At 72.5% G+C, this 44,782-nt stretch carries 37 protein-coding genes (1 of these 37 only partly in view); 25 read left to right on the top strand and 12 right to left on the bottom strand.

Going from position 1 to position 44,782, the window contains the following annotated elements:
- The 4 genes from ACWCPF_RS27935 to ACWCPF_RS27920 form a co-directional block, all read left to right on the top strand.
- The coding region (locus ACWCPF_RS27935; protein WP_451047862.1) for a beta-ketoacyl synthase N-terminal-like domain-containing protein at positions 1-3,755 on the top strand (3,755 nt) is incomplete at its 5' end.
- An 8-nt stretch (positions 3,756-3,763) separates the two neighbouring features.
- Positions 3,764-7,102, top strand: a complete 3,339-nt coding sequence (gene fabD / locus ACWCPF_RS27930; protein WP_451047861.1) for an ACP S-malonyltransferase — start codon at positions 3,764-3,766, stop codon at positions 7,100-7,102.
- A 28-nt stretch (positions 7,103-7,130) separates the two neighbouring features.
- On the top strand, positions 7,131-8,354 hold the full coding sequence (locus ACWCPF_RS27925) for a cytochrome P450 (RefSeq protein WP_451047860.1): 1,224 nt from the start codon (positions 7,131-7,133) through the stop codon (positions 8,352-8,354).
- A gap of 205 nt (positions 8,355-8,559) precedes the next feature.
- A complete protein-coding gene (locus ACWCPF_RS27920) occupies positions 8,560-9,789 on the top strand; it encodes a glycoside hydrolase family 88 protein (RefSeq protein ID WP_451047859.1) in 1,230 nt (409 codons plus the stop codon).
- Between the two features lie 35 nt (positions 9,790-9,824).
- Here ACWCPF_RS27920 and ACWCPF_RS27915 read toward each other — a convergent pair whose 3' ends face one another.
- Entirely contained in the window at positions 9,825-11,102 is a 1,278-nt protein-coding gene (locus tag ACWCPF_RS27915) for an alginate lyase family protein (protein WP_451047858.1), read from the bottom strand.
- Positions 11,099-12,820 (bottom strand): glycosyl hydrolase family 28-related protein, encoded by a 1,722-nt coding sequence (locus ACWCPF_RS27910; RefSeq protein ID WP_451047857.1) that lies wholly within the window; start codon positions 12,818-12,820, stop codon positions 11,099-11,101. Before ACWCPF_RS27910 ends, ACWCPF_RS27915 begins: the two co-directional genes overlap by 4 nt.
- 96 nt (positions 12,821-12,916) lie before the next feature.
- Between ACWCPF_RS27910 and ACWCPF_RS27905 the strand changes: the two genes are divergently transcribed.
- The 3 genes from ACWCPF_RS27905 to ACWCPF_RS27895 all read left to right on the top strand — a co-directional run bounded on the left by ACWCPF_RS27905 (position 12,917) and on the right by ACWCPF_RS27895 (position 15,136).
- Entirely contained in the window at positions 12,917-13,066 is a 150-nt protein-coding gene (locus ACWCPF_RS27905; RefSeq protein ID WP_451047856.1) for a hypothetical protein, read from the top strand.
- A 24-nt stretch (positions 13,067-13,090) separates the two neighbouring features.
- Positions 13,091-14,080, top strand: coding sequence for a phosphotransferase family protein (locus ACWCPF_RS27900; protein WP_451047855.1), 990 nt, complete (start codon positions 13,091-13,093; stop codon positions 14,078-14,080).
- Positions 14,081-14,218: 138 nt separating this feature from the next.
- A complete protein-coding gene (locus ACWCPF_RS27895; protein ID WP_451047854.1) occupies positions 14,219-15,136 on the top strand; it encodes an endonuclease/exonuclease/phosphatase family protein in 918 nt (305 codons plus the stop codon).
- A 94-nt stretch (positions 15,137-15,230) separates the two neighbouring features.
- On the opposite strand, the gene ACWCPF_RS27890 is transcribed toward ACWCPF_RS27895, so the two are convergent.
- The 3 genes from ACWCPF_RS27890 to ACWCPF_RS27880 are packed head-to-tail and all read right to left on the bottom strand — an operon-like array spanning position 15,231 to position 20,899.
- On the bottom strand, positions 15,231-18,149 hold the full coding sequence (locus tag ACWCPF_RS27890) for a hypothetical protein (protein ID WP_451047853.1): 2,919 nt from the start codon (positions 18,147-18,149) through the stop codon (positions 15,231-15,233).
- Positions 18,150-18,152: 3 nt separating this feature from the next.
- Positions 18,153-19,463, bottom strand: a complete 1,311-nt coding sequence (locus ACWCPF_RS27885; RefSeq protein ID WP_451047852.1) for a hypothetical protein — start codon at positions 19,461-19,463, stop codon at positions 18,153-18,155.
- Positions 19,463-20,899, bottom strand: coding sequence for a hypothetical protein (locus ACWCPF_RS27880; RefSeq protein ID WP_451047851.1), 1,437 nt, complete (start codon positions 20,897-20,899; stop codon positions 19,463-19,465). Before ACWCPF_RS27880 ends, ACWCPF_RS27885 begins: the two co-directional genes overlap by 1 nt.
- Positions 20,900-21,016: 117 nt before the next feature.
- On the opposite strand from ACWCPF_RS27880, the gene ACWCPF_RS27875 reads away from it, so the two are divergent.
- Entirely contained in the window at positions 21,017-21,442 is a 426-nt protein-coding gene (locus ACWCPF_RS27875) for a hypothetical protein (RefSeq protein ID WP_451047850.1), read from the top strand.
- Between the two features lie 40 nt (positions 21,443-21,482).
- Complete coding sequence (locus ACWCPF_RS27870) at positions 21,483-22,340, top strand: DUF3592 domain-containing protein (protein WP_451047849.1); 858 nt, start codon at positions 21,483-21,485, stop codon at positions 22,338-22,340.
- 3 nt (positions 22,341-22,343) lie between these two features.
- Here the strand turns inward: ACWCPF_RS27870 and ACWCPF_RS27865 are convergent, their stop codons facing one another.
- Positions 22,344-22,796: an Lrp/AsnC family transcriptional regulator gene (locus ACWCPF_RS27865; RefSeq protein ID WP_451047848.1), complete on the bottom strand. Its 453-nt coding sequence runs from the start codon at positions 22,794-22,796 to the stop codon at positions 22,344-22,346.
- Between the two features lie 116 nt (positions 22,797-22,912).
- On the opposite strand from ACWCPF_RS27865, the gene ACWCPF_RS27860 reads away from it, so the two are divergent.
- The 3 genes from ACWCPF_RS27860 (at position 22,913) to ACWCPF_RS27850 (ending at position 25,508) form a co-directional block, all read left to right on the top strand.
- Complete coding sequence (locus ACWCPF_RS27860; RefSeq protein WP_451047847.1) at positions 22,913-23,530, top strand: LysE family translocator; 618 nt, start codon at positions 22,913-22,915, stop codon at positions 23,528-23,530.
- A gap of 49 nt (positions 23,531-23,579) precedes the next feature.
- Complete coding sequence (locus ACWCPF_RS27855; RefSeq protein ID WP_451047846.1) at positions 23,580-24,059, top strand: PaaI family thioesterase; 480 nt, start codon at positions 23,580-23,582, stop codon at positions 24,057-24,059.
- Positions 24,060-24,191: 132 nt separating this feature from the next.
- Positions 24,192-25,508: a cytochrome P450 gene (locus tag ACWCPF_RS27850; RefSeq protein WP_451047845.1), complete on the top strand. Its 1,317-nt coding sequence runs from the start codon at positions 24,192-24,194 to the stop codon at positions 25,506-25,508.
- On the opposite strand, the gene ACWCPF_RS27845 is transcribed toward ACWCPF_RS27850, so the two are convergent.
- Positions 25,505-26,434 carry a LysR family transcriptional regulator gene (locus ACWCPF_RS27845; RefSeq protein WP_451047844.1) on the bottom strand — a complete coding sequence of 310 codons (930 nt, stop codon included), beginning with the start codon at positions 26,432-26,434 and terminating at the stop codon, positions 25,505-25,507. The genes ACWCPF_RS27850 and ACWCPF_RS27845 overlap by 4 nt on opposite strands.
- A gap of 70 nt (positions 26,435-26,504) precedes the next feature.
- On the opposite strand from ACWCPF_RS27845, the gene ACWCPF_RS27840 reads away from it, so the two are divergent.
- From ACWCPF_RS27840 to ACWCPF_RS27830, 3 genes are all read left to right on the top strand, one after another.
- The gene (locus ACWCPF_RS27840; RefSeq protein ID WP_451047843.1) at positions 26,505-27,323 is read left to right on the top strand and encodes a cyclase family protein; all 819 of its coding nucleotides are present in this window, start codon (positions 26,505-26,507) and stop codon (positions 27,321-27,323) included.
- 124 nt (positions 27,324-27,447) lie between these two features.
- A complete protein-coding gene (locus ACWCPF_RS27835) occupies positions 27,448-28,260 on the top strand; it encodes a hypothetical protein (RefSeq protein ID WP_451047842.1) in 813 nt (270 codons plus the stop codon).
- 58 nt (positions 28,261-28,318) lie between these two features.
- Positions 28,319-28,756 (top strand): hypothetical protein, encoded by a 438-nt coding sequence (locus tag ACWCPF_RS27830; protein ID WP_451047841.1) that lies wholly within the window; start codon positions 28,319-28,321, stop codon positions 28,754-28,756.
- 4 nt (positions 28,757-28,760) lie between these two features.
- Here ACWCPF_RS27830 and ACWCPF_RS27825 read toward each other — a convergent pair whose 3' ends face one another.
- Complete coding sequence (locus ACWCPF_RS27825) at positions 28,761-29,192, bottom strand: VOC family protein (protein WP_451047840.1); 432 nt, start codon at positions 29,190-29,192, stop codon at positions 28,761-28,763.
- Between the two features lie 145 nt (positions 29,193-29,337).
- On the opposite strand from ACWCPF_RS27825, the gene ACWCPF_RS27820 reads away from it, so the two are divergent.
- From ACWCPF_RS27820 to ACWCPF_RS27800, 5 genes are all read left to right on the top strand, one after another.
- Positions 29,338-29,937: a hypothetical protein gene (locus ACWCPF_RS27820; RefSeq protein ID WP_451047839.1), complete on the top strand. Its 600-nt coding sequence runs from the start codon at positions 29,338-29,340 to the stop codon at positions 29,935-29,937.
- A 14-nt stretch (positions 29,938-29,951) separates the two neighbouring features.
- On the top strand, positions 29,952-31,211 hold the full coding sequence (locus ACWCPF_RS27815; RefSeq protein ID WP_451047838.1) for a peptidoglycan-binding protein: 1,260 nt from the start codon (positions 29,952-29,954) through the stop codon (positions 31,209-31,211).
- Positions 31,208-31,912: an ABC transporter ATP-binding protein gene (locus ACWCPF_RS27810; RefSeq protein WP_451047837.1), complete on the top strand. Its 705-nt coding sequence runs from the start codon at positions 31,208-31,210 to the stop codon at positions 31,910-31,912. Before ACWCPF_RS27815 ends, ACWCPF_RS27810 begins: the two co-directional genes overlap by 4 nt.
- An 89-nt stretch (positions 31,913-32,001) precedes the next feature.
- On the top strand, positions 32,002-33,183 hold the full coding sequence (locus tag ACWCPF_RS27805) for an ABC transporter permease (RefSeq protein WP_451047865.1): 1,182 nt from the start codon (positions 32,002-32,004) through the stop codon (positions 33,181-33,183).
- Positions 33,184-33,334: 151 nt separating this feature from the next.
- Positions 33,335-34,999, top strand: coding sequence for a sensor histidine kinase (locus ACWCPF_RS27800; protein WP_451047836.1), 1,665 nt, complete (start codon positions 33,335-33,337; stop codon positions 34,997-34,999).
- Here the strand turns inward: ACWCPF_RS27800 and ACWCPF_RS27795 are convergent.
- Positions 34,960-35,667, bottom strand: coding sequence for a response regulator transcription factor (locus tag ACWCPF_RS27795; RefSeq protein WP_451047835.1), 708 nt, complete (start codon positions 35,665-35,667; stop codon positions 34,960-34,962). The genes ACWCPF_RS27800 and ACWCPF_RS27795 overlap by 40 nt on opposite strands.
- A gap of 214 nt (positions 35,668-35,881) precedes the next feature.
- On the opposite strand from ACWCPF_RS27795, the gene ACWCPF_RS27790 reads away from it, so the two are divergent.
- Positions 35,882-36,637: a flavodoxin family protein gene (locus tag ACWCPF_RS27790; RefSeq protein ID WP_451047834.1), complete on the top strand. Its 756-nt coding sequence runs from the start codon at positions 35,882-35,884 to the stop codon at positions 36,635-36,637.
- A gap of 210 nt (positions 36,638-36,847) precedes the next feature.
- Here the strand turns inward: ACWCPF_RS27790 and ACWCPF_RS27785 are convergent, their stop codons facing one another.
- Positions 36,848-38,221, bottom strand: a complete 1,374-nt coding sequence (locus tag ACWCPF_RS27785) for a DUF3533 domain-containing protein (protein ID WP_451047833.1) — start codon at positions 38,219-38,221, stop codon at positions 36,848-36,850.
- A 208-nt stretch (positions 38,222-38,429) separates the two neighbouring features.
- On the opposite strand from ACWCPF_RS27785, the gene ACWCPF_RS27780 reads away from it, so the two are divergent.
- On the top strand, positions 38,430-39,404 hold the full coding sequence (locus ACWCPF_RS27780; RefSeq protein ID WP_451047832.1) for a TAXI family TRAP transporter solute-binding subunit: 975 nt from the start codon (positions 38,430-38,432) through the stop codon (positions 39,402-39,404).
- 27 nt (positions 39,405-39,431) lie between these two features.
- Here ACWCPF_RS27780 and ACWCPF_RS27775 read toward each other — a convergent pair whose 3' ends face one another.
- A complete protein-coding gene (locus ACWCPF_RS27775; RefSeq protein WP_451047831.1) occupies positions 39,432-39,890 on the bottom strand; it encodes a MarR family winged helix-turn-helix transcriptional regulator in 459 nt (152 codons plus the stop codon).
- A gap of 243 nt (positions 39,891-40,133) precedes the next feature.
- Positions 40,134-41,510: a mucin-1 gene (locus tag ACWCPF_RS27770; protein WP_451047830.1), complete on the bottom strand. Its 1,377-nt coding sequence runs from the start codon at positions 41,508-41,510 to the stop codon at positions 40,134-40,136.
- Positions 41,511-41,692: 182 nt separating this feature from the next.
- Between ACWCPF_RS27770 and ACWCPF_RS27765 the strand changes: the two genes are divergently transcribed.
- The 3 genes from ACWCPF_RS27765 to ACWCPF_RS27755 form a co-directional block, all read left to right on the top strand.
- On the top strand, positions 41,693-42,712 hold the full coding sequence (locus tag ACWCPF_RS27765; protein WP_451047829.1) for a LacI family DNA-binding transcriptional regulator: 1,020 nt from the start codon (positions 41,693-41,695) through the stop codon (positions 42,710-42,712).
- 123 nt (positions 42,713-42,835) lie between these two features.
- A complete protein-coding gene (locus ACWCPF_RS27760) occupies positions 42,836-44,182 on the top strand; it encodes an ABC transporter substrate-binding protein (protein ID WP_451047828.1) in 1,347 nt (448 codons plus the stop codon).
- Between the two features lie 70 nt (positions 44,183-44,252).
- A protein-coding gene (locus tag ACWCPF_RS27755) for a carbohydrate ABC transporter permease (RefSeq protein ID WP_451047827.1) crosses the window boundary here: on the top strand, positions 44,253-44,782 show its 5' portion. 496 nt of this gene lie beyond the right edge of the window; 530 of the gene's 1,026 nt are visible here — the first part of the coding sequence; it begins with the start codon at positions 44,253-44,255; the stop codon falls past the right edge of the window.

Raw genomic sequence — 44,782 nt, 5'->3', positions numbered from 1 at the left:
TGCTGGCCCGCGAGGGCTACCGCGTCGCCGACGTCCTGGACCGCCTCAACCAGCTCCTCCTCGACGACGCGACCGAGGCCGCCGACGCGGCCGCCGCGCGGTTGCGCGCCGAGGCGGCCGAGGGGGCCGGGGCCGCGCCGCAGGACGTCGCCTGGACCCTGCAGTCGGGACGCGAGGCCATGGCGCACCGGCTCGCGGTCCGCTTCGACGACCTCGCTCAACTGATTGCGAGACTCCACGAGTTCGCCGCAGGAGGCACCCCGGCCGACAGCTGGACCGGCGTGGTCGATCTGCGCAGGCAGGCCGACGGCGACGTACCGCTGTCGCCCGAACCGGCGGCCTACGCGGCCGCCTGGACGGCGGGCCTGCGGGTCGACTGGGCCGCCCTGCACCAGGGGGCGCGACCCGGCCGGGTGGCGCTGCCCGGGTACCCGTTCGGCGGCGAGCGGGTCTGGCTGGCGGCCGCCGACGCCGAACTGGCCGCGCTCGCCGCCGCACCCGCACAGGCCGCCGCCCGCACCGGCGGACCCGCCGTCGACGGGGTGCTGTTGACCAGGGACTGGGTGCCCGCCGAGACCACGGCCCGCCTGGGCCTGCCGGGCCGCACCGCCGTCCTGGCCGCACCCGGCGCCGAGGCGCTGGCCGCCCGGCTGGCCGCCGCGCTTCCGGCCGCCGACGTGCTCACCGCCGCCGACCTGGCCGCCGATCTCGCCTCCGCCGACACCCGCTGGGACCGGTTCGACGCGGTGGTCGACCTGGCGGGCTGTGCCGACTCCGGGACGCCGTCCACGCCCGTGGACCGGTCGGCACTGTTCACCTGGCTGCGCTGGCTGCAGCAGGTGGTCGACCGGGGCAGCCGCGACCTGCGCGCGCTGCTGGTCTCCCGGACCGGGCCGGCCGTTTCGGCGGGCGCGGCCCGGGTGGGGCTGTACCGGATGCTCCAGAGCGAGTACCGCCATGTGCGCTCCCGTCACGCGGACCTGGGATCGGGCACGGACGAGCAGCTGTGCGGATGGGTGCGCGACGAACTCGCCGTCGACACGGAGTCGTCCGAGGTCGCCTACCGCGACGGCGTCCGGCACCGGGCGCGGCTGCGCGAACTGCCGTCCGGCGCCAGGCGGGTGCCGCCCTTCCCGGACGGCCATGTGCTGTGGGTGACCGGCGGCACGCGCGGGATCGGACTGCTGACCGCCCAGCACTTCGTCGCGCGGCACGGGGTGCGCAGACTGGTGCTCACCGGACGGGTGCCGCTGCCGCCGCGGGCCGAGTGGGACGCGCACATCGCGGCGGACACCGAACTCGGACGCAAGCTGCGCCCGCTGGCCGCACTCGTCGCCCAGGGCGTGGAGCTGGAGACGCCGGCCGTCCACCTGGAGGACCGGACAGCCCTCGCCGAGGCGCTGGCCGGCATCCGGTCGCGGCTCGGCCCGGTGGGCGGGCTGGTGCACAGCGCCGGTGTCGTCGACGTCGACGATCCCGCCTTCGTCCGCAAGTCGCCGGGCGGCATGGCCCGGGTGATCGGTCCGAAGGTCTTCGGCCTGGACGTGCTGACGCGGTGCTTCCGCGACGAGCCGCTGAGCTTCTTCGCGCTGTACTCGTCGGTCGCGGCGGCGGCTCCCGCACTCGCGGTCGGGCAGAGCGACTACGCGCTGGCCAACGCCTACCTGGACGCGGTCGCCGAGGCGCGTCCGTACGGGCTGCCCCTGGTCAGCGTGCAGTGGCCGAGCTGGCGGGACACCGGCATGGGGGAGGCCGTCGGCGCCGCCTACCGGGCGTCCGGGCTGGCCGCGCTCTCGGACGAGCAGGGCCTCGCCCTGCTGGATCGCGCACTGGCGAGCGGCGCGCGAGTGGTCCTGCCCGCCGTGCCGCGGCAGGACGCCGACTGGCGGCCCGAGCGGCTGACCGAGCGCCGCCTGGAGACCGCTGCCGAGCGGACCCCGCCTCAGCCCGCCGCACCCTCGCCGACGCCGACGCCGACGCCGCCGGTGAGCAGCGCCGACGCGTCGGCCGCCCCGGGCGGGTCCGTGGCTCTCCAGGGCGCGACGGAGGCCGTCGTCGCATGGCTGCTCGACCGGCTCGCGCTGGAACTGCGCTTCGACCGGGCCAAGCTGACCGGCGACGTACCGGTCCAGGACTACGGCATCGACTCGATCCTCGTCACCCAGCTCGTGCGCACCCTCGCCAAGCAGCTCGACGTGTCCCTCGACCCCTCGGCGCTCCTGGAGCACCCGACCGCCGACGAATTCGCGGCGTATCTCGCCGAGGAACACCCCGCGGAACTCGTCGCCGTGTTCGGCGGCCCGCCCACGACACCCCGCGAAACCGGGGCCACTGAAGCCGCCGAAGCCGCCCGAACGGCCCCGGTCGCCGCACCGCTGGCCGCGGCGGAACGCGAACGCGCCGACGACGCCATCGCGGTCGTCGGCCTGTCCTGCCGGTTCCCCGACTCCGGATCCGCCGACGCGTACTGGGAGCTGCTGCGCCAGGGCCGTACGGCGCTGCGTCCGCTGCCCGAGCCGCGCTTCGGCCCGGGAGCCGGCCACCACGCCGGACTGCTGCCGGACGTGCTGCGCTTCGACCCGGAGGCGTTCCTGCTGTCGGAGGCGGACGTCGCCGCCATGGACCCGCAGGGTCTGCTGCTGCTGGAGGAGGTCGACCGGGCCGTGCACCACGCCGGTTACCGGCCCGCCGAACTGAAGGGGCGCCCGATCGGGGTGTACGTCGGCGGCCGGACCACGAGCCCGCCGGACGACACGCTGGTGGAGCGCGCGAAGAACCCGGTGATGGTCACCGGCCAGAACTACCTGGCCGCCAACGTCTGCCAGTTCTTCGACTTCCGCGGCCCCGGCGTCGTGGTCGACACCGCCTGCTCCTCCGCCCTGGTGGCCATGGACATGGCCGCGCAGGCCCTGCGCACCGGCCGCGTCGAGGCCGCGGTGGTCGCCGGCGTGAGCCTGCTCGCCGACGACCGGGCCCACCGGATCTTCGCCCGGCGCGGACTGCTCAACCCCGGCCCCGAGTTCCATCTGTTCGACCGCCGGGCCGCCGGGCTCGTCCTCGGCGAGGGCGTCGGCGTCGTCGTCCTCAAGTCCCTGGCGAAGGCCCGGACGGACGGGGACCGGGTGCTCGCCGTCATCGAGGGGATCGCGATCAACAACGACGGCCGGACCGCCGGCCCGGCCACGCCGAACCTTCAGGCGCAGAAGGCGGTGATGACCGAGGCGCTGGCGCGCAGCGGCCACCGCCCCGAGGACGTCGGCTGGGTGGAGGCCAACGGCTCCGGATCCACCGTCACCGACCTCCTCGAACTCAAGGCCGTGCAGGCCGTGTACGGCGCGGGTTCGGCACGGCCCGTGGCCCTCGGCTCGGTCAAGCCGAACATCGGCCATCCGCTGGCCGCCGAGGGCATCGCCGCGTTCATCAAGGTCGTCCTCATGCTGCACCACAAGGAGCAGGTGCCGTTCGGCTCCGGCCAGCAGCCACTGCCCCACTTCGACCTCACCGCCTCGCCCCTGCACTTTCCGCGGGAACCCCGGCCCTGGCCGGACACGGCCCCGCTCGCCGCGCTCAACTGCTTCGCCGACGGCGGCACCAACGCACACGTCCTGCTCGCCGCGGCGCCCGAAGCCGCCCACGGCAGCAGGGAACCTCTGCCGCAGCCCGTCCTGAACCGGAGGATCGTCATCAGAGGGACCGCTGAACCCCTTGCACCCGAGCCCGCGACCAAGGGCATGTTCTGGGACGGCTACCGATGAACGCACCCGTGAACGCACCGACGCAGGCACCGACCGACACACCGAAGCAGGCGCCGACCGACGCACCGACCGACGCACCGACGCAGGCACCGGCCAACGACGGTCTGCCCATCGTGTTCCTGTTCTCCGGCCAGGGCTCCCAGTACTACGGGATGGGCAAGGAGCTCTACGACGCCGACGAACGGTTCCGCACCGCGCTGAACCGCTACGACGCCATGGCCGCCGAGGAGCTGGGGGAGTCGGTGCTCGCGCGGATCTTCGACCCCGCGAAGCCGAGGAACCACCCGCTCATCGACACCCGGATCACCCACCCGGGCATCGTCATGATCGAGCTCGCGCTGACGGAGACTCTGCGAGCGGACGGCATCGAGCCGGACCACGTCCTCGGCAGCAGTCTCGGCGAGTACGCCGCGGCCGTCGTCGCCGGCAGCCTCGACCCCTCCGACTGTCTGCGGCTGCTGGTGCGGCAGGCCGACGCGCTCCGCGCGAGCCCGCCCGGCGGCATGACCGCCGTGCTCGCCGAAACCGAGGTGCTGCACCGCGTGCCCGAACTACGGGCCTGCGAGATCGCCGCACGCAACTATCCGGGCTGCTTCGTGGTCGCCGGCCCCGAAGCGGACCTGGCCCGCGCGGAGGCAGGCATGCGCGCCGCCGACGTGCCGTATCTGCGGGTCCCCGTCGAGTACGGCTTCCACTCCCGCCTGATGGACCAGGTACTCGACGCCTGCCGGGAGGCCTTCGACTCGGTGACGTTCGCGCCGCCCCGCCTCCCCTGGATCTCCTGTGTGGACGGCGAGCCGGTGACCGCGCCGAGCGCGGACCACTTCTGGCGGGTCGCACGCCGGCCGATCGAGTTCGAGCGCGCCATGGCCGGGCTGCGGCAGCGGGGCGACTTCCGCTACCTCGACCTCGGCCCCTCGGGAAGCCTGCACGGCTTCGTACGCCAACTCCTTCCACCGGGGACGCGCGCGGAATCGCTGCCGCTGCTCAGCCAGTTCGCCAAGGACACAGACCTGCTCGACCGGGTCCGTACGCGCGCGGCCCGGCCGCCGAAGACGCCACGGAAGGCCGACGGCAGCATGTCTGCGCCCCGCGCCGCCAAGGTCTACGGCTTCCCGGGGCAGGGCTCGCAACGGCGAGGAATGGGCAAGGAGCTGTTCGAGCGGTTTCCCGCGGAGACGGCGATCGCGGACGACGTGCTCGGCTACTCGATCGAGGAGCTGTGCGTCAGGGACCCCGAACGCCGCCTCGGCCGCACCGAGTTCACCCAGCCCGCCCTCTACGTGGTGAGCGCGCTGTCCTACCTGGACCGCGCGGCCCGCGATCCCGAGCCCCCGGACTGCCTGATCGGACACAGCCTCGGCGAGTACGTGGCGCTGTTCGCGGCCGGGGTCTTCGACTTCGCCACCGGGCTGCGGCTCGTGCGGCGACGCGGCGAACTGATGGCCGGAGCCGACGCCGGCGCCATGGCGGCAGTGGTCGGGATCGACGAGGAGACCGTCGTCCGCATGCTCGCCGACCCCGCCCGGCACGCCCTGGACCTGGCCAACCACAACGCCCCGGACCAGTTCGTCGTCTCCGGCCCCGGCGAGGCGGTCGACGCGGCGTGCGTCGCCTTCGAAGCGGCCGGCGCCCGCACGGTCCGCCTGCACGTCAACGCGCCGCTGCACTCCCGCTACCTGCGCGGTGTCGCCGAGGAGTTCGGCCGCTTCCTCGACGGCTTCACGCTGCGCCCGCCGACGGTGCCCGTGCTGGCCAACGTCGACGCCCTGCCGTACACCCCCGACACCCTCAAGGAACGCCTCACGGCACAGATCGCGTCCCCCGTCCGCTGGACCGAGACCGTGCGCACCCTGATGCGGCACGGGGACTTCGAGTTCGTCGAACTCGGCCCCGGCCAGGTGCTGACCAAACTCGACAAACGCATCAGGACCTCCGCCGCCCCGCTCCCAGCCGCCCCGCTCCCGGACTCCGAGCCGACGGCGACCGTCGCCCCGCCGCTCCCCGAGACCGCGGTCCGCCCCGCCGCGCCGGCCGCGCACCCGCGCGCCGCCGCCGACCTCGCCGCCGCCGACCTGACCGCCGACGACCTCGGCGCCCGGACCTTCCGTGAGCGGTACGGTCTGCGCCGCGCCTATGCCGTCGGGGCGATGTACGGCGGTGTCTCCGGCCCGGAGCTGGTGCGGGCGTCGGCCAAGGCGGGGCTCCTCGGCGTGCTCGGGACCGGCGGCCTCACCCTGACCGAGGTGGAGCGACAGCTGCGCGAAGTCGACCCCTCGGACGCCGTCGCGGTCAACTTCCTCCACCGGCACGGCGCACCGGAGCAGGAAGCCGCTTTCGTCGACCTGCTGCTGCGACACGGGGTGACGCTCGTGGAGGCGTCCGGCTTTCCGCTCATCACCGAGGCGCTGGTGCGTTTCCGGCTCAAGGGCGGCCGCATCCTGGCGAAGGCGTCCAGGACCGACGTGGCCGCCGCGTTCCTCGCCCCGCCCCCCGAACGGCTCGTCGCCCGGCTGCTCGCCGCAGGTCTGGTGACCTCCGCGGAGGCCGAAGCGGCGCGGGACCGCCCGATGGCCGACGACCTGTGCGTGGAGGCGGACGGCGGCTGGGTGTACGGCGCCGCGGACCTGCTGACCCTGCTCCCGGCGGTGCTCCGGCTGCGGGACCGGGCCGACCTGCCGGGCCCCCGGGTGCACATCGGCTGCGCCGGCGGCATCGGCACCCCGGAGGCGGCCGCCGCGGCCTTCGTCCTCGGCGCCGACTTCGTGCTCACCGGATCGGTCAACCAGTGCTCGGTCGAGGCCGCCACCAGCGACCAGGTCAAGGACCTGCTCCAGCAGACCCGCACGCACGACGTCGACACCGCACCGCTGGGCGACCTCTTCGAACTCGGCGTGCCGTCCCGCTATCTGAAGCGCGGCCTGCTCTTCCCGGCCCGCGCGAACCGCCTCTACGACCTGTGGCGCCGACACGCCTCGTACGCCGAACTCGACGACGACACCAGGACGCAGATCCTGGACCGCTACCTGGGCGGCGCGTATCGCCCGCCCGCCGCCCCGACGCCCGGCGCGGACCCCGGCGCGGAGCTGGCCGCCGTGTTCCGGGGCTACTTCGAACGGGGTCACCGCCTCGCCGTGACCGGCGACCCGCAGGCCGAGGTCGACCGTCTCGTCCACTGCGGACCCGCCATGGGCGCCTTCAACCAGGCGGTCTCCGGCACGGCCCTGCACCCGTGGCGGGCGCGCACGGTCGAGGCGATCTCCGACTTCCTCATGGAGGGCGCGGCGGCGCACCTCACCGCCCGGCTGCACGGTCCCGCGCAGCCCGAACCGAGTCGGAACCAGTGACGACGCACACAGAAGGAGGCCGCGAACGGTGAGCACCGTGCCACAGGACAACCCCCTGATCTTCTATCCGTTCACGCCGGAGTTCATGGAGGACCCCTACCCGCACTACGCGGAGCTGCGCCGGTACGCGCCGGTGCACGAGCACCCGGGCGGCTTCTGGATGCTCTCGCGCTATGACGACGTGTCCGCGCTGCTGCGCTCGGGGCTCTCCGTCGAGCAGCGCCATGTCGCCCCGGGCCCGTTTCGCGACGCGTACGCGAAGGCGGGCGTCACGGACGAGCCGCGGCTGAAGGGGCTCGCCCTGCTGGACCGGGACCCGCCGGACCACACCCGGCTGCGCAAGCTGGTCACCCAGGCCTTCACGGCACGCGCGGTCAACGCCCTCGAACCGATGATCCGCACGCTCGTGGACGAGGCCCTCGACGGCGTCGCCGAGGACGGGGGCGGCGATCTCGTCGAGTCGCTCGCGTTCCCCCTGCCGTTCACCGTGATCTCGCGGATGCTCGGGATGCCGCCGATCGACACTCCGCACATGCGGCTGCTCACCAGCCTGCTGATGCGTTCCGTCGAACTGACCCCCGACCGCGAGGTGATGAGGGTGATCGAGGCCGCCGACGCGGAGATCTTCGCGCTGGTCGGCGACGCCGTCTCCCGCAAGCGGCGCGAACCCGCCGACGACCTGCTCACCGCGCTCATCGCCGCCGAGGACGACGGGGACAAGCTCACCCACGACGAGTTGGTGGCCCAGGTCACCATGCTCTACGTCGCCGGCTACGAGACGAGCGTCAATCTGATCTCGGGCGGCGCTCTCGCGCTGCTCCGCAACCCCGACCAGATGGAGCTGCTGCGCGCCGATCCGGAGCTTGCGGCGAACGCGGTCGAGGAGACGCTGCGCTACGACCCGCCGGTGCACACCAGCAGGCGGGTGACGCTGGAGCCGTACCACGTCGGCGGCCACGACATCCCCGCCGGGTCGTTCATCCTCGCCAACCTGGCCGGGGCCAACCGCGACGAGGCGTTCTGGGGGCCCGACGCGGAGGAGCTGAGGATCGACCGGGAGAACGCCCGCCGGCATCTCTCCTTCGGCGGCGGCATGCACCACTGTCTGGGCGCGACGCTCGGCCGTCTCGAAGGCAGGGTCGCGCTCGGCGAGCTGGTCCGACGCTTCCCCGGGCTCGCGCTGGACGGCAAGGTCGAGTGGAACGGTCTGCTCAGCCTGCGCGGTGCGGCACGGCTGCCGGTGCGGGTGTGAGCGGGGGGTGAGTGAGCGGGGTGCGAGCGGGGTCTGAGCGGTTCTGAGCAGGGGGCGATCTGAGGGCGAGCGGAGGGCGATCCAAGGGCGAGCGGGCCGTCGCGTTCACGGTGATGAACATGGCTCACATGGGTGTACATCCCTGACTCCCCTGTGTAACGCTCGGTCAACTCCTTTCTCCCACTGCTCAGTTGGAGGCGTAGGCATGAGTGTTTCCCGACGTGCTGTGCTGGCCACCGCGGCCGGCGCCGCAGCAGTCGTAGGCGGCTCCGCGACACCGGCGGTGGGTGCGGCCGACGACCGGATTCCCGCCCCCACCCTGCGCACGCTCCGCGCGGCGGCGGACTACGCCGTCGAGAAGGTCGCCGCCGTCGCGCCCGGCGTGAGCGCGTTCCCGGTCGGCACGAAGTTCGAGAAGTGGGTGTACTCGCAGAACGGCGACTGGGTCGGCGGGTTCTGGCCGGGCACGCTGTGGATGGCATGGCTGCACACCGAGGACGAGGCGTTTCGCACCTGGGCCCTGGCGTCGGCCGAGAAACTGGCCCCTCGTCAGCACGACACCGGCACCCACGACCTCGGGTTCCTCTTCTACCCGTCCTGGGTCACCGCCTGGCGGCTGACCGGCGGCGACGTATGGCGGGCGGGCGCGGTCCGGGCCGCCGACTCCCTGATCCAGCGGTACAACCCGCGCGGACGCTTCATCCGCGCGTGGGGCGCACTGACCGACCAGCGCAACGCGGGCCGGGTCATCATCGACACGATGATGAATCTCGACCTGCTCGCGTTCGCGAGCCGGCAGACCGGCGACGCGAAGTACCTGGACATCGCCGTGGAGCACACGAGGACCGCACAGCGCGTGTTCCCGCGCTCGGACGGATCGACCCCGCACGTCTTCGACTTCGACCCCGACACCGGCGCGCCCCTCGGCCCGAACACCGTGCAGGGCTACAGCCCGACGTCGTGCTGGTCGCGCGGACAGGCCTGGGGGGTGTACGGATTCACGACGATGTACCGGCGGACCGGGAACGCGGAGTTCCTGGCCACCGCCCGCAGCCTCGCGGACTACGCGGTGCGATCCCTGACTCCGGACCATGTTCCGGTGTGGGACTACCGCGCGCCGCAACAGCCCCACGACATCAAGGACGCGTCGGCCGGCGCGATCACGGCCTGCGGTCTGCTCGACCTGGCCGCGGCCACCGGCCGACGCTCGTATCGCGAGGTCGCGCTGCGACTGCTCACCGCGCTGGCGGAGACCTGCCTGACGACGAACTCCGCCCGCGCGGACGCGGTCGTGGCCCGCTGCACCCGCAACCGGCCGAACGAGGACGGGATCGAGATCTCCCTTCCCTATGCCGACTACTACCTGCTGGAGGGCATCCTGCGCGTGCTCCGGCCGCAGGCCGTCGACCGGGCGATCGACCTGTCCACGGTCTGACTGTCCACCGTCTGACGGCCGCCGCGGGGAGGCGGTCAGCCCGCGATGGAGTCCAGCTGTTCCGCCGCCGGACGCAGCGCCCACAGGTCGCCGCCCGGCGGCGCCTCCAGCAGTGGAACGGCCCTTCGCGCCCGCACGTCCCCGGCATCGGCGGCGGCGTGGACGACGTCGGTCGCCGCGTACCTGCGGAATTCGAGCTCCTGGTGCGGCCAGGCAACCGACGCCGTCGCGGCGGGCAACAGATAGTCGACCGCCTTGAACAGGCTCTGCCCGTCCGGGCCCCGGTACGCCCACAGATTCACGCCGACGTGCCGGCCGATGGCCGCGAGCCGGGTGTAGGCCACCAGGTCGAAGGTGGAGTAGTGCCAACTCCTGGTCCGGGTCAGCTCCTGCGGCTGGCTGCCGTCGGCCGCGATCTGCGGCGCGATGCGCAGGGCCCGGGCGTCCAGGACCGTGCGCCGGGCCAGCTCCCGGTCGCCGGTCGCATAGGCGAGGCCGGCGAGCTGCAGGTCGTAGAAGGTGCCGTGGTTGTTGGTCGCGGCGGCCTCCTGCTTGCCGAAGTCGCTGTTCCTCAGCCAGCCGAGGAAGTCGGAGTTCCACTTCTTCATGCCGGTGCGGTCGGCCCCGGTCCAGCCCGGGGCGCCGGTGTCGAGCAGGGCGAGCGCGTCGAGGACGCTGGTGAAGGACTGCGAGAAGTCGATGATGCCGATGGCGCGACCGTCGTACTTGCAGGGGATGAACTGCGCGTGGTCCAGGTTCGGGTTCATCCGCGTGGCCGGATCGAGGAACCAGGTGCGCAGGACCTGGCCGGCCTTCTCTGCGTACCGCTTCTTGCCGGTGTAGTACCAGGCCAGGGACAGGTCGTACGCGGAGTCGAAGGTCTTCTCGACGTCCTGCCGGTCGGTGCCGGAGTCCACCTCGGGATTGCGCTCGCCGTCGCGCTGCACATACGGACAACCCCAGGGATTGTCGGCGGTCGGGGGCTTGGATGGCCACCAGTAGGGCGCCTGGCTGAGGTAGTCGTGGACGTCGCCGCCGGGCGCGGGCCTCGGCTTGTCGACGACCGTCCAGGGGCCCTGCTCCAGCCATCGGTCGGCGCGGGCCGTCAACGCCCCGACGGCCCGGCGCAGTCGAGGGTCGCCGCGATCGAGGCGGAGCTTGGTCTGCTGCATCCGCGCGCCGTCCAGTACGGCGGTGTGCGGGACCCTCGGCGCAGTGTGCGCCGGCACCTGCGCCGCGGCGGTGGGGACGGCGCCGGCGGCGAACGCGGCCAGCGCCACCAGCAGGACGCCGAAGCGTGATCGTGCGCTCATCCCTCCACTCCGTTCAGATAGGTGAACCCGCCCGGTCCGTCGTCCCTCGCCGTCCGCTCCAGTTCGCGCTGCGCCGCGTACAGGTTCCGCGGCCGTACCGCCCGCGGGCTGCCGTACAGCTCCAGGCGCGTGTGCAGTTCACCGGTGAAGTCGGGGACGTCGATCTGGTCGAACTCCCTGACCTCGTCGATGCCGACGGTGGCGGAGTACGGCGCCAGGCCGTCGATCCTGACCAGGCCCGCCCGCGCGTTGGTGACCCGGATGTTCCAGTGCGTGAAGCGCGCGCCGAAGAGGGGACCGGCGGTCGCGTCACCGCCGTGGCGGCCGTTGTTGTTCACGGTGATGTCCGTGCGGACGTTGGCGAACGGCAGTCCGCGATGGCTGTCGAAGGTGCCCATCCGCATGTCGCCGCGGGACCAGACGTTGTACGAGGACAGGCCCTCGACATTGATGCCGTGCAGTTGGGTGTTCGCGGGCGCGGGGCCGGTGCGCTCCTCGATCGTGAAGTCCTCGATGAGGTTGTCGTGCGAGCCCTCGCGGCAGAAGTAGGGGTGGTGGGAGCCGCGGCCGGTGACACGTGTCCGCCGCAGGGTGCACGCGGAGGCGGACACCAGGCCGAAGCCGTTGTCGACGTGACGGACCGTCACGTCGTCCACCCAGCAGTCGTACGCGCACTGGAGGACGACCCCGTTGTGGCCCTTGTCCAGCAGATGCGGCGCCTGCGGGGCCTCCACCGCCTCCAGCGTCAGCCCCTCCACTCCCGAGCCCGTCAACTCCTGCACATGCGTGGTGAGTTGTGGATTCCACTCCGGGCGCAGGTCGAGCGGGAGCGGGCGTTCGAGAGTGACCTTCCGGCCGTGGATCCGGGCGATGCGGACGGGCCATTCGTAGGGCACGTACGACGTCAGCTTCGTCTTGTCGTCCCAGGCGTAGGCCTCCGGTCCCGGGCCGCCGCCGCACATGTGCTCCAGGAGCGTGTGGTCCGCGTCGTCGGACAGGCGCAGGAGGACCAGGGCGCCCGGGCGCAGCGACGACGTGTCCGTCACGGTGACGGTCCAGGCGCCGCGGCGCGCCGGGGCGACGGCGGTGAGCGGACGCCACTCGTCGCGCCGGTTGCCCGTCCAGCCCTCGAAGGGCCAGTCCTTCGCCCTGATCGCGGCGGTGAGGGAGGTCCAGCGGGCCTTGGGGGCCAGCCAGATCAGGCCGCCGGCCCACGACCAGCCCGACTTGTCGCCGCCGTAGCGGGAGCCGTACGCGCCGATCAGCTCGGTGAGGTTCTTCGTCGCGTACAGGGTGGTGCGGCCGCTGCCGGCGCCCTTGAGGACCACGTTCGAGCGGTCGACGCGGATCACGTCGTCGATCCGGAACGTGCCGGGCGGGATGGTGACCGTGCCACCGCCGGCCCTGGCGGCAGCGGCGATGGCACGGTTGATCGCGGGGGCGGAGTCCGTCGTGCCGTCCGCCACGGCGCCGAAGTCGCGTACGTCGGCGACGGCCGGGCGGCGCGGGAGGCGGACCGCCCCGCCGCGGCAGCCGGCCCGGCCGACGTACGGGATCTGCGGGTGGGTGAAGGGGGTGCGCCTGAACTCCCGCCAGAGCGCCGGGGTGCAGGCCGCCGCGTCGGCCGACGCGGCATTCGACTCGACCGCCGTGGCGGTACCGGCGCCGGCCGCCACGGCGATGGCGCTCCCCAGCAAGCCCCGCCTGGTCATGCCCATGACATTTTGACCGCCCATGGCAGCCCTCTGCGCGTCTCTCATGCCCGTCCGCCCTTCCCATACTCTTCATGGATGTGAACGACGTTCATATGTGCGTTGATCGGTGAGCATGCCACGACGCCGTTGCGTGCGAAAGGGGTCACGCAGCGTTTATTGGCCTGGACCGGGCGCTCCATCGTCGGCGGCGCGTGGAAAGAAACCGATCGTCTCCAGGCCGTCGGCCCCGGTAAGGTGCGCGGGCTGTGATGACGGAACGGTGGTGGGGCGGACATGACACCTGGCGCGGAGACGCGGGAGCAGTTGGCGGCTGCGGCGCGGGCCGCGCTGGGTGGCGGGCGGCGGCTGGAGGCGGTCGAGCGGATCACCGGCGGCAGCAAGAAGGGCGTGTACCGCCTGGTCATGGACGATGCGACAACGGCGATCGCCTACCTCTGGGACGACGCCGAGAACTACTGGCCGGCGGCCGAGGGCGACGACGACCTCACCGACCCCTTCTCGCCCGGTCTCGGCCTCGACCTGTTCGAGGCCGCGCACGCCCGGCTGCACGCGCTCGGCGTCCATGTCCCGGCGATCCGTCTCGTCGACCGCGACGGCGGCCACTGCCCGGCCGACCTCGCGATCGTCGAGGATCTCCCGGGCGAGACCCTGGAGCGACTCCTCGCGCGCGACCCTCGCACGGCCGCGCCCGTCATGGCCCGGCTCGGGGAGGCGCTCGACGCGATGCGGCGGCATCGCGCGCCCACGTACGGCAAGGTGGCCGTCGTCGACGGGGGAGGCGCATCGCGCGGGACGTCCTGCGAGGGAGTCGTCCTGGACCGTGCGCTGCGCGACCTTGCCGAAGCCGCGGCGCGTGACCCGCGGATCGCCGGAGCCCGCGACCGGCTGGAGGAACGCCTGTCGCGTCTCGCGGCGGCGGTGCGCCCTCGCGCGCGGTACGCGGTCGTGCACGGCGAACTGGGCCCCGACCATGTACGGGTGGACGCGAGCGGGAACCCCGTGGTGATCGACATCGAGGGCACGATGTACTTCGACGTCGAGTGGGAGCACGTCTTTCTGCGGATCCGGCTGCACGACGCCTACCGGCCGCTGGAGACGGACGGCCTGGACGAGGACCGCCTCGCGCTCTACATGCTGGCCCAGCGGCTCTCCCTGACGGCCGGTCCACTGCGGCTGCTCGACGGGGACTTCCCCGACCGGGCGTTCATGGCGGACATCGCCGAACACAATCTGCGGCAGGCGTTGGAACTGGTCCACGACTGAACGGGCGGCGGATCGCCGTCGCCCACCTCTTTCGGTCGTGTACACCCGCACATTTCGGCATGTTCATGACTGTCATGCGTGGTCGGTCCAGACTGCAGGTGCACGACTCGCCCGGCAACCGCCACAGAAGGAGTTCCTGTGCCGAACGACAGCCGAGTCACTCGTCGCCTGAGTCTGAAGACCGCTATCGTCGCGGCGATGGCCCTGCCCCTGCCCCTGCCCCTGTCCCGTACCGCCCCGGCCGCCGCGGCGGCGGAACTCGCGGAACTCGCCGGCCCCCGGCTCGACGTGATGTCCTTCAACCTGCGGTTCGCGAGCACCCTCCTGCCCAACAGCTGGGCCGTGCGCAGGCCGGTGATGCGCGAACTGCTGCGGCAGCAGGCGCCCCAGGTCATCGGCACCCAGGAAGGCCTCCACCAGCAACTCCTCGACATCGCCACCGACCTCGGAGCGAACTACCGCTGGATCGGCACCGGACGCGCGGGCGGCACCCGCGACGAGTTCATGGCCGTCTACTACGACATCCGCCGCCTCGCGCCGGTCGAGTACGCCCACTTCTGGCTCTCCGACACTCCGGACGTGCCCGGCTCGAACACCTGGGGCGGCGGCTCCATCCGCATGGTCACCTGGGTCCGGTTCCGCGATCTGCAGGACGGCGACCGGCAGTTCTACGTCCTCAACACCCACCTCGACAACCTCAGCCAGTACGCGCGCGAGCGGTCCGCGTCCCTGATCGCCCAGCGCATCGCCGGGTTCGACCAGTCCCTGCCCGTCGTCGTCACCGGCGACTTCAACGTGGCGGCCCACAAGAACAAGGTCTACGACACGATGCTCGGAGCCGGACTGGTCGACACCTGGGACGCGGCTGCCGAGCGCAGCGCCCTCTACGCGACCTTCCACGGCTACCTGCCGCTGACGCCCGGCGGCGACCGGATCGACTGGATCCTGGCCACGCCGGAAGTTACCGTGCACCGGGCCTCGATCAACACCTTCGCTCTGAACGGGCAGTTCCCCAGCGATCACCTGCCCGTACAGGCCGCGCTGACCCTGGGCTGACACCGGCCGCACCTGGGTGAAGAGGGCCGCCAGGAACCCCTTCCCGGCAGGAATCCCCTCCCGTCGGGAATCCCCTCCCTCCACGGAGGGGCATTCACACGACGACGCACGTCATGGCCGCCCACAGCAGGGGCGAGTGCTCGATCCGGCCGTCGGTGCGCCACCGGTCGAGTCGCTCGCGCTGCCAGCGGCCGAGCCGGTGCACGGGGTCAGGGTCCTCGTGGGCGGTGTCGACGGCGACGATCGCCTCCGACAGCGGGCGTACGGAGTCGTCCAGCCCGGCCAGGCGGTGGAACGCGAAGCTGGTCGGCAGCACCCAGCGGGTGGCGGTGACCAGTTCGGCACCGTTGTGGATCATCGCCGTGGCCAGGCCGAACGACTCGGCGAACCGCAGATCGCCACCGCTCTCACAGCCGATCAGGGCGACCCGCGGCGGCGCGGGCCAGATCCGCGCCCCCGGCTCCCCGTCGGCCCGCAGGGGCAGCGTGCCCAGCAGCAGATCCTTGGCCGACAGCGGCCGATGCGTACGGACCGCCTCCGCCAGGCCGACGGTGTCCGGACCGCAGGACAGATGCAGGGTGCCGTCCTCGCTCTGCCCGCCCTCGACCGGCGCGCCGCCCACGTGCCCGACGTACAGCAGTCGGCGTGCCCCCTTGCGGAGCACGCCGCTCAGCCAGTCCCGGTCCAGGTCGGTGCGGCGGAACGCCTCCACCGGGTCGTCGAGGGACGGCTCGACGGCACCGGCGTCCAGGCGGCTGCGGACCAGCGACAGCAGCTCCGGATCCGAGCCGGGCGGCCCCAGCACCGAGCCGAGCGGTGAGTCGGCGCGGAATCCGGGCACCCGGGGGTCGAGGACGAGCACGACCGGGCCGGTGTCCCGCGCCGGGCCTTCAGGAGCGCGCCGCACCGTGTTCTGTCGTCGCAACGACGTCGGCGCGGTGGTCACCACGTCCGCCAAGTCGATGAGCCGGGTGTCGGCGTCGTCGACGGCCAGCAGTTCCCAGGGGACTTGAGCGACCCGGGGCGACGGCTGGATGCGGACCAGCGGGCGGCCCGCGCGCTCCGCCACCTGGCGGAGCTGCGCCGTCAGCCCCTCCGGCCACAGCGCCTCCGCCAGCGTCCGCGCGAGCCGTCGCTCGGTGCGGTGCTCGGCCAGCGCGCCCGACTCGAACGCCCGCCGCATCCCGGCCGTCCCCTCGCCCGAACCGGGGAGCGCCTCGGCCAACTCACCCACCGCACGGTCGACTTCGGCCGCGGGACCGTGTCCGGTGCCGAATCCCTGGGCGCCGCCCGCCCAGGTCCAGGTCATGAACAGGTCGCCCGCGTCGGCCAGCCGGATCTGGACCACGGGACGGGCGGTGAGCTCGTCGGTGATCCAGAACGGCACTTCCTCCTCGTCCACGATCCGTCGGCGATAGCGGAACTCGGCCGCCGCGATGAACTCCTGGAGCGCGACGCGGCCGGACTCCGCCGACATCCGCACCTTCGGAGGCGGCGCGACCCGCAGCCCGGCGGACGCGGCGGCCTCGGCGGCCACACCCCCGAGGGCCGTCGGCCCTTCGTCGCCGTACGCCTTCATGCCCGCGTCCGGGAAGACCGACGGCCCGCCGTGCCCGTCGTGCCCGCCGTCGGAGCCCGGACCGGGGCCCAGGGCCAGGGCGGCGCCCGCGCACCGGTGTTCCACGAGCTCGAACAGGAGCCCCTGGTCCTGGCGGCGCACGGCGAGCCGGAAGGCCAAGTGCATGGCCCTGTCCGCCAGTTGAAGCCACTGGGCCCGCGCACGGGCGGTGACGAAGTCGTGGCGTGCCGCGGCCAGCGCCAGGGCGGCGGGCAGGGCGAGCGAGAGCGCGGTGTCGATGGACCGCGTCTCGTGCGGGCCGTGGTCCGTCCGGTTCAGGTTGTCCTCGAGGGTGCCCGCGAGCATCAGGTCGACCTGGGCGCACCGCTCGTGGATCTCCCGCGCCTGGTAGACGTCCCGGGCCTCCTGGGCCAGCCGCTTCATCTCCTCGATGTCGCCCCGCTCGTAGGCATGTTGGGCGCCCAGCAGCATGGTGTCGGCGGCGGCGACCGCGGCCCCGAGCCGCTGGAACCGGTCCAGGCTCGCCGCCATGAGCTCGCTCGCGCCGACGGCGTCCCCGCGCAGTCCCGCGAGATGGCTGCGGGCCTGCTCACAGACCGCGAGATCACCGAACCGCCGCTGTCGCTCGAAGAAGGCCGACGCCTCCGCGAACAACCGCTCCGCCAGGTCGAGTTCACCTCGCTGCATCGCCAGGGACGCCCGGTGCGCGAGCAGGGTCTGCCGCTCGCCGGTGTCGCCCAACGCCCGGAAGCCGTCGTCCGCGCGGGCGAGATAGTCCTCGGCCAGGTCGAACCGCCCGGTCGTGGCACAGATCGTGCCGAGCGCGGTCAGCAGACGCGGGACGGTCTCCGCGGCGGTCGGCGCAGTCGTGGACAGCAGGAGCGTGGCCTGTTCCTCCGCCCTTCCCCACTCGCCTCGGTTCATCAGCAGGAGGACCCGGTTCAGGCCGAGTTCGGCGGCGCGCAGCCCGTCGGGGTCCGCGAACTCGGGGAACAGGGCCGCCGCTTCGTCCAGGCAGGCCAACGACTCGTCCAGTCGTCCCGTCCTGCTCAGCACGTCAGACCTGGCGATGAGTGTCTTCAGCACGGTTTCCAGCCACAGTTGACGGCCCTGCGGGCCCATCCGCGCCGACGCGATGCCGTCGAGCAGGGCCCGGGACCGGTCGACCGCGTCCTCCGCTGCGGGCAGGTCGGAGGCGGTGAGGAGGACGACGGCGAGGTCGGACAGCACGTGCGCGCGCAGGAACCGCACGTCGGGCGAGTCCTCGATGGACTCGGCCAGGGCGAGCAGCTCGCCGTAGACGGCGCACGCGGCCCCGAAGTCGGCGGCCATGTGATGCTCATGGGCCTGGGCGAAACCGCTGTCGAACGGCTCCCCGTACAGCTGCGTCGCCTGCGCCTGCGCCTGCGCCTCTGACTCGTTCGCGTCCGGCATCCGTCAGTAGTCCTCACTGGTGGCGGTGGCGGCCAGGGTCTCGGCGAGGAAGGGCGCGGAGGCCGAGACGGAGTCGTACGTGCCGTACGTTCCGGACGCGTCGGCGGAGGTCCGGGGCTGTGCCGCGGCGGCCAGTCGGCGTCGGGCCAGGGCGCGGACCGCGTCACGCTCGGCGCGGCCCCCGGCACCGGCGCCCGGGTCGAAACCGGGCAGCAGGACGGCGACTTCGACCCGCGGCGGGGTCGTCGCGGCCGGCGGATCGAGACGCGGGTTCAGGTCGAGATCCGTCCGGCCCGTCCATACGTCGTCCCGTCTGGCGAGCGGAACCCGGCTCGGCGGGCCGCCGTTCACGCGGACCTCCGCGACGAGCGGCGCACCCGCGCCGGGAGCCGCGAGGTGCGCGACGACCTCGACCTCGATCCGGCGGCGCGCACCGAGCGCGCGGGCGGTCCAGGACACCGAGTCCTCGGCGGCGTCGACGAACCCCGGCGGATAGCGGCGCCAGTCGTTCGTCCCCGAGCCGCGGGCGATGACCCGGCCGCCGGAGACGTGCGCGTCGCCTGCCGCGAGGGCATAGCCGTCCCGCCGAGCGAACAGCGCGCCCGCATCGACCGGCGTACCGGCGGGGCCCCGCTCCAGCGCCGAGCGGAGGTCGCGCAGGGCCGGCCCGTCCAGCCCGGCGCAGTCCGCCGCGTCGTCGATCAGCCGCAGGACATTGCCCAAGTGGCTTGCCGTGTGGGCCGGTTGCGGTGCCGAGCGCCACCACTGGATCAGCGGGCCGAGTCCGGCTTGGTGCTCCTCGATGAGTTCGGGCACGCAGTCGTCGGGCTGGTCGCCGAAGTCGTCGAACAACTGCTGGCACCGGTGGGTGAGCGCGGCCGACTCCAGGCCGAGCACGTCCGGTTCGAGCACCGCGATGCCGTCGGTGTACGACGCCGGCCACCACCGGGCCGCCCAGTGCCCGAACCCGAGCCGGGCGGCACCGCCCGCGAGAGCCCCGAGATCCGCCGGTACGGGGCCCACCTCGCCGTCCCCCGTCGCGCACGCGTGCACCGCGGCAGCGGCGGGCTCGCCGTAGACCGCCCACAGCCACTGCTGCGCCCGCCCCACGTCATGGATCTCCGCCACCGGCGGCCCCGGCTCCCCGAGGACGGGCCGGACCAGCACCGCCCCCGCGACGTCGAGAACGCAGCGCGCGAAGTCGGGGGCCACGGCGTCCACATCGTCGAGGGCGACGACAGGACGGCCCGCGGCGACCCGGATCGTGCCGTCCGCGCCCCGCGTGACGTGGATGCGCGTCCCGTCCCCCGCCATCACGCGCTCCTCGGCTCGGCCGTGTCCACGGCGGTCGTCGTCGACAGGGTGCGCAGCGCCGAGCGGACCCGGGCGCGGTGGTCCATCATCACCGAGCGGGCGACCCCGTCGAGCACCGCCCAGACCGCGGCGAGATCCCCCAGGGGCGCGGCGCGGACGTCTCGCCCGTGCAGCCGCACCCACAACCGCCGCATATAGGCGGCCCAGGGCGTGCGAAGGTCCTGGGCGAGGGCGTCCAGAACGCCGGTACTGGTGCCGGTGTCGCCGCCGCTGCTGTCGCTGCCGTCCGGGTCGGGGCGGGGAGAAACGGTCATCCTGCGGGCGCGCAGGACCGATGCCTCCCGTCGCCAGCGGCTGTTGACGGCCCGGTGCGCCGCGGTGCGCCCCGCCGCGGGGTCCCCGGCGCCCAGCGGATCGAGGCCGACCGCGAGCCGCCCGCCGAGCACGACGGCGACGCGCAGACTCTCGTCGTGCAGGCCGAGCGGCGCGCAACTGCGGCCGACCTCCCGCCGTACGAGATCCGGCACCGTCGGCAGCTCCTCGCGCCGCGACGACGACTGGAGCACGACGAAGAGCCGTTCGAAGAGCGTGCGGTCGAACGGCGCGGGAAGCGTGGCGGTGGAGGCGGCGCGGCCGACCTCCGGTCGCGGCGGCGCAGGGCGCGCGGTCAGTCCCAGATGCGCCGGCAGCCCCCCTTCGCCCCAGACCTCGCCCGCACGCGCCCACAACGCCCGGCCGAACAGCGCTCCGTGCCCCGCCTCGACCATGGCCGCGTACACCGGCGACTTCCCCGCCGACCCCGCCCGCCTTACCGACCCCACCGGCCCCGTCGTACCGCACGCTTCGAGCACCTCGCCCGCCAGCGCGACCGCCACACCGAGGTCGGCGGCGACCGGCTGCCGACCGGCCCACGCGACGGCCAGCTCGCCGTCGAGCCGGGCCCGCCGCGCGGCGTCCGCCAGATGGTCCTTCAGCGCTTCGACGGTACGTCCGCCGCCCGCGTCCGCCACGTCCTGCACCACGCCCCGCGCCACGGCGTCCGCGTCGGTGGAAGGCGCCCCGTGCTCGGTCGCCAGCTCGAAACACCGCTGGAAGTACAGATCCTGGGGGTGACCCGCCACGATTCCCAGGGCCCGGCGGGTCTTCTTGAGCAGCGTGAACCACTGTGCCGTCGCCCGAAGACGCGCACCGGACTCCTGGACCAGCGCGTCGAGCCGCGCGGCCTGCGCCGGTGCGAGGAAATCCGCCGCGAGTTCGGGACTCAGCGACGGCCTGACGATCAACGGCAGCACGATCAGCTTGACCGTCCGCGTCAACGGCGCCCCGCCGGGCCCGCTCAGCGACTCCAGCCCCGGCCCGAGGCCCCGCCAGGCACGGTCGATGACCAGGGCGCGCGATCGGCATGCATCGGTCGGCTGGCTGGGCGTCGGCGGCATGCGGCGAGCGTACGTCGTGCGGGAACGGGCGGGCGAACCTGGGATCGGTAGGGAGTTCGGGCCGCCTAGCGTCCACACCGTGCACCGCACATGACATCACCACAAGGAGGAGCGGTCATGGGAATCTTCAGCAAGCGTGGCAAGAACCGCGAGGAGCGGGCCGCCGAGATCGCCGACAAGGTGGCGAGCGGCAAGGGGTTCTACGGCCGAACCACCCGCGCCTTCCTCGGACAGCAGGACTTCGCCGCGGTCCAGCAGACGATCGGCGCCTACAAGTCCGGCCAGGACGTCCAGCAGCTGCTCGCCATGGGCGCCCCGACCGTACCCGCCGTCGTCGTGTCGATCGGCGACACCGGCCGGCTGGTCAACCACGACCCGGTCGTCGACCTCGTCCTCCAGCCGTCCGGGACGACCGGCCCGGTCACCCTCCAGACCGTCGTGTCCAAACTGCGCATCCCCCGCACCGGCGACCAGGTCCTGCTGGTCGCCGACCCCGCGCGCCCGGGCGGCTACCTCTACGCCGGGGACGGAGTGGCCCCGTGACCTCGCCCGTGCCCGAGAGACCCCGGAACCCTGACATCTGATGAGGGGTCACGAGGTGCTGGAGTTCTGGTGGGCGATACCCGCCGCGGCGGCGCTGCTCGGCTACGCGCGCTCGCTCGCCGGGGTGACCCGGGCCCAGCGGGCGGTATGGGCGACGGCGCGGATCGTGGCGGTGGAGCAGCCGGCCCACGGCGACTCCGGGAAGCCCGGGATACCGGTGACGCTCACGTTCCAGGACCCGGGCACCGGCCAGGAGTTCACCCTGTCGAACGCCGGCAAGCACGGCGACGCGATCGAGGAGGCCTGGGTGGGCCGCGAGGTCGAGGTGAGCTACCCGCCCGGGCAGCCTCTCCGGTTCGCCGTCGGGCTGGGCGGCGCTGGGGAGTGGACCGGACGCGAGGGCCCCGACTGCGCGGTCATGCTCCTCCTCGTCGGGCTGGTGATCCACGCGGCCGTCCGCTGGGGCTACCCGTGCGCACTGCTCGGCTTCGGCGTGCTGCTGACGGCTGCCGCGGTGCGGAGCCCCGACATCCGGATCGTGCGTGCCCGCAACGCCCTGCTGGCCTCGGCCGTGGCGGTCCCGGCCCGGGTGGTGGCCGTCACCGACGATGTCCACACCGACAGCGAGTCCGGGCGCGACATCGTCGTCCACGCCCCGGTCATCGCCTTCACCACGCGCGAGGGCGTCGAGGTCACCGTCCTGGCGCACGGGGCCGTCCCCGATCCGGGCCGGTCCCTCCATCGCGCCCTCACCCTCCACTACGCCCCCACCGATCCGGCCGTCTACACCCCCGACCTCGCGGCCGACCGCCGTTCGGGAGCGAAGGGCATCGCCTTCATCGTCGCCCTCCTGCTGGCCGGGACGGCGGGGGTGGTGGTCGGCGCAGTCATGTTGTGACGCCTACTCGGGCAGCGGCCGGTCCTGGACGACGTTCTTCATGACGAGGGTGGAGGTCAGGCGCTGGACGCCCGGCAGCCGGGCCAGCCGCTGGTCGTAGAGCTGCTGGTAGGCGGCCAGATCGGTGGTGGCGACGCGCAGCAGGTAGTCGGGGTCGCCGAAGAGGCGCTGGGCCTGGATGACATGCGGGATCGCGGAGACGCCCTCCTCGAAGGCGGCGACGGTGTCGCTGTCCTCCCAGCGCAGGGTGACGAAGACGAGAGCCTCGAAGTGCAGACCGACGGCGGCCGGGTCGACGACGGCGCGGTAGCCGCGGATCGCGCCCTCGCGTTCGAGGTCGCGCAGTCGGCGATGGCAGGGCGAGACGCTCAGCTGCACGCGGGCGGCCAGCTCGGTGACGGTCAGACGGCCGTCCACCTGTAGCTCGGTAAGAATCTTCCGGTCCAGGGCATCCATGGGACAGATTCTCCCTCAGAAGGCGCGATCGTGAAGCAAAGGAGAAAACATTTTCGGGCGAATCCGGTCTAATCTTCCCACTCAGGCAAAGTGCGCGAGAGGGATCGGATCGATCGATGGACACGACGACGGTGGCGGCATTCCTGGCAGTGGATCTGCTGCTGGTGTTCACTCCGGGCGCGGACTGGGCCTATGCGATCTCGGCAGGGCTGCGGGACCGGTCGGTCGTCCCGGCGGTCGCCGGGCTGATAGCCGGGTACGCGGGCTACACGCTGCTCGCCGTCGCCGGCCTGGTGGTGCTCGTCGCGAGCTCGGCGACCGTCCTCACCGCGCTCACCGTCGCCGGGGCCGCGTACCTGATGTGGCTGGGCTGGGGCGTGCTGTCGCGGCCGGCGGTCCTGGGCGCGTCCACGGAGCCCCTGGCCTCCTCGCGCGGGCAGATCATGCTCAAGGGCGCCGGGATCAGCGGCCTGAACCCCAAGGCGCTGCTGCTGTACTTCTCGCTGTTACCGCAGTTCATCGACTCCGCGGGCGGCTGGCCGGTCGCCGCCCAGACGGGTCTGCTCGGCGCGCTCCACATGACCGCCTGCGCCGTCGTCTACCTCGCGGTCGGCGTCGTCGCCCGCACCGTGCTGAAGACCCGGCCCTCGGTGGCCCGAGCCGTCACCCGCGCCTCCGGTGCCATGATGATCGCCATCGGCGGGTTCCTGCTGGTGGAGCGCCTGGCCGGCTGACGAGTCCCCCTGCCCCCCCGCTGCCTACGGACGAGACGAAGGAGTGCACGTGGAAGGTCGGACGCAGCCGGAACCGGCGAGCCCCGAGATCCAGGCCCGGATCCGGGCCGGCTTCGACCGGCAGGGACTGATGAGCCACCTCGGCGCACGGATCACGCTCATCGCACCGGGCGAGGTGCACATCGTGCTCCCGAGCCGCCCCGAAGTCACCCAGCAGCACGGCTACTTCCACGCCGGCGCGACCAGTGCCATCGCCGACACGGCGGGCGGCTTTGCGGCCTTCACCCTCTTCCCCGAGAACACCGAGGTGCTCACCGTCGAGTACAAGATCAACCTTCTCGCGCCCGCCGTCGGCGATCACCTCGAAGCGGTCGGAACCGTCCTCAGGGCCGGACGCACGCTGACCGTGTGCCGGCTGGAGGTGTTCGGCGTCCAGGACGGCGAAGGCGAAGGCGAACGCGAAGGCGATCGCAAGCTGGTCGCCAACGGGCAGCAGACGCTGATCCGGGTGAACGGGCGAGAGCAGTGAGCAGTGCCCGAGCGGTGAGCCGGCAGCCGGCAGCCGGCAGTCGGCAGCCGGGCGAGGAGCGCCGACGCCGTCCTGCGACGTTTCGCCCCATATCTTGATCGAATTCCAGCCGCCGGACACTAACATGGGCTGATGGGCACTCCCACCTCACTGTTGCGGGCTTTTCGGCCCCAAGTCCAAGAGCGTCTCTACGACTTCTACGAAGAGCTGAGGAGCGCCGACGACCTCTACTGGGACCGCAGCCTGCGCGCATGGATCGCGACCGGGCACGCGGTGGTCAGCAAAGCGGCCGGTGACCCGGGCCTGTCCTCGGTGCGCTACCCCGACATCGAGACCGTCCCCGAGGAACTGCGGCCGCTGGCCCGGGTCCTGAGCCGGCAGATGCTCTACAGCGACGCCCCCGACCACCCCCGGCTACGGGCGCTGATCAGCAGGGCCTTCACTCCCCGGGCCGTGGAACCGCTCCGCGCCCGGATCTTCGAAGCCGTCGACCGGATCATCACCGACGCGGCGCCGACCGGGCGGATGGACATCGTCGCGGACCTCGCCCGACCCCTGCCGCTCACCATCATCTGCGACCTCCTCGACGTACCGCAGCAGGACCGCCCCGCGCTCGCCTCCTGGTCGGAGCCGATCGCCGAGGCCATAGGCAACTCCCGGCTCGAAGCGGACCGCAACCGCGAGGCCTCGCAGAGCATGACGGACCTGCTCGCCTACTTCCGCGAGCTCCTCACCCGCCGTGACACCCCACCGGCCCCCCACACCCTGCGCGCCCTGGTGACCGCCCAGGCCGAGAACGCCGACCAGGACCTCGACGAACTCCTCGCCAACTGCGCCCTGTTGCTGATCGCCGGCCACGAGACCACCACCCACTTCATCGGCAACGCCACCCTCGCCCTGCTCCGCCACCCGCACGCGGCCGACCAACTGCGCAGCAGGCCTGAGCTGATGCCCGCCGCGGTCGAGGAACTCCTGCGCTACGACGCCCCGGTACAGCTGATGCTGCGCACGGCCCGGCACGACCTGGACCTGGCCGGCCGCACCATCGCCGAAGGTCAGACCGTGCTCCTGGTGGGCGGCGCCGCCAACCGGGATCCGGCCGTGTTCCCCGATCCCCATGTGCTGGACTTCGAACGGCCCGGCGGACGGCACATGGCGTTCGGGCACGGCCCGCACTTCTGCCTCGGCGCGGCGCTGGCCCGGCTGGAAGGCGGCATCGTCCTGGAAGCACTCCTCACCCGGCTCCCCGGCCTGCGGCTCGACGGCGCCGCACCGCCCCAGTGGCAGCGCAGCCTAAACTTCCGCGGACTCACCCGCCTGGACGTCGCCTTCACCCCGCCCGCGGACGACCACGACCACGACACCGGTACGCGGGCCACACCGGCCCACGTCTCCGCAGGCGGCTGCCCCGTCAGCGGTGCGGACAACGCGACGGGCCCGTACGGCTAGGCGTTGGCGACCGGGGTCAGCCCCAGGCTCACCGCGGCTTCCTGGAGGGCGTCCACCAGGGCGGAGGTCAGCGGGTCGGGACCGGCGGGGGAGGCGCGCAGGACGGCGGCGATACGGCGGTGACCGGCGACCGGCACGGTCGGGAGGGTGACCGTCTCGGGCGGGGCGTCGGCCAGAGCCAGCGTGGGGACCACGGCCGCGCCGAGACCGGACCGCACCAGTGCGAGGACGGTGGGGAACTCCCGGCAGGTGTGCATGCGCCGCGCGGTGAAGCCGTACTGCCGGGAGATCCGTTCCAGGGCGCGACGGCAGGCGGTGCCCGAGGGGCCCGCGACCCACGGGCGGTCGGCGAGATCCCGGACCGTGCGAGGCGGCGGGGTCCAGCCGACGGGCGTCACGACGCGGTACTCGTCGTCGGCCACCGGGACGGCCGCCAGGTCCCTGGCCTGCCGGTCCGGGGCGGGGTCGTCGGAGTCGTACTCCACGACCACCAGGTCCAGGCCGCCGGTGCGCAGTTCGCGCAGCGCCTCGGGGCCCTCCAGCTCGACCACCCTCGGCTCCAGGCCGGGACGGGTGCGGGCGAGGGCGTCGAGGGCCGGGACCAGCAGATGACTGACCGCGGTCGAGAACGCGGCGATCGCCACCGGGCCGGTCGCCCGCCCGGTGAACTCGGCCAGTTCGCGGCGCGCCTCGGCGAGTTCGTGCTCGATGCGCTCGGCGCGCGCGGCCAGCAGCTGCCCGGCGGGGGTGAGTCCGGCCCGGCGGCGCGAGCGGTCCACCAGCGGCTGGCCGACCTCGCGTTCCAGCTGGGCCAGGTGCTGGGAGACGGCCGAGGGCGTCAGATGGAGCACCTTGGCCGCGTCCACGACGCCGCCGCGCAGCGCGACGGCCCGCAGTACCCGCAGGCGCCGGGGGTCCAGTTCCATAAGTCGTACTGTAGTGCCACTTCAGAAAATCTTGCTTGTCGTCCAGTCGCACTGCACGGATGATCGGGTCATGAACGAAGACGACGAGCGGTGGCGTGCGCGATTCGACGCCGACGTGACCTTCGCGGGCGGCGGCCCGCAGACCCAGGCCTGGGGAACCACCGGTCCACGCCGGACGGCCCGCCGCCGCGCCGTCGATCTCAGCCACTCCATCCGGCACGGCATGATCACCTACCCTGGCGTGCCCGGGCCGGAGATCGGCGACCACCTGTCCCGGGAAGCCTCGCGGGCGCACTACGCGCCCGGCACCGAGTTCGCCATCGGACGCATCTCGATGACCGCCAACACCGGCACCTACCTCGACGCCCCCTTCCACCGCTTCGGCGACGGAACGGACCTCGCCGGGCTGCCGCTGTCCGGGCTCACCGACCTCGACGGCATCGTCGTACGCGTCGCGGACACGGGCCGACGGGCCGTGGACCGGGAACTGCTGCTTCCGTACGACGTCACCGGTCGGGCCGTACTGATCCACACCGGTTGGGACCGGTACTGGGGCACCGAGCGGTACGGAAACGGCCACCCCTACCTCACCGCGGCCGCCGCGGCCTGGCTCGTCGAGCAGCGCGCGGTCCTGGTCGGCATGGACTCGCTCAACATCGACGACACCGACGACGGCGACCGCCCCGCGCACACGACGCTGCTGGCCGCCGGCATCCCGGTCGTCGAGCACCTGCGCGGCCTGGAGCAACTGCCCCCGTACGGCTTCCGCTTCCATGCCGCGCCACCGGCCGTCGAAGAGATGGGCACCTTTCCGGTACGCGCCTACGCGCTCCTCGACGACGAGGGCGACGCGGCGGCGGCAGGCGACGACCGGGGTCAGGACGGGTGACCCGGGCGGAGGGGCTGCTCGCGGCCATCGGCCCGGCCACCCTCACACGGCGCCCGCCCCGGTTCCCGTGACCGCGCACGCGGTTCCGTAAAGCTTCGTTCGTCCTTCGGGGAAAGGGGATTCGGTGGCCCGTCGCACCGACACGTCCTGTCTGGCGGTGGCAGTCAAGGGCTACCTGCTGCTCACCATGTGGTCCTTCGTCGGCTCCGCCCTGGCGCTGCCGGTCGTCGTGGTCGACCTGATGGCCTCCCAGGACCCGCCGCAGCACCTGCGCGGCTTCGGGCAGCACGCGCTCGTGTACAGCGCACCCGTCGTCGCCGCCGCGGGAGTGGCCGCGTACATGAGCCGGACGCGTCGCGGGCCGTGGCGGGACGTCCTCGCCCGTACGGCCGTCGTACTCGTCCTGAGTCAGGCCGCCGTGCGCTGGGCCGATGCACGGTTCGACTCACCCGACTGGAACTCCCTTGTCCTGGCACCGGGTGCGGCCGCCGGGATCACCGCTTTCCTCTGCCGCCGAGCGGCGCGCTGGTGGGAAGACGGCGGTCTCAACGGCGGCCGGCGCCGCCCGGCCGCCGGCGAGATCTGGCACGCGCTGGTCCCGTTCCGGGAGTCCGCCGACGAACTGCCCCACTACTGCGTGGTCATGAGAGCCGGCTTCCGCCATGTCGAAGTGCTCCAGATCACCAGCCAGGACAAGGACGGCCGCGCCGACCACCTGCGCATCTCCAACGACGGCTGGGACTTCAACTCCGGCAAGGACCACTGGGTCGAGACGGGCCTCCCGCCGCGCCGGGTGCCGTACGAGAAGTTCAGCAAGACCAGGCCCCAGGGCCCCTGCCCGAAGCAGGCCTGGCGGCGGCTCCGAGCGAACCGCCTGGCGCCCGTCGCCGCCGGCTCTCCCACCCTGTGGACCCGGATCACGCAGTACCTCGGCTGAAGCGTCGGCCCGGGAAACGCGTGTCGCCGCAGCGCGCCGGGCATCTAGCCTGTGGCGCATGCACCAACCCCGAAGACGCGACCGGCGCTTGAGCCGCCGTATGCGGCCGGAGCCGACCCGGCGCCAGGCTTCGCGGCTCACGGTCGCGGGGGCCGATGTGGTGCTGGTCGGCTACTTCTCCGCGAAGGAGCGGGACTTCGCGACGCTCATGGCCTCCGCAGCCGCAGAACTGGCAGCGCGCGGCGCCCGGGTCGTCGGGCAGATCGTGCAGCGGCGGGGCGTTTCGGACGGCGGGGCCCGAAAGATGGGCCTGCCCTATTCCTCGCGGACTCTGCTGAGCTACGGCAAGGTTCGCGAGGCAGCCGAGACATGCGAGCAGGCCGACGCCGACGCGGCGGTCTTCGTCGCCTCGTTGACCGAGCGCCAGCGGCGTGCGCTGACAGCGATGCTCGGCCGCCCCGCCGTGAGCCTTGCCGACGTCCTCGCCGCCGACTGACCGCTCAGTCGAGGCAGAACTCGTTGCCCTCGATGTCCTGCATCACGATGCACGAATCGTCGCCGCCGTCATACAGGAGTCGCACGCGTACCGCGCCGAGCGGCACCAGCCGTGCGCATTCCGCTTCGAGCGCGGCCAGGCGCTCCTCGCCCACGAGCCCGGTGCCGACCCGCACGCAGAGATGCACCCGATTCTTGACGACCTTGCCTTCGGGAACGCGCTGAAAGAACAGCCGAGGGCCGACGCCCGAGGGATCACTGCACGCGAACCATGAACCCTGATCCTCAGGAGCCCGGGAGCGGTCGAAGTCGTCCCACGTGGCGAACCCCGCCGGTGGCGGCGCTACGACGTACCCCAGCACCTCGCACCAGAAACGAGCGACACGCTCAGGTTCCGCGCAGTCAAAGGTGACCTGGAACTGCCTGATCGATGACATCGGCGCACGATAACAGGGGCTCCGTCGCCATTGCAGCCGCATGATCAGCTGACAGGTTCTTCAAGGGTTCTTCATCATCTCCGCTCTACGGTCGGCCTGCCCGTCGCATTCACCGACGGACCGACAGGAGAGCGGGAGAGATCCGATGAGAACCAATCGCGTGTTACCGGCCGTGCTGGCCTCGATCGCGGCCTTCGCACTGACCGGCTGCGGCGGCGACGGCGATGCCGCGAAGGTGCCGACGGCCGCCGGCGGGGACTCGTCCGCCTCGGCCACGGCGACGGGCGGGCAGGGCGGCGGGGACGATGTGGCCGCCTATGTGAAGGCGCAGCGGGACTGGGTGCAGTGTCTGCGGGACAGCGGCGTCGACGCGCCGGACCCGGACGAGAAGGGCGAGGTCGACTTCGGCGGCGGCGACGGAGCACGCGCCCTGAAGAAGGATCCGAAGTTCGTCAGCGCGTCGGAGAAGTGCGCCGACAAGAAGGCCACCGTTCCCCAGAGCATCGAGGACGCCAACCGGCCCAAGCTCACTGCCGCGCAGATCAAGGTCGCGCGGGAGTACGCCGCCTGCATGCAGAAGAACGGCGCCCCCGACTACCCCGACCCCGGCCCCGACGGCTACCAGAAGAACGACAACTCGGGGATTTCCGAGTGGGATCAGAGTTCGGCCGGCGCCCAGCGCGCGACGCGCGTCTGCGCACCGATCTCCGGCAACCCGACGAACCAGCCCCCGGCCAAGGGCTGAAGATGACGCAGACAGTGACACGGACCGATGACGCGGACGGGACGCCTCCCGCGCCGCCTCCGCCTCGCGGCCGACGCCGACGGCGTACCGTGCTGATCGCCTCGGCCGTCGCCGTCGTGGCGGCGGTCGCCGGGGCCGGCGCGCTCGGGCTCGGCGGCGGAGAGGACAAGGCGCCGAGCGCTGCGCCCCGGAGCGGCTCCGTCGTGGCGGTGACGCGCGAGACGCTGACCGAACGCACCACGGTGGAAGGCAAGTTGGGCTACGGCACGGAACTGCCGCTGCCGGTCAAGGCCACCGGGACGGTGACCTGGCTGCCCGAGCAGGGCGCGACGGTCGAGCGCGGCGACGAGTTGCTCCGGGTCGACGACCGGCCGGTGACCCTCATGTACGGATCGCTGCCGATGTACCGGAGCCTGGGCACGACCCCCCAGGAGGACGAGCAGGACACGGCGGACGACCAGGACTCGGGCTCGGACTCGGCCTCGGACTCGGCCTCGGACTCGGGCTCGGGCTCGGGCTCGGGGGAGCAGCAGCCGGGCGCCGGCGACACCGGCGCCTCCCAACCGTCGAGCGAGCTGTGGGGTATGGATGTCATGCAGTTCGAGACCAATCTCGCCGCCCTGGGCTATACCGGCTTCACGGTGGACGAGCGATTCACCTCCGGCACCGCCGCGGCGGTCAAACGGTGGCAGAAGTCGCTCGGACTGGCCGAGTCCGGCACGGTCGGGGTGGGCGACGTCATCTACTCCGCCGGCAAGGTACGGATCGGCTCGGCCGGCGCCCGGCTCGGCTCGGCGGTCGGCGAGAACACCCTCACCTACACCGGTACCGCCCGGAAGGTGAGCGTCGACGCCTCCGCCGCGGACGCCTCCTGGGCCGTACGCGGGTCCGCCGTCACGGTCGAACTGCCCGACGGCACCTCCGTGCAGGGCAAGGTGGCGTCGGTGGGCAAGCAGGCGACCACCCCCGAGGGCGGCGAGGGCGGCGGCTCGGGGCAGCCCGCCACGATTCCCGTGACCATCACCATGGCGGACCAGCAGGCCATCGGGCGCTTGGAGAGCGGCCCGGTGACGGTCGAGTACGTGGGCCACGAGGTCAAGGACGTGCTGGCCGTCCCGGTCGCCGCCCTGGTCGCCCTCGCCGAGGGCGGGCACGGCCTGGAGACCGCGGACGGCCGGTTCGTCGCCGTGCGGACCGGACTCTTCGCCGACGGCAACGTGGAGGTCAGCGGTCCCACGGTCCGCGAGGGCATGAAAGTGAGGATCCCGGAGTGACGGCCGTCGTGGAGTTCGACGCGGTCTCCAAGACCTACCCCGGAGGCGTGGCGGCGGTACGGGACGTGAGTCTGCGCATCGGACGGGGCGAACTGGTCGCGATCGTCGGCCCGTCGGGCTCCGGGAAGTCGAGCATGCTCCACCTCATGGGCAGCCTCGACCACCCCTCGGCCGGCCGGGTCCTGGTCGACGGCCACGATGTGGCGAGCCTGTCGGACCGGGAGGTCTCCGCACTGCGGGCCACCCGGATCGGCTTCGTCTTCCAGCAGTTCCACCTCTCGGTCGGGGTGTCGGTACTGGACTCGGTGGCGGACGGCCTGCTCTATGCGGGCGTCCCGCCGCGCCGCCGCCGGGCCAGGGCGGCGGCCGCGCTCGCCCGGGTCGGGCTCAGCCACCGGGTGCACCACCTGCCGCACCAGCTGTCCGGCGGCGAGCGCCAGCGCGTCGCGGTGGCCCGGGCGGTGGTCGGCGGACCCTCGGTGCTGCTGGCGGACGAGCCGACCGGAAACCTCGACTCGGCGTCGGGCGCGACCGTCCTCACCCTGCTGCGGGAGCTGAACGCGGCCGGCACGACCGTCGTCGTCATCACCCACGACCGCGACATCGCGGCCGGGCTGCCGCGCCGCATCGAGCTGCGCGACGGCCGTCTGGTCGCCGACACGGCACAGAGCACGAGCACGACGATCGGGGCGCCTCGGTGACGGACCACACGACGAACGCCTCCGGGTCGGACCCGCACTCCGGTCCGACGGCGGCCGGGGCTCCGGTCCCGGGCCCGGTCCCGGCGCGGCTGCGGGCCGCGCGGCTGGGTCCGGTGGACGTCGTCCGGCTCGGCGGCACCGGTCTGCGGACCCGTCCGCTGCGGGTCTTCCTCTCCGCGCTCGGCATCGCCATCGGTGTGGCCGCGATGATCGCGGTGGTCGGCATCTCGGGCTCCGGCCGGGCGGAGGTCGACCGTCGGCTCGACGCGCTCGGCACGAATCTGCTGCGGGTCGCCCCCGGCCAGACCCTCGCCGGCGACGACGCCGAGCTTCCCCCGGAGTCCGTGGCGATGATCGGCCGTGTTCCCCCGGTGCAGCAGGTCGCCGCCACCGGCGAGACCGGCGCGAACGTCTACCGCAACGAGCGCATCGCCGTCGGCCGCACCGGGTCCCTGCACGTCCTGGCGGCCGGCGCCGATCTGCTGCCGGCCGTCGGCGGACAGCTCCGCAAGGGCCGCTGGCTGGACTCCGCGACCGACGAGTACCCGGCGGTGGTGCTCGGCTCGGCCGCGGCCCGCCGGCTCGACGTGTACACGCCCGGCACCCGGGTCTGGCTCGCCGAGCGCTGGTTCTCGGTGATCGGCGTCCTCGATCCGGTACCGCTCGCACCGGAGATCGACAGTGCGGCTCTGGTCGGCTGGTCGGCAGCCGAGAAGTACCTCCGCTTCGACGGCCATCCCTCGACGGTGTACGTCCGTGCCGAGGACAGCCAGGTCGCGTCCGTCCGGTCGGTCCTGGCGGCCACGGCGTACCCCGAGAAGCCCGGCGAGGTGCAGGTCTCCCGCCCCTCGGACGCTCTCGCCGCCCGCGAGGCAGCCGAGTCGGCGCTGACCGGCCTGCTGCTCGGCCTCGGCGGGGTGGCGCTCCTGGTCGGCGGGGTCGGGGTCGGCAACACCATGGTCATCTCGGTCCTGGAACGCCGCTCCGAGATCGGCCTGCGCCGTGCCCTGGGCGCGACACGGGGGCAGGTCCGCACACAGTTCGTCACGGAGTCCCTGCTGCTGTCGCTGATCGGCGGGCTCGGCGGAACGGCGCTCGGGACGCTGATCACGGCCGGATACTCTCTCAGCCGCGACTGGCCGACGGTCGTCCCGGCGTGGGCGAGCGCGGCGGGCATCGGTTCGACGCTCGTCATCGGCATGATCGCCGGCCTGTATCCGGCGGTCCGGGCCAGCAGGCTCTCACCGACGGAGGCCCTGTCCGGCACCTGAGCCACCGGCATTTGAGCCACCGGCACCGGAAGCCTTCGCCACGGTGAGCTTCCGTACGGTGGCCTTCCGTACGGTGACCTCCGTACGGACCAGGGGCGGTCTCGACCGGGACCGCCTCTGTCCTGGCACCTCTCGGAAGGAGTCCCGTGCGATGAGTTTTCGGCTCCGGGTCCTCGCCCTGCTCATGCTGGTCGCGCTGGCCGCCACCGCCGCCACCGCCTGGCTGACCCTGCGCCAGGCGAACCGCCAGGTGCAGGAGACCGTCGCGGCCGGTCGGCAGGATGTCTCTCGGATCACCGGCGACCTCCGCGCGTACGGGTTCGCGCACGGCACCTGGGACGGACTGTCCTCGACGGTGGCCGAGCTCGCGAAGAGCACCGGCCAGCGCATCCGGGTGACCACGGATTCCGACGTACTGCTCGCCGACTCCGACGCCCTCGCCGGTCGTGATCCGCGCCCGCTGAGCAACCAGCCCGCGGTCCTGGTCGACCCGCGTCCCGTCCTGCGGTTCGCCGCCGGCGAGACACCGCGGCTCTCGCTGAAGCAGGCCGCCGCGGCGACCGGCGCCTACCGCGCCGCAGTGGCCTACGCGGCCTGCCTCACGCGGGCGGGCGCCGAGCCGACGGCCCGGCCCGACGCGCGGGGCGTCCCCCGGATCAGCACGGACCGTCGGCCGACGCAGTGCGAGGAGCCCGACGGAGCAACGGATCCGCACATTCAGCAGGATCTCGACGCGCTGCGGGTATGCGAGTCCGAGCCGCAGTTCACCGCCTGTGTGCAGCGGGTGTTCAACGAACGGGTCGGTTCCCTCGCCCCGGCCCGGCTGTCGATCCGCCTCGGTGTCCGCAACGAGTCGCCGCCCACGCTGGCCGCCGCGCCCACGGTCGCCGTCGCGGTGGGGGTCGCCCTCGGGGTCATCCTGGGCGGTCTGCTCCTGAGCAGGGCCGTGCTGCGCCCCGTCCGTGCCATGACGCTCGCCGCGAAGGGGCTGGGGGAGGGCGACCTGGGGCGGCGGGTCCCCGTCTCCGGCCGCGACGAGATCGCGCAGCTCGGCGGCGCCTTCAACCGGATGGCCGACTCCATTCAGGCGGGCGAGGAACGACAGCGCCGCCTCACCAGCGACATCGCCCACGAACTGCGCACCCCGCTGGCCAATCTGCGCGGCTATCTGGAGGCGCTGCGGGACGGGATCGTCGAGCCGACCCCCGATCTGCTCGCCTCCCTCCACGAGGAGGCGCTGTTGCAGCAGCGGATCGTGGACGACCTCCAGGACCTCGCCCTCGCCGAGGCCGGGGCGCTCACCTATCACCGCACCGAGGTCGACCTGCGCGAGCTGCTGGAGGCCGGCCGCAGGGCCCACCGGGCCCAGGCCGAGGCGGCGGGCATCGCCCTGGAGCTGGAGGCGCCCCGGGCCGTCTACGTGACCGCCGACCCGGACCGGCTGCGCCAGGTCGTCGGCAACCTGGTCGGCAACGCGCTGCGGGCCACGGCCCTGGGCGGCACCGTGACCCTGGCCCTGGACCCGAACGCCGAGCCGGCCGTCCTGGAGGTACGGGACACCGGCACGGGGATACCGGCACAGGACCTGCCGTATCTCTTCGACCGCTTCTGGCGGGCGGACGCGGCACGGGGCCGCGCCACCGGCGGCAGCGGCCTCGGGCTGTCCATCGCCCGCCAGATCGTCACCGACCACCGGGGGACGATCGAAGTGCGCAGCACGGTCGGGGCGGGCACGACGTTCACCGTCGTCCTGCCCACGACTGCGGGGGCGGCGGCTCAGGCGAGCGCTGAGCCCGGACCGTCCGCGAGCCGGTAGCCCCGCCCGTACACCGTCTCCAGGTGGCCGGCCCGGCCCGGATCCGCCTCCAGCTTCCGGCGCAGATTCATCACGTGCGCGTCGACGGTCCGCTCCTGCACGTCCCGGTCGAACCCGAAGACGCGCTCGATGATCTGCGCCCGGGTGAAGACCCGGCCGGGCTCGCGGGCCAGTGCCTCCAGGATGGAGAACTCCTTGGACGTCAGCACCACCGGACGCCCCGCCACCCGGACTTCGAAGCGCGCGGTGTCCAGCTCCACCTCGCCGACCCGCAGCACGGCGGGCTCCGCCGCGCCGCCGGCCTTCTTGGACCTGCGCAGCAACGCCCGCACCCGCGCGGTCAGTTCGCGGGGACTGTACGGCTTGGTGAGATAGTCGTCGGCGCCGAGGTCGAGGCCGAGGAGCAGGTCCTCCTCGGTGGTGCGGGCGGTGAGCAGCAGAATCGGGACGTCCGACTCGGTGCGCAGGATGCGGCACACGTCGAGCCCGTCGACGAACGGCAGCATCACGTCGAGCACGATGAGATCGGGCTTCGCCGAACGGGCCCGGTCCAGCGCCGCGCGGCCGTCGGCCGCCACCTGCACCGCATGCCCTTCCCGCTCCAGATAGATCCGGATCAGCCGAGCCTGCTTCTCGTCGTCCTCGGCGACCAGAATTCGAGCGCTCAACGATTCTCCCCCAGCAGATTCCCGCGCATCCCAGAACCGTAGTACAGCAGCAGCCGGCAACTCCCGCCCAGGTCCGGCCCCTTCTTCGCCGATCGTGGATACGGCCGCCCGAGTCGGTCCCCGGCACCCGGGAGAGTCGGGCGGGGACAAAGGGAGCTGCGCGCGAGAGGCTGCCGCTGAGCCTTCCCGCCCCGCCTCATGTGAGGAGCCCGCCATGGCAGCATCGCCGTCCGCCGGCCGCCCGGCCGACACCCCCGCCGACGACGCGTACCGCTTCGACGACCTGACCGCCCTGTTCGTCAACTGCACCCTGAAGCCGTCGCCGCAGCAGAGCCATACCCAGGGGCTGGTCGACAAGAGCCGCGCGATCATGGAAGGGCGCGGTGTCGCCACGGACGAGTTCCGGGCCGTCGACCACGACATCGCGACCGGCGTCTACCCGGACATGACCGAGTACGGCTTCGCCACCGACGCCTGGCCGGCCCTGTACGAGCGGGTGATGGCCGCGGACATCCTGGTGCTGGCCGGGCCCATCTGGCTGGGCGACAACAGCTCGGTGACGAAGAAGGTGGTCGAACGGCTCTACGGCTGTTCCGGCCTCCTCAACTCCCAGGGCCAGTACGCCTATTACGGCCGCGTCGGCGGCTGTCTGATCACCGGCAACGAGGACGGGATCAAGCACTGCGCGATGAACGTCCTCTACAGCCTCCAGCACCTCGGCTACACGATCCCGCCGCAGGCCGACGCCGGCTGGATCGGCCCCGCGGGCCCCGGACCGTCGTACCTCGACCCCGGCTCGGGCGGCCCGGAGAACGACTTCACCAACCGCAACACCGCGTTCATGACCTGGAACCTGATGCACCTGGCGGCGCTCCTCAAGCGCGCGGGCGGCATCCCGGCCCACGGCAACCAGCGCTCCGAGTGGGACGCGGGCTGCCGCCTCGACGCCCCGAACCCCGACTACCGCTGACCGGCCGGGCAGCCGGTTCCGCGCCGTGGACATCGGCGAGCGGGGCCGAGCCGCCGAGACGCGAAAGGGCGGCGCAGCCGGAGGTGTACTCCGTGGCTGCGCCGCCCGCCGGCCCTCACGAAGGCCGGACGCGGTCGCCGGTGAGGCCGTCCCCTGCTCCCCGGCGGCCGTCCCGTGCTCCATGGGGCACGGGAGACCGAGGTGTTGCGGTTACGCGGTCGCCGGGGCCGTGGCCGGGGCTTCGGCGTTCGCCTCTTCGTGCTCGCGGTGGAGGAAGTGCCGCAGGCGGGTGAGGGCGCTCGGGTGGATGCGGTGCCAGCCCTTGTGGTCGTAGAGCCAGGTCAGGCCGAAGCCGACGATGAGGGCGATCAGGGTTCCGATGCCGATCGTGGTCCAGGCGCGGTCGAGTCCCGCGGCCATCTCCCCGTCGAAGTAGATGATGGCGCGGATGCCGTCGGTGAAAGCTCGCTGTGGTTCGAACATGGCGAGGAAGCGCCAGAACGGGGGCATCGCGTTCAGCGGGATCGCGCCGCCCGAGGTGGGGATGGAGGCCGCGATGAAGAAGATCACGCCGATGAGGACGCCAGGACCGCCCAGCACGGCCAGCATGGCCAGGGCGCCGATTCCCACCGCTGCGATCGCCGCACTGCTGAACAGCCACAGCAGCAGCGAATTCGGCAGGTCGAGATGGAGGGCCCACGTGGACATCGCCAGGATCGTGGCGGACAGGACCGGGGCCATGCCGACCATGATCAGGCACTTCGCCAGCAGGGTCTGGCGTCGGTTGATGCGCTGGGGAGCGACGACGTGTCGCTTGGGCCCGAATTCGCTCGGGGTGAACCCGAGGCCGCCGTCGAGCGACGCGTGCAGGAGGTTCGCGCCGAGGAAGCCGGAGAGCATCAGCAGGATCGCGTAGAAGAACGCGGTCATGCCCATGCCGGTGCGCTCACCCATGGGGGTGCCCTGCGTCGCGGTGATGGTGATGGGGTCCTTCAGCAGGGCCTGATTGGCGGCGGGCACCTCGGCTCCGGCCTGCTGGCTCTGCTGCAGGGCTCCCTGGGCGGCGCCCGAGGACGCGGCCTGGACCGCGTTCGTGGCGATCTTCTCGCCGATCGAGGCCGCCATGGCTCCCGAGCCGTGGTTGGTCAGGATCGTGACCTCGGGCTTCTCGGGGTGCGCGCCCATGAGGCTGAGCATCTTGGCGCTGTAGTCCTGCGGCAGGACGATCGCCGAATACAGCTCGTTCCGCCCCATCGCCTTCTTCGCGGCCTCCAGGGAAGAGTAGGTCTTCCACTCCACCTGCTTGTGGGGCTTCTGCGGTCGAGCGGCGATGCCCTTCACGATCTTGTCGCCGATGTTCATCGGCGGGGCCTGGCCCTTGGCAGCCCCCTGGTCCAGGCTGACCAGACCGATGGGAGCGTCCCGCAGGTCGCCGGTGGGATTCGCGATGCTGCCGTTGAAGAGCAGGGTGATGAGGGTGAGCGCAAGCGTGAGCAGCACGGCCGGCGGCAGCCAGAGCTTGGGCTTGCGTAGCAGGCGGACGGCAGTGACGTGCGCCGAATGGTCCGTGGGAGTGGGAGGCATGTCTCGGTTCCTGATTTCGTGAACTCGGGATGACTCTAAAACTATAGCTCTAACACTAGATCGCACGACCGGTTCAGTGGCAAGCTTTGCTAAAGGTGAGTCTAGTCATATAGGTACATCTGTGGATTTACCTCGCATCCAGGTCGCACGATCTGGGTGCGGACCGCAGAGCAGGACGAATGTCCGCGCTCTCAGGACAGGAGTCGTCATGAGTACATCCGCCGCCCCCACGGACCGGCCCGCCGAGCCCAGGATCGAGCGCTCTCTCACCTTGCAGCTGCGCGGTGACTGGGGCACGGCCGACCTGCATCGGGTCTGCGGCTGGATCGCCCAGGAGCTGGCGGACCGCTGTGGGCCGCGCACCCGGATCGCCACCTGGAACAGCCGGGGCCACGGCGACGCCGTCCGGGCCGTGGGCCGGGGCGAGGTCCAGGTGGCCCTGGCCGCCCCCGCCGCCTTCACCGTCGCGGCACTGGAGGGGAGCGGCGTGTACGCGGACGAGTCCTACCCCGACCTGCGTGCCGTGGGCGTGGTGCCCCGGCCGAACCGTCTGGTCGTGGCCGTGCACAAGGACCTCGGCATCACCACCTTCGCCGAACTGCGCGAGCACAAGCCGGCGCTGCGGCTCGCCACGTCCGTCAACGACGGTGAACACCACGTGGGCCTCGCCGCGCACGAGGTGCTGACCCGGTCGGGGGTCGACGTCGTCGGCTGGGGCGGCGAACTGCTGGAGAACGAGCGGCCGTTCGACTCGCTGGCCCAGGTGAGGGATGGCCGGGCGAACGCCATGGTCCAGGAGGCGGTCCGGCCGCAGGACTGGCAGGAGATCGGCCGCGACCTGAACTTCCTCGACATCGAGGAGGACGTCCTGACCGGCCTCTACGAGGACTTCTGCTGGCCGGCGACGACCGTGGCGGACGGCTGCTTCCCCGGCCGTGCCGCCTTCCGCACCCTCGACTTCTCCGACTTCCTGGTGCTCGCCCGCGCCGATCTCGCAGGCGACGTCGCCTACGCCGTCGCCTGGATCCTGGGGGAGACGCGGCACCTGTTCGACGGGCAGGACCACCCGGGCCCGGAGCGCGGCCCGGTCACCCGTCCCGTCGACCCCGCCGCCATGGGCCGAACCCCCATCCCCCTGCACGCCGGGGCCGCGCGCTACTACCGGGCCCTGTCCGCGTCATGACACCCCGGCGCGTGCCCTGACGCGCCCTCACTTCTGCGGAGCGGCCAGCGTCCGGGCGAGTTCCCACAGGTCGGGGATCGCGGCGATGATGCGCTCGGACGCCTCGGGCGGCAACTGCTCCAGCACCTCGATGATCGCCTTGTTGAGGCTCTCGTTCACCTCGTTGATCGCCGTGTGCATCTTGCCTGTGGGATGCAGCTCCACGAAGCGCTTGTCCCCGGGGTTGGTACGGCGTTCGATATAGCCGTCCCGGGTGAGCTGCGTGACCAGGGTGCTGACGTTGTTCGGCTGCATACGCAACGTGGTCGCGACGTCACGGACGCTGATGCCCGGCTGGCTCTCGACCAGGCGCAGCACCTCGACCTGGGCGAGCGGACGCCTGGTCTCGCCCATGGGCGGCGCCTGTCGCTGGTTCAGAACCCGGTGCAGCGTCCAGATCACTCGGATCAGCTGCACGGGGTGCTCTTGGCTGGGAAGCTCGCTCACTTCATCAGCGTACTTCTAGCCCTAGAGCTTTCGCTGCACCAGCGCCGGCAGTAGCCGGACCGGGCCCGGGGGCCCGGGGCGGCCCAGGAACCCCACGCCCGGCGGCTCCGGCTCCGGCTTCGGCTCCGACTCCGGCTCCGGCTTCGGCTTCGGCGAGACGATCGACGTCACCGAGTTCAATCCGCAAGGCATCGACCGGGAACTCCGCGCCTCGGCCCAGCGGTGACGGAGGGCGTCCGCCGATCAGGCCGCCGGCTGGTCGTGGACAGGGAGTTCCGGGTTGCCCGGCCAGACGGCGGACGCGTCGTCGCGGTGGGGGTCGGGCAGCCGGACCGGGCGGACCGGGACGACGTGTGCGCGGCCGTCCGTCACGGCCGTCCACGGGGCCGGGTGGCCGGAGTAGCTCAGGGTGGACACGACGAAGACGCCGTCGGCGTACACCTCCACGTACTCGCCGACGGTGAGGATGCGCAGGGCGGCCGCGGGTTCGGTCAGCGTCGCCTCGCCGAGCGGGACTCCGTCGAGCCCGGTGACCTTGATCTCCTTGCCGTCGCAGCCGACCACGAGGGCGGGGCGGCCGCCGCCGGGGGCCTCGGTGCGCAGGGTGACCTCGACGCTTCCGGAGATGCCGAGGTCGCCGACCGCGTGCAGGGCGGCCTCGTCGGTCTCCTCGCCGAGCCAGGCGTTCAGGCCCGGCCACCATTCCAGACGCGGCGCCGCGCCCGAGGGCGTGACCAGCAGTTTCGGCTGGGCGAGCATGCCCCGGCAGCGCTCGCCCGAGTCGGTGAGGCCGACCCGGCGCGGGGTGGTGTGCAGGACGACGCGGGAGCCGTCGGGCGCGGCGATGACCCGCGGGGCGTAGGAGCCGGTCGGGCCGAGCGGGCCGCGGCGGGTCCAGGGGCCGCGCAGGGCGGGCGCGGTCCACGCCTCGAAGCCCCGGCTCGCGCCGATGGAGCCGAGCAGCAGCCAGCTTCCGTCGTCGAGGCGTTCCAGGACCGGGCACTCCAGTTCGTCGACGTCGCCGGGTGAGATGAGCGGCGGGTGGACGGTCCAGTGCTCCAGGTCGTCGGAGGTGGCCCAGGCGACGCAGCCGCTGACCTCCACCGGCAAGGAGGCGTCACTCGCGCAGACGACCATCACCCAGCCGTCCGACGCGTCGTCACGGACGACGAACGGGTCGCGCCAGCCCATGTGTTCGCCGGTGCGGTACCAGCGCGGGTCGGCCTCGGCGACCGGCCCCGCGCCGTGGCGGCGCCAGCCGGTGCCGTCGGTGCGGTCGGAGTACGCGAGGCCGACGGACTGCAGCGGCCAGCCCTCAGGGGTGAGGCCGACGACGCCGGTGTAGAACATCGCCATCCCCTCGCCGCCGTGCCGGAAGGGGTGCATGGTCCAGACCGCCTGCTGGTCGAAGCGGCCGGGCAGACCGTTGCCGAAGGCGGTGCCCTGCGGCTGCCAGTGGACCAGGTCGGTCGAGGTGGCCCGGCCGTACGAGGTCTCCATGCGCAGATGGTCGAACTCCGTTGTCCACGGCCCCTGGAGGTGCAGTACCGCATACGTGCCGTACTCGTCCCGCAGCAGAGCGAAGTCGTTCACACAGAGGCCGGGCGGGGCGTATCGCATGGGCAGTTCCTGTCGGCTCACAGCGCCCAAACGCATGCGCTGAATGTTGATCTCTATCGGATCCCTTGAGGATCGGCCCAAGTAAATATGAACGCAAACGCTTGCGCAACGGCGGGCTCCGGTTTACGGTCACGTCACTCGCAGATCACACCGACGTGAAATCCCGACGGGAGGAAAGCCCTGTGACGGTCAGCATCAACGACGTCGCCAGCGCCGCAGGTGTCTCCGCGTCCACCGTGTCCCGCGCCCTGCGCGGCCGGGCGGGCGTGTCCGAGGAGGTACGGGCGCAGATCACGTCCGTCGCCGCCGCACTCGGCTACACCGCCTCGCGCTCGGCGTCCAGCCTGGCCAGCGGGCGCACGTTCACCATCGGGGTGATCGCCCCGTACATCGGCCGCTGGTTCTTCGGCACGGTGCTGGACGCGGCCGAGCAGGTGTTCAGCGCCGCCGGTTACGACGTCCTGCTCTACAACCTGGGCTCCCCGGAGACGCGCAAGCGCTTCTTCACCGGGATGCCCGCCCGTAAGCGCGTGGACGCCGTGCTGTCCCTGCTGATCCCCGAAGAGGACGAGGCCGCCGCGCTGCGCTCCCTCGGCGTGCCCCTGGCCACCACGGTCGGCGGAGCCCGCCCCGGCTTCACCGTCGTCGGCATCGACGACCGCGAGGGGACCCAGAGCGCCGTACGGCACCTGGTCAACCTCGGCCATCGCCGGATCGGCATGATCTCCGGATCCAGCGGTCCGCTGCACTGGACCACCCCCGTCGAGCGCCGCCAGGCGTACCTGGACGTCCTGGCCGACGCCGGCATCGAGCACGACCCGGCCCTGGAGGCGGACGGCGACTACACCGTCAAGGGCGGTGAACGCGCCATGACCGAACTGCTGGCCGCCGCCCGCCCGCCGACCGCCGTGTACGCCCAGTCCGACGAGATGGCGATGGGCGCCCTGCGCGCCCTGCGCCGGCACCGGCTGAAGGCGCCGGACGACGTGTCCGTCGTCGGCTTCGACGACCACGAACTGGCCGATGTGGTCGGGCTGACCACCGTCGCCCAGCCCGTCGCGGGCCAGGGCGCCGAGGCGGCCCGGCTGCTGCTGCGCCGGCTGGACGAGCCCGGCGCCGAACCGCCGGGGCACGTCCGGATGCCCACCCGCCTGATCCTGCGCGAGACGACCGCTCCACCGCATCCGCGCGGACCGCACTGACCCGCGGGCGCCCCGAACAGGGCGCCCGCACCCCGAACCCCACGCCGGACGGCGCCCCGCAGTCCGACGCCCCACCCTCGCCCAGCACTGACGCACGCACCGATGCACGAAAGGCACCGACCCATGAACGCCGGAAACAGAAGGTTCCGCCACGCGGCCTGCACGGGCCTGGCCCTCGCCCTGCCCCTGGCCGCACTCGCCGCCTGCGGCGGCAGCGGCAGCGGCACCGACGCCGCCGCCGAGTCCGGCAGCGGCACGGGCACCATCAGCGTCTGGGCCCACCAGGGCCAGAAGAGCGAGGACGCCGCGCTGCAGGCCGCGGTCACGTCCTTCAACTCCTCGCAGAGCAAGGTCAAGGTCGAGCTGAAGCTCATCCCGGCCAACGACTACACCAAGACCATCACCGCCACCGACGCCTCCAAGCTGCCGGACGTCGTGGAGTTCGACGGCCCGACCATGGCCAACTTCGTCTACAACAAGAAGCTCGCCCCGCTCGACGACTACGTGTCCGCCGCGACGCTCGGCAACGCCACCGACGCGATCAAGGCCCAGGGCGCGATAGGCAGCAAGCACTACGGCCTCGGCATGTACGACTCGGGCCTCGGCATCTACGGCAACAAGAAGCTGCTGGACGCGGCCGGGGTGAAGTACCCGACCGGCCTCTCCGACGCGTGGACGGCGGCGGAGTTCACCGACGCCCTCAAGGCGCTCAAGGCCAAGGACTCCGACGGCAAGACCCTCGACCTCCAGGAGGGCAACGGCTACGCGACCGAATGGGGCACCTACGGCTTCGCGCCCATCGTCTGGTCGGCGGGCGGCTCGCTGCTCAAGGACGGCAAGGCGGCCGGCGCCCTGGACACCCCAGCCGTCGTCTCGGCGATGAAGACCTTCCAGTCCTGGAAGACCTACGTCGACCCCAACACCGACGGCAACGCCTTCGCCAAGGGCCGCGTCCCGCTGAGCTGGGTCGGCCACTGGATGTACCCCACGTACAGCGAGGCCCTCGGCGACGACCTCGTCGTGCTGCCGCTGCCCGACTTCGGCAACGGCCCCAAGACCGGCCAGGGCTCCTGGCAGTGGGGCATCGGCGCCGGCACCAAGAACGCCAAGGCCGCCGGAGCCTTCCTCGACTCCCTCCTCGGCGACGCCAACATCACCGCGATGACCACGGCCAACGGCGCGGTCCCCGCCACGAAGTCCGCGCTCGCCAAGAGCCCGCTGTACAAGACCGGCGGCCCGCTCCAGCTCTTCGCCGACCAGCTCGCCAAGCCCTGCGGTGACACCGACATCAGCAAGTCCTGTGTCGCGGTCACCCGCCCGGTGACCGCCGGATACCCCACGGTCACCGCCAAGTTCAGCGAGGCCCTGAGCTCCGTCTACGGCGGCGCCGACCCGAAGAGCGCCCTGGAGAAGGCCGCCCGCGGCATCGACCAGGACTTCTCGGACAACGCCGGCTACCAGATCCCGTAGACCGCAGGACACATCGGCCGGGGCGGGCGCACACGAGGCGCGCCCGCCCCACCGGGAACAGGACCCACCCGTGAAATCTGTCGAAACGGCGCAGCCCGCGTCCTCGGCCAGGGAGCAGAACCCACCCGTGAACTCGGAGAACCCCGCCGGCTCCGGGCGACCCGCACGATCCACGACCCCGGGCCGACCGGCGCGCAGGAACCGCGACTGGATCCACGGGCTGGCCATGACCGGCCCCGCCCTCGTCGGACTCATCGCCTTCGTCGGCGTACCGTTCGGCTACGCCGTGGTGCTCTCCTTCTACAACGTGCGGCTCGGCTCCCCGCTGGCGCCCACCTTCTTCGGACTGGAGCAGTACCGGCGGCTGTTCACCGACCCCGACCTGTCCGGCCCGTTCCTGCGGGCCCTGTTCAACAACCTGACCTTCGCCGTGGTCGTCGTCCCGCTGCAGACGGGCCTCGCGCTCGCCCTGGCGATCCTGCTGAACCGCAAGCTGAAGGCGATCGGCCTGTTCAGGTCCCTCTTCTTCATGCCGGTCGTCTTCCCCATGGCGCTGGTCGCCGTCATCTGGCGGCTCATCCTCTCCCGCAGCGATCAGGG

Source organism: Streptomyces sp. NPDC001858 (assembly GCF_053594615.1).
This window is presented reverse-complemented; position numbering and strand designations above follow the sequence as displayed.

Coding starts and splice junctions, on each gene's coding strand:
- ACWCPF_RS27920 (WP_451047859.1), top strand. CDS start 8,560: ATGAGTGTTTCCCGACGTGCTGTGCTGGCCACCGCGGCCGGCGCCGCA.
- ACWCPF_RS27915 (WP_451047858.1), bottom strand. CDS start 11,102: ATGAGCGCACGATCACGCTTCGGCGTCCTGCTGGTGGCGCTGGCCGCG.
- ACWCPF_RS27910 (WP_451047857.1), bottom strand. CDS start 12,820: ATGGGCATGACCAGGCGGGGCTTGCTGGGGAGCGCCATCGCCGTGGCG.
- ACWCPF_RS27900 (WP_451047855.1), top strand. CDS start 13,091: ATGACACCTGGCGCGGAGACGCGGGAGCAGTTGGCGGCTGCGGCGCGG.
- ACWCPF_RS27890 (WP_451047853.1), bottom strand. CDS start 18,149: ATGCCGGACGCGAACGAGTCAGAGGCGCAGGCGCAGGCGCAGGCGACG.
- ACWCPF_RS27885 (WP_451047852.1), bottom strand. CDS start 19,463: ATGGCGGGGGACGGGACGCGCATCCACGTCACGCGGGGCGCGGACGGC.
- ACWCPF_RS27880 (WP_451047851.1), bottom strand. CDS start 20,899: ATGCCGCCGACGCCCAGCCAGCCGACCGATGCATGCCGATCGCGCGCC.
- ACWCPF_RS27875 (WP_451047850.1), top strand. CDS start 21,017: ATGGGAATCTTCAGCAAGCGTGGCAAGAACCGCGAGGAGCGGGCCGCC.
- ACWCPF_RS27870 (WP_451047849.1), top strand. CDS start 21,483: ATGAGGGGTCACGAGGTGCTGGAGTTCTGGTGGGCGATACCCGCCGCG.
- ACWCPF_RS27865 (WP_451047848.1), bottom strand. CDS start 22,796: ATGGATGCCCTGGACCGGAAGATTCTTACCGAGCTACAGGTGGACGGC.
- ACWCPF_RS27860 (WP_451047847.1), top strand. CDS start 22,913: ATGGACACGACGACGGTGGCGGCATTCCTGGCAGTGGATCTGCTGCTG.
- ACWCPF_RS27850 (WP_451047845.1), top strand. CDS start 24,192: ATGGGCACTCCCACCTCACTGTTGCGGGCTTTTCGGCCCCAAGTCCAA.
- ACWCPF_RS27845 (WP_451047844.1), bottom strand. CDS start 26,434: ATGGAACTGGACCCCCGGCGCCTGCGGGTACTGCGGGCCGTCGCGCTG.
- ACWCPF_RS27840 (WP_451047843.1), top strand. CDS start 26,505: ATGAACGAAGACGACGAGCGGTGGCGTGCGCGATTCGACGCCGACGTG.
- ACWCPF_RS27830 (WP_451047841.1), top strand. CDS start 28,319: ATGCACCAACCCCGAAGACGCGACCGGCGCTTGAGCCGCCGTATGCGG.
- ACWCPF_RS27825 (WP_451047840.1), bottom strand. CDS start 29,192: ATGTCATCGATCAGGCAGTTCCAGGTCACCTTTGACTGCGCGGAACCT.
- ACWCPF_RS27820 (WP_451047839.1), top strand. CDS start 29,338: ATGAGAACCAATCGCGTGTTACCGGCCGTGCTGGCCTCGATCGCGGCC.
- ACWCPF_RS27800 (WP_451047836.1), top strand. CDS start 33,335: ATGAGTTTTCGGCTCCGGGTCCTCGCCCTGCTCATGCTGGTCGCGCTG.
- ACWCPF_RS27790 (WP_451047834.1), top strand. CDS start 35,882: ATGGCAGCATCGCCGTCCGCCGGCCGCCCGGCCGACACCCCCGCCGAC.
- ACWCPF_RS27785 (WP_451047833.1), bottom strand. CDS start 38,221: ATGCCTCCCACTCCCACGGACCATTCGGCGCACGTCACTGCCGTCCGC.
- ACWCPF_RS27780 (WP_451047832.1), top strand. CDS start 38,430: ATGAGTACATCCGCCGCCCCCACGGACCGGCCCGCCGAGCCCAGGATC.
- ACWCPF_RS27770 (WP_451047830.1), bottom strand. CDS start 41,510: ATGCGATACGCCCCGCCCGGCCTCTGTGTGAACGACTTCGCTCTGCTG.
- ACWCPF_RS27760 (WP_451047828.1), top strand. CDS start 42,836: ATGAACGCCGGAAACAGAAGGTTCCGCCACGCGGCCTGCACGGGCCTG.